This is a genomic window from Streptomyces sp. NPDC031210, from assembly GCF_055570395.1.
Genome location: NZ_JBVIHH010000005.1, coordinates 342,389 through 398,029, shown reverse-complemented (window position 1 = coordinate 398,029; position 55,641 = coordinate 342,389). Strand labels below are relative to the sequence as shown.

Genomic DNA, 55,641 nt, shown 5'->3' with positions numbered 1-55,641 from the left:
CCCCCCCTCCCCCCCCCCCCCCCCCCCCCCCCCCCCCCCCCCCCCCCCCCCCCCCCCCCCCCCCCCCCCCCCCCCCCCCCCCCCCCCCCCCCCCCTCCGCCGTGCTGTGCCGCTTACTCGGCCGTCTTCTTGGTGGTGCTGAAGCCGCCGACGGCGGCCAGGATGTAGAAGAGCGCGTCGATCGGGCCGAGGTAGGTCTTCCAGAGCGTGTTGACGGCGTCGAAGTGGTCGAGGAACACGGCCGTGGCGGTGGTGTGCCCGGCCTCGGCGAGCAGGAGTCCCATGCCGAGCATCTGGCCGAGGTAGAAGCTGAGCAGGCCGAGGACCGCGGCGATCACGGGGAGGGCCGGGCCGCGTCCGCCGAGCTTGCCGATCGTGGCGCCGATCGCCGCGCCGATGATCAGGGCCGCGTAGCCGATCGAGGCGCCGTCGGTGGCCTTGAGGATCGCGCCGTAGACACCGGCGACGACGAGGGCGACGACGACGCCCGCGGCGATCCCGAGCCCGGGCTTGCCGGTGCGGGCCGGCGGTGCCGGGAAGTCCGTGGCGGCGGTGCCGTCCTGCGGCTGCGCGGGTGAAGGCGGCATGGACTGGCTCATAGTGGTCCCCCGAGGAAGAAGCGTGGATGAGGGGCCAAAAGTAGCAGCGTGCCCTGGCATGCTCACAACGTCTTTGCGGACCGTGACCTGTTCGAAGCCTTCGGCGGGGTTTCACAGCCGGTGGGCGGCGCCCGTGGGGGTGGCGCCGCGCGTGTCGAGGAGCAACTGGGCCTTGACCGACAGGCCCTGGAGGTCGTACGTGCGGTGCGGCTGGAGCAGGAGCGTCAGATCGGCGGCCGCGGCGGCCTCGTAGAGGGAGTCGGCGCGGGGGACCGGGCGGTCCAGGACGGTCCACTGGGGGACGTAGGGGTCGTGGTAGGTGAGGTGGGCGCCGAGCTCCATGAGGCGGGAGGCGATCTCCCGGGCGGGGGAGCCTTCCTGGTCGCCGATGTCGGGTTTGTAGGTGACGCCGAGGAGCAGGACGCGGGCGCCCCGGGCGGACTTGCCGTGTTCGTTCAGCAGGGTGGCGCAGCGCTGGATGACATAGCGCGGCATGCGGCCGTTGACCTCTTGGGCGAGTTCCACCATGCGCAGTGGGTAGCCGGGCGAACGGCCTTTGTAGGCAAGGTAGTTGGGGTCCACGGGGGCGGCGTGGCCGCCGACGCCGGGGCCGGGGCGGAAGGACTGGAAGCCGAACGGTTTGGTTTCGGCGCAGCGGATGACGTCCCACAGGTCGACGCCGACGTCGTGGCAGAAGACCGCCATCTCGTTCATCAGGGCGATGTTGACGTGGCGGTAGTTGGTCTCCAGCACCTTGGCGGTCTCCGCCTCGCGCGGGCCGCGGGCCCGTACGACCTTGTCGGTGAGCCGGCTGTAGAACGCGGCGGCCGCCTCGGTGCACGCGGGGGTGAGGCCGCCGATGACCTTGGGGGTGTTGCCGTAGCGGTGGGTGCGGTTGCCGGGGTCGTGCCGGCTGGGGGAGCACGCGAGGTGGAAGTCGCGGCCGGCGGTCAGGCCCGAGCCCGCTTCGAGGAGGGGGCGCAGGAATTCCTCGGTGGTGCCCGGGTAGGCGGTCGATTCGAGGATGACCGTGGTGTGCGGGCGCAGTCGCGCGGCCAGCGTGCGCGCCGCGTCGGCGAGCGCGGTCAGGTCGAGCGCCCGGTCGTCGCCGAGGGGTGTGGGGGCGCAGATGACGGCCGTACGGACCTTGCCGAGCGCGGTGGCGTCGGCGGTGGTGCGGAAGCCGGCGGCGAGCAGGCGGCGGATCTCGGCGGCGGACAGCGGCCCGCCGCCCGAGGGGGTGGCCGCCCGGGGGTCGGGGTCGTATCCGATGGTGCGAAGGCCGGCGGCGGTGGCGGCCTGGGCGAGGGGGAGGCCGAGGTGGCCGAGTCCGATGACGGCGAGGTCTGCGGGCATGGCGGCAGCCGTCCTTCCCGAGCGATTCCGGATGGCGCATAAGTAGACTAAGCCGACATTTGACCCAGAATGGGGATTGGTCGATCAAGGTGGCGGGGTGTTGCCCGCACTGGGCGAAGGGTGGATACGGGCACGTAGCGCGGACACAATCGACGGACGGGGGGTGTGGCCCCGATCACAGCGGGAGGCAGTGGTGAAGACAGCGACACTGGGACCGGCGGAGCGTGCCGAGGCGCTCGCCCGAATGGCCGAGCGGGAGCTGGACGTTCTGGTGGTCGGCGGCGGAGTCGTCGGCGCCGGCACGGCACTGGACGCGGCGACCCGCGGGCTGGACACCGGCCTGGTCGAGGCCCGCGACTGGGCCTCGGGCACGTCCAGCAGGTCGAGCAAGCTCATCCACGGCGGACTGCGGTATCTGGAAATGCTGGACTTCGCGCTGGTCAGAGAGGCGCTCAAGGAACGCGGGCTGCTGCTGGAGCGGCTGGCCCCGCACCTGGTCCGGCCGGTGCCGTTCCTCTACCCGCTCCAGCACAAGGGCTGGGAGCGCTGGTACGCCGGCTCCGGTGTCGCGCTGTACGACGGCATGTCGGTCTCCTCCGGCCACGGCCGCGGCCTTCCCCTCCACCGCCACCTGTCGCACAAGCACGCCCTGCGGGTGGCGCCCTGCCTGAAGAAGGACGCCCTGGTCGGCGCGCTGCAGTACTACGACGCGCAGATGGACGACGCGCGCTATGTGGCGACGATGGTGCGCACCGCCGCCGCGTACGGCGCGCAGGTCGCCAACCGGGCACGGGTCGTGGGCTTTCTGCGCGAGGGCGAGCGGGTGGTCGGCGCGCGGGTGCAGGACGGTGAGGCGGGCGGCGAGTACGAGGTCCGGGCCCGGCAGATCGTCAACGCCACCGGTGTGTGGACCGACGACACGCAGGCGCTGATCGGCGAACGCGGGCAGTTCCACGTGCGCGCCTCCAAGGGCATCCACCTGGTCGTCCCCAAGGACCGGATCCACTCCACGACCGGGCTGATCCTGCGGACGGAGAAGAGCGTCCTGTTCGTCATCCCCTGGGGGCGGCACTGGATCATCGGGACGACGGACACCGACTGGGATCTCGACAAGGCGCACCCGGCCGCGTCCAGCGCCGACATCGACTACCTGCTCGAACACGTCAACTCGGTGCTCGCCGTGCCGCTGACCAGGGACGACGTGGAGGGCGTCTACGCGGGCCTGCGGCCGCTGCTGGCCGGCGAGTCGGACGCCACCAGCAAGCTGTCGCGCGAGCACACCGTCGCGCATCCGGTGCCGGGGCTGGTCGTCGTCGCGGGCGGCAAGTACACGACGTACCGGGTGATGGCCAAGGACGCCGTGGACGAGGCCGTGCACGGGCTGGACCGCAGGGTCGCGGAGTGCGTCACCGAGGACGTGCCGCTGGTCGGGGCCGAGGGCTACAAGGCGCTGTGGAACGCGCGGGCCCGGATCGCGGCGCGTACCGGACTGCATGTGGCGCGCATCGAGCACCTGTTGAACCGCTACGGCGCGCTGACCGAGGAACTGCTGGAGCTGGTGGTGGCCGATCCTTCACTGGGCGAACCGCTGACGGGCGCGGACGACTACCTGCGGGCCGAGGCGGTCTACGCCTGCACGCACGAGGGCGCCCGCCACCTCGACGACGTGCTGACCCGCCGCACCCGCATCTCGATCGAGACCTTCGACCGGGGCACCCGCTGCGCCCGCGAGGTGGCCGAACTGATGGCGCCCGCGCTGGGCTGGGACGGCGACCAGATCGAGAAGGAGGTCGCGCACTACGAGAAGCGGGTCGAGGCGGAGCGCGAATCGCAGCGGCAGCCGGACGATCTGACGGCGGACGCGGCCCGGTTGGGCGCGCCGGACATCGTGCCGCTGTGACGGCGCGCCCGGGCCGGACCGTCCGGCCGGGGCATGTCAGGGCATCTCACGCGCAGAACTCCGCGGCCAGCACGTCGGTGCCGTCCTCGGGGTCGGCCAGGGCGTCGGTGTTGACCCGGTAGCTGACCAGATGCCGCCCGTCGTCGGTGCCCGCGGCCTGCGCGAAGGAGCCGTTGATGTCGCCGTTGTGGCCCCACACCGTCACCCCGCACGGCAGCTCCGTGGCGAACAGCCCCAGCCCGTAGGAGCCGCCGGTGCCCTTCTCACTGCGCAGTTCGGCCATCTGGCGGGGCGGCAGCAACCTGCCGCCGAGCAGGGCGGAGAAGAAGCGGTTGAGGTCCCCGAGGGTGGTGATCATCTCGCCCGCCGCGCCCGCCCGGCTGGGGTCGAAGGACGTGGTGTCCACCCGCCGGTCGCCGATCCGGGAGTAGGCGCGGCCGTGCGGTGCGGGCAGCGCCGGGTCCGTGCCGGGGAAGGAGGTGCCGGTGAGTTGGACGGGGCGGATGATGCGGCGCCGGATCTCCTCGGCGTACGGGCGGCCGGTGACCGCCTCAATGATCATCCCGAGGACTGTGTAATTGGTGTTGGAGTACGCGAAGACGGCGCCCGCCCCGCCCTCCCCGGCGCCGGGAGCGGTCGCCGGCGGGTGGCGCAGGGCGATGTGCAGCAGCTCGGCCGGGGTGTGGCGGTCGTAGCGGTGGGCGCCGAAGCCCTTGCCGTACAGCTCCTGGGCGAGCCGGCCGTCCTCGGTGTAGTTGAACAAACCACTCGTATGGTCCAGTAGCTGGCGGACCGTCACATTTCGAAGATCGTCGAGGTCGCCCTTTCCGGTGGTCGGCGCGCCGGCCGCCAGTCGGGCCGCCGCCGTGTCCCGCAAGGACAGCTTTCCCTCCGCGACGAGTTGCAGGACGACCGTCGCGACCAGCGTCTTGGTGAGACTGCCGGCCCGGAAGCGGTCGTCGCGGCCCATCGGACGCCCGCTGCGCAGGTCGGCGACGCCGGCCGTGGAGAACCGCGAGCCGGAGAAACGGCCGTCCCGGGTGATCAGCGAGGCGGCGCCCGGCGCCCCGTCCGCGACCAGTTGGCGCAGGGCCCCCACCGTGGTGGCCGGCGGCTGGGAGACGCTCCCCACCGGCGGGACCGGGATGACGTGGTCCCCGTCCGTACAGGCCGTCAGGGCGACGGCGGCCAGGGTGACCTGGGCGGCGAGCGCGCGCACCCCGGACGTGGCGCGCCGGCGGCGCCCGGCCCGCCACGGTGCCGGGCCGGTGCCGCGGGCCGAGGCGGCGCGGGGTGAGCGCATCGTCATCGGGACTCCCGTTCGTCGGGGCCATCATGACGGGTGCGCGCGCCGCCGTCCCGTATGGACCCGGGCCTTCCCCATGGCCGCGGATGAGGGAGAATGAAGGCTCTGCCAGGGTGGGTTGTCCGAGTTGGGCCAGTTTGGTGCTCGATGGGAAATCGAAGGTGCCAACTCGGCTGGATTGCAGAGGGGATGCAGTGGGCGACGAGGTCGAGATGGACGGCAAGGAGGGCAGGCTGCTCGCCGGCCGGTACCGGCTCGCCGATGTTCTCGGCCGTGGCGGCATGGGCACGGTCTGGCGGGCACGCGACGAGGTGCTGGGCCGCACGGTCGCGGTCAAGGAGCTGCGCTTCCCCGGCGGCGTGGAGGAGGACGAGAAGCGCCGTCTGATCACCCGCACGCTGCGCGAGGCCAAGGCCATCGCCCGGATCCGCAACAACGGAGCCGTGACGGTCTACGACGTCGTCGACGAGGACGACCGGCCGTGGATCGTCATGGAACTCGTCGAGGGCCGCTCCCTGGCCGAACTCATCCGCGACGACGGCGCACTCGACCCGCGCCGGGCCGCGGAGGTGGGCCTGGCCGTCCTGGACGTCCTGCGCGCCGCCCACCGCGAGGGCATCCTGCACCGCGACGTGAAGCCCTCCAACGTCCTGATGTCGGACGACGGCCGGGTCGTCCTGACCGACTTCGGCATCGCCCAGGTCGAGGGCGACCCCTCCGTGACCTCGACCGGCATGCTCGTCGGCGCCCCCTCCTACATCTCCCCCGAACGCGCCCGCGGCCAAAAGCCCGGCCCGCCCGCCGACATGTGGTCCCTGGGCGGACTGCTGTACGCGTGCGTCGAGGGCGTGCCCCCGTACGACAAGGGCTCGGCGATCGCCACGCTGACGGCGGTGATGACCGAGCCCGTGGAGCCGCCGAAGAACGCCGGCGCCCTCGAAGAGGTCATCTACGGACTGCTGGTGAAGGACCCGGCGGCCCGGCTCGACGACGCCGGCGCCCGGGCCCTGCTGCTGGACGTCATCCACGCGCCGCAGGACACCGGCCCGCAGCCGCCCGAGCCCGCCATGGACGCCACGCGCGCGATGGTGCTGCCCTCGGCGCCCAAGGAGCGGACACCGGCCAGGCCGGCGAAGCCGAAGGCCGCCGTCAAGGCGCGGGGGCCGCGCACGCCCAAGGCGAAGCCGGGGGCGGCGTCCGGCGGCGCCGAGGCGCCGGTGCCGGCCGCCGCCGCCGCGCCCGCGAGGCCGGCCGAGGCCGCCGGCCGTAAGACGGCGCCCGCCCGCAGCGGTTCGGGCGGCGTCGCCGAGGGCCGCCCGGCCGCGAGCGCGGACCGTTCGCCGAGCCGTCCGGCATTCGACACGGAGGCCGCGAAGGAGCGGATGCGCGGCGCCCTGCGGGCGGTGCGCAACGCCGCCGCCTCCGCCGCGGCGCGCCCCGACTCCAGACCCGGTGACGGTGGCCGGCCCTCCGTCCCGCGAGCCTCGGTGACCGATGTCGTCCCGCGCCGCACCCTCATCATCGCCGCCGTGATCGTCGTCCTGGCGGTCCTGGGCACGGTGCTGGCCTTCGCCCTCAACGGTGACGAGGCGGCGGGCGCCAAGTCGGCGGGCAAGGGCGGCAAGGCGTCGGCGGGCCACGCCAAGCCCTCCAGCGACAAGAACGACGACGGCGACCGGCCGGACGCCGCCGAGGATTCCGCGCAGGAGCAGCCGGCCCCCGCGCCGCCGAAGACGCCGAGCGCCACTCCCGACAGCGCCAAGTCCCTGCCCGGCGGATTCGCCCCGAAGTCGAACGACAGGTTCCACTTCACCATGGCGATGCCCGGGGGCTTCAAGCAGACGGCCACCGCCGGGCAGGGCTCCGGCGCCATATACAGCGCCTCGGGCGGCTTCCCGCGCATCCAGATCGACTACAACGCCAAGCCCGGCACCGACGCCGCCGCGGCCTGGCGCAGCCTGGAGCCGAGCGTGCGCGCCTCAAGCGACGACTACCACCTCATCCGCATCAGGCCCGTACGGTGGCGGAACTATCCGACCGTCGCCGACTGGTCGTTCACGCGGAAGCAGGACGGCACGAAGGTGCGGGTGCTCAACCGCGGCTTCAAGGCCGATGACCAGCACGGTTACGCCATCATGATCACCTGCGAGGCGGACGCCTGGTCGGAGAAGGAGTGCCGGGAACTGCGCGACACGGCGTTCAAGACCTTCGCGGTGAAGGACTGACGACGGCCGCCCGGGCGCGGACCGCCGCGCCCGGGAACCGGTGACCGGGCCGAGAGCGTCCCAACCTCCGGGCCCGGCACGTATCGTGAGAGACCGAAGACCGTACGCGTTCGCGCTCCGCGCGAAGACAACCGGAAGTGACCGCCGGGCGCGCGCCACCGGCCGGCTCCGGGCGGACGGCGGACAGCGCGCTGTGGGGAGGCGTCGTGGACGAGTACGCGGGAAGAGTGCTCGCCGAGCGCTACCGCCTGCCGCTGCGGCCGCCGGGCGATGACGACTTCACCGAGACGTGGGCCTTTGACACCTACAGCGCGCAGGAGGTCCTGGTCCGCCAGGTGCCGCTGCCCGAGGTGGTGGAGGCGGAGTTCGTCGGCGGGCACAGCGCGGGCCCCGGCGATGCGGACGCGGAGACCGACGGGCCCGGTGCGCGGGGGCGCGGGACCGGCCGCGATGTGGGGCCGCTCGCGGCCGGCGGGGCCGATCGCGACCCGCGCGACCCCGTCGTGCGCCGTGCGCTGGAGGCCGCGACCGCGGCGGCGCGGCTGCCCGATCACCCGCGCCTGGAGCAGGTCTTCGACGTCTTCGCGCAGGACGGCAGCCTCTGGATCGCCGGCGAACTCATCGCCGCCCGCCCGCTGTCCGCGCTCCTCGCCGAGCGTCCCCTCTCCCCGCACCGCGCCGCGGAAATAGCCGCCGACGTGCTCACCGCACTGCGCGCCCTGCACTCCCACGGCTGGACCCACCGCAACATCACCGCCCGCACGGTCCTGGTCTGCGACGACGGCCGCGCGATCCTGAGCGGCCTGGCGGTGGGCGCGGCGCAGGAGGCGCTGTGCGGGTACGAGCCGGTGCCGGGAGCCGCGCAGGACGCGGGGGAGACGGCGGTCGTGGTGCCGGCGGCGCGTACGGGAGAGCGTGCGGAGCCCGGGGACGGAGCCTCGATCCCCGCCAACGGGTCTCTTGCGAAGGGGGGTTCACCCGCCCCGGACGGGTCCGGCACGGGCGGGGCGGCGGCATCGGGTGCTCGCGCCTCCTACGGCGCGGGGGCTCGGGCGGCGGCCGTCGGGGCCGGACTGCCGGAGGCCGGAGCGGAGGGCGAGCCGCGGCCCGGTCGGGAGGCCGCCGCGGACAGCGGAATCGTTCCGGCGGCCCGCCGGGCGCCGTCGGCCGACGCGCCCGCCCCCTACGGCCGCCCCACCGCCCCGCTCGCCGCCGAGCGGGCGCGGCAGGCGCGGTTGCAGGTGGTCGGTCCGGTCACCGAACGCTGGGCACCCGAGCGGGCCGGGCCGGTGCACGCGCACTGGCGGTTGGCGCCGCCGGTGAGCCCGGCGACCGACCTGTGGGCGGTCGGCGCGCTGCTGTTCCGCAGCGTCCAGGGGCATCCGCCGTTCCCCGAGGAGAGCGCGCCCGAACTCGCGCGACTGGTCTGCTCGCAGCCGCCGGCCGCCGCCGAGGAGTGCGGTGCGCTGCGGCCCGTCGTCGAGTCGTTGCTGCGTCAGGACCCGGCCGACCGGCCGGATATGGCGGAGTTGCGCGGCTGGCTGCGCTCGCTGGTGCGTACGGCGCCGGAACCGGAGCTGGGCAGCCGGTTGGTGACGCTGCCCGCTCCAGGGGAGGCCGCCGATCCGCGGCGGCTGCCGATCCTGCGGCGCCGCGGCGAACTGGTCCGCCGGGCCCGGCACAAGAAGGGCCGGGCCCGCGGGCACCACCCGCCGGCTCCGCCGGCCGCCCCAGAGGCGCGCCCGCCACGCCTGCCGAAGCAGCCCGGCCCGCTCGGGCCGGCCCTGCCCGTCGCCCTGACCAAACCCGCCAGGCCGAACAGGTCCGCCAGGCCGACCAGGTCCCGCAAGCCCGCTGCGCCGGGGCCCGACGCGTCCGCGCGCCGGCCCGGGCCGCCGTCGGAGGTCCCGTACGAGCAGGCGACGCTGGGGCAGGTCGGTCTGGCACCCGCGCCGGAGCGGGCCGGCCGGGCACGGCGGTCCGGCCCGGCGCGGCAGCCGCACCGACTGGGCCTGCTGCTGCTCGGTCTGATCATGCTCCTGGTGGTGGGCGCGGTCCTCTACGCCATGGTGTTCCTGCCGAAGTCCGGGGCGAAGGCCGGTCAGGACGGCGCGGACCGGGTGGGCACGTCGGGTTCGGCGGGCCGGTCAACCGGCGGCGGCCCCGCGCCGGACGACGGCCGCAACGGCGGTCCGGACGAGCGCGAGGGCGGCGACGAGCAGGCGGCGCAGGGCGGGGGCACGGGCGGCGAGGGGGGCACGGCAGCGCCGGGTACCACCGCGCCCGCGGACCTCGCCAAGGGCTTCGAGCTGCGCCGCGACCCCGGGGGCTTCCAGGTCGCGGTCCGCGAGGGCTGGCAGCGGCGCGGCGCCGACGACCGCGGACAGGTGCGGTACACCGGCGGGGACTACGAGCTGGTGATCGTGCCGGGCCGTGACACCACCGCCCGGTTCGGCGCGGACCCGATGGCCTACCAGCAGGACGAAGAGGCGGAGCTGGGCCCGTACCGCGACTCCAGTTGGTCGACGTCCTCGGGCCTGCGGCGGATAGACGTCGGCAAGACGGCGATGGCCGAGGGCACCTTCACCTGGCGGGACGGCAGCGGCCGCGAGGTCTACGTGCGCAACCTGGCGATGATCCACGACGGCCGCTATCACCTCGTCCTCGTCATCGGCCCGGACGACGGCCGCCGCGAGGTCGACCGGATCTACGAGCAGGCGACGGGCGCCTACCGCCCGGGCTGACCACCCGCCCCGGCGCCGGACCGGTTCACGCGCTCAGCTCCCGCTCCAGCGGTGTGCGAAAGCGCGGCGTGACGCGGACCGTGCCGACCCAGTCCGCCAGCCGGGCCGCCTCGGCGGCCACCGCGTCGGCGGCCGCGCGGCCGCCATGGTCCGTCAGCGGACGCCAGACGATCTCGCCGCCCGCGCGCTGGGCCCAGCCGCCGATGATCCGGCCGTTCCACCACACCGTGGGCCCGATGTTGCCGCTGCGGTCGAAGAGCCGGGGGACGTGGCCGGGGTCGAGGTACCAGTCGCGGGCCTTCCAGCCCATCGCGGTGGGGTCCAGGGCGGGCAGCAGGGCCGCCCACGGCTCGGGCGGGGCGACCGGTTCGAGGTCGTCGGGCAGGGCCAGGCCGGTGGTCCCGTCCTCCAGGGCGACCTCGACCGCGCCGGTTTCGGCCAGCGCCCGCCGGGTGTCGGTGAGCGACCAGCCCGTCCACCACTTGAGGTCGTCGGTGGTGGCCGGGCCGTACGAGGCCAGCCAGCGGCGGGCGAGCGCGGCCCGGGCCTCGGCCGCCGGGGGAGCGGGCAGGTCGGCGAGCGCGGTGCCGCGCGCCCAGCGGAAGGAGCTGCTGGTCCAGCCGCCGCGGGGCCGGCCGCGCCGGAGGCGGCCCTCGGCGGCGAGGACCCGCAGGATCCGGCTGGAGACCGCGACCTTGGCCGCGTACGGCTTGCCGGCCGCGACGACAACCGATTCGCGCAGGTCGGGGACGTCGGCGGCGAGGTCGGCCGCGGTCGCCTCGCCGCGCGCGGCCAGTGCGGCGAGGGTCTTGGCCTCCACTTCGGCGAGCCGCCGCTCGTCCCAGCCCGGCACACTGCCCGTCACCCACTTGGTCATCTCGCGCCGCTCCCTCTCGGCGATGGCCCGCGCGGTCGAGGAGGCCACGACCGGCGCGAGGCCGGTGCCGACCGCGAAGAGGGTGCGGCGCATGCACAGCAGCCGTACCAGGGAGACGTCGTCGTACAGCGCCCGCTCGACGTCGGCGGGGCCCGGCACCGCGAGCCGGGCGCCGGCCGCCAGGTGGACGGTCGCGGCGTCGGTGGCGTGCAGTGCCACGACCGCTTCGGCGACCTCCTCGGTGGTGGCGGCCCGGTGCGCGGGCGCGAGCAGATGGCGCCGTCCGAGGCGGGCGCGGCGGCCGGCGGTCTCGATACGGGGACGGGAGGGGCTCATGTTCCGAAGGTAAGGGCCAACTAGGACAGCGCGCGTCCTCCACCCTCGCGCGCGCACGGGCGCGGCGGGGCGAGCGGGCGGCGAACCCGGCGGGACCGCCGCCCGGCCGGTGCCTTGTCGGTCCAGGGGTCCGGGTCTAGCCTGACATCTGACGGGCCATCAGATTCGGGTTGAGGGGAAACCAGATGGAGCTACCGCGCATCATCAGCGTCGACGACCATGTGATCGAGCCCGCGCACCTCTTCGAGACCTGGCTGCCGAAGAAATACCGCGACCGCGGGCCCCGGCCGCTGACCGCCGGGATCGGCGAACTGGAGTACACCGGCGGCAAGTACGTCATCACCATGGACCCGGACGGGCCGCCCACCGACTGGTGGATCTACGAGGACCTGAAGTTCCCGTACAAGCGCAACATCGCCGCCGTCGGCTTCGACCGCGACGACATGACGCTGGAGGGCATCACCCGGGCCGAGATGCGGCGCGGCTGCTGGGACCCGGCCGCGCGACTGGCGGACATGGACCTCAACCACGTCGAGGCGTCCCTGTGCTTCCCCACCTTCCCGCGCTTTTGCGGCCAGACCTTCGCCGAGGCGCGGGACAAGGACGTCGCGCTCGCCTGCGTCCGCGCCTACAACGACTGGATGGTCGAGGAATGGTGCGGCGACAGCGGCGGCCGGCTGATCCCGCTGTGCCTGATCCCCCTCTGGGACGTCACGCTCGCCGTCGCCGAGATCCGGCGCAACGCCGCCCGGGGCGTACGGGCGGTCACCTTCTCGGAGATCCCCACCCACCTGGGACTGCCGTCGATCCACTCCGGCTACTGGGACCCGTTCTTCGCCGTCTGCCAGGAGACCGGCACGGTCGTGAACATGCACATCGGCTCCTCCTCGCAGATGCCCGCCGCCTCCCCCGACGCCCCGCCCGCCGTCCAGGCGTCGCTCAGCTTCAACAACGCCATGGCCTCGATGATGGACTTCCTCTTCTCCGGCGTCCTGGTGCGCTTCCCCCGCCTGACCCTGGCCTACAGCGAGGGCCAGATGGGCTGGATCCCCTACGCCCTGGAGCGGGCCGACGACGTGTGGGCGGAGCACCGCGCCTGGGGCGGGGTGAAGGACCTCATCCCCGAGCCCCCGTCGACGTACTACTACCGGCAGATCTTCTGCTGCTTCTTCCGCGACAAGCACGGCGTCGCCTCGCTCGACGTCGTCGGCCGCGACAACGCGACCTTCGAGACGGACTACCCGCACGTCGACTCCACCTTCCCGCACACCAAGGAAGTCGCCCTCGACCACGTCAAGGGACTCGACGACGAGACCGTCCACAAACTCATGCGCGGCAACGCGATCCGCATGCTCGGACTGGACCTGGACCGGTAGTGGATCTCACGTACACGCCGGAGGAGGAGGACTTCCGGGCACGGCTGCGCCGCTGGCTGGGCGAGGTGCTGCCCCAGCTTCCCGCCAAGCCGGCCGCGACCGACTGGCCGGCCCGCCGCGCCTACGACGCGGCCTGGCAGCGGCGGCTGTACGACGCCGGATACGCCGGCCTGCACTGGCCCCGCGACGCCGGCGGGCAGGGCGCCACCCCCACCCAGCACCTGATCTTCCTGGAGGAGACCGAACGCGCCGGAGCCCCCTACGTGGGCGCCAACTTCGTCGGACTCCTGCACGCCGGGCCCACCCTCGCCGCCGAGGGCACCGCCGCCCAGCGCGCCCGCTGGCTGCCGCCGATCCTGCGCGGCGACGAGATCTGGTGCCAGGGCTTCAGCGAACCGGACGCCGGCTCCGACCTCGCCGCCCTGCGCACCACGGCCGTGCGCGACGGGGACTCCTACGTCGTCACCGGCGCCAAGATCTGGACCTCGCACGCGGAGGTCGCCGACTGGTGCGAGCTGCTCGTACGCACCGATCCCGCGGCGCCCAGGCACCGCGGGATCAGTTGGCTGGCGATGCCGATGGACGCGCCCGGTGTCACCGTCCGGCCGCTGCGCACCCTCGCCGGGTCGGCGGAGTTCGCGGAGGTGTTCCTCGACGAGGTGCGGGTGCCGGTGGGCAACCGCGTCGGGGCGGAGAACGACGGCTGGCGGGTGACGATGGTGACCCTCTCCTTCGAGCGGGGCACCGCTTTCGTCGGCGAGGTGGTGGCCTGCCGCCGGGTGCTCGGCGCGCTCGCCCGTACCGCCCGGGCCAACGGCCGGTGGGACGACGCCGTGCTGCGCCGCCGGCTCGGCCGACTGCACGCGGAGTTCGCGGCGCTGTGGCGGCTCACGCAGTGGAACGTGAGCGAGGCCATGAAGGCCGACCCCGGCCGGGCGGGGCCGGGCGCCCGGGGGAAGGGGGGCGGTGTCCCGTCCGCCGGCGGTTCGGTCTTCAAACTGCGCTACTCGCACGCCCGCCAGGAGCTGTACGACGCGGCGGCCGAGGTGCTGGGAGCGGACGCGCTGGACGCGGACCACGAGTGGGTCGCGGACCGCCTGTCCGCCCTGTCGTACACCATCGCGGCCGGCACCTCGCAGATCCAGCACAACATCGTCGCCGAGCGGATACTCGGCCTGCCGAAGGGGAGGTGAGGGCGGGGTGGACTTCCAACTCACCAAGGACCAGGAGGCGTTGCGGGCCGCTACCCGCGCGCTGCTGACCGGGCGGTTCGGCCGCGACCGGCTGCGCGCGGCCGTCGACGACCCGGCGCTGGACCGTGCGCTGTGGCGGGAGCTGGGCGCGGCGGGATTCTTCGCGCTGCGCCTGCCGGAGCGGGCCGGCGGGGTCGGGCTCGGCCTGCCGGAGGCGGTCCTGGTCATGGAGGAGACCGGACGCGCGCTGCTGCCGGGGCCGCTGGTGGACTGCCAGTTGCTGGCGGGCGCGGTGGACGGCGTCGCGGTCGGCGAGAGGATCGTCGGACTGGGTGACGCGGCGGCCGGCCCGGTGCTGTGGGAACACCCGGCGGACTGCGACGAGTTGATCGTTCTGACGGGCGCCGGGGGAGTGCGGGGGCGCGAAGGCGAGGCGTACGGAAGCGCGGCGGCCGGGGTGATATGCGCCCCCATGACCTCCCTCGACCCGCTCACCCCGCTCGCCCGCGTCACGGCGTTCCCGCGCACCGAACCCCTGGGCCTGGACGCGGCCCAACTGCGCCGCGAGGCCGCGTTGCTCACCGCCGCCCAGCAGCTCGGCGGAGCCGCCCGCACCGTGGAGATGGCGGTCGCGCACGCGCGGCGGCGCGAGCAGTTCGGGGCCCCCATCGGCTCCTTCCAGGCGGTCAAACACCTCTGCGCCCAGATGCTGGTTCGTACCGAAATGGCACGAAGTGCGGTCTACGCGGCGTCGGTTACGGAGAGTATTCTCGACGTCACGGGAGCGAAGCTGCTCGCCGACGAGGCTGCTGTGCGTAACGCCCGGGACTGCCTCCAGGTGCACGGCGGAATGGGCTTCACATGGGAGGCCGATGTGCATCTGTACCTCAAGCGGGCCTGGCTGCGGGCCGGCCGGTGGGTCGCCGTGGCCGAGGCGGAAGAGGTGTTGGCGGAGGCGCTGTGAGGGGGGTCGATGTCAGACTCTGGCAACCCGTGTGCGGAATGTCGGGCTCCGCACGCATAAGCGGTCACGGAGGGTCGATATCGGGTTGTGTCCTAGGCGTGACTCGTCACAGGCGGGAGTCGGGGTTCCGCTCGGGTACCCTCCCTTGGGTGCGAGTGGTTCTGTGGCGCGACGACCGCGGTGCCGTCGAAAGGACGGCTCCGGGGTACGGACTGCGCTCCCCTCGCCTCGTGCGGGGAGCTGATATCCCCCGTTGTTCGACTCCCCGCGAAGTGCGTCGCACAGTATGCAGCACGCATACTCCCTTGCGCTGGAATATGCCCGAAGCGCTTGTTGGGGTGACTGAACGTCAACCATGCTGTGCTTCACCGGGGTCACGCACCGTGACCTTGTGGAGGCGCGAGGCGATGTTTCCGCCGGTTCGGATGGTGTGAGCGGTGCAGGTGCTTCAGGTGCAGTTGGAGGTACGGCCGGACCCCGCGGAGGTGGGGCGGGCCCGGAGGTGGGCCCGGTCCCGGCTCGTGGGGACCGGTATAGGGGTCGATGAGCCGGTGGCGGAGACGTTGATCCTGCTGATCTCCGAACTCGTCACCAATGCCGTGGTGCACACCGGCTCGGCGGCCGAGCTGCGGTTGTGCTTCTCGGGGGCGGGCCCGGTGGTGGGGACCGTGCGCGTCGAGGTGGTGGACGCCAGCGCCCGGCCGCCCCGCCAGCGGCACGCCGACGGCGACGACACCAACGGCCGTGGTCTGGAGCTGGTCGACGGACTGGCGGACCGCTGGGGGTGGCAGCAGGAGGGCGCCGGCAAACGGATCTGGTGCGAGGTGGACCGCGGTCAGCCGCTGCTGATGGCGGCGGGGGCGGACCTCGGGACGACCCACCCCCCGATGCGCCGCTACGCCTCGGGCGTGGAGGTGTAGGGCCGGTCCTTCGGCTGGGCGTTCTCCGGGGTGGCGACGCAATTAGTCCGTACCAATAGCCGGTGCGGTGTTGACGTGGCGTGGGCTGTTGATCACCCTTGGGTGAAGCGATTCGCCGCGAGGGGACGCCGAGGTCGTGGGGGGCGGACGGATGTCCGGTCCGGGCCTTGGCGAGTGCGGGTCGTGGTCTGGGGCCTGGTGGCGGTCCGCGGTGCCGCGCTCGGGGCGTGCACGGGCGCACCGCCACCCGGCCGGCCGGCGTCGGAGCTACAGCACGGCCACCGGTGCGACCGGCGTGCCGGAGCCGCCCACGAACGGCTCGGCCATCGCCGAGAGGAAAAACGTATAGCGCCCCTCCGCCGCGCACGCCGCCGACAGTTCCTCCAGGTTCCAGTTCTGGCCCTGGAGCATGCCCATCTCGACCAGGTGCAGGGCGTGGACCGGCAGCCACAGGTTCTCGATCTCCGGCGGGAAGATCTCGAAGGTGAGGGTGTCGTTGGCGACCGCGGCGACATCGCGGGCGTGGAACCACGGGGGCGTGCGCAGGGACAGGCCGGGCGACGGGAACGCGTAGGCGTGCCGGTCGCCGGCGAGGTAGTGCCGCATCTGCCCGGTCCGCACCAGCACGATGTCGCCGGCCCGGACGGTGGTTCCGGCCAACTCCTCGGCCGCGTCGAGGTCTTCCGGCGTCACCGCGTGGCCGCCCGGTAGTTGGTCGGTGCCGTGCGCGCGGGCCACGTCCAGCAGGACGCCGCGGGAGGCGATCGGCGCGGCCTTCTCGATGCCGAGGTGGGCGGCGCCGCCGTGCGCGGTGACGCAGTCGGCCGGGCGGTTGTTGTAGAGCCGGCCGGAGTACGAGACATGGGTGAGGCCGTCCCAGTGGGTGGCGGCCTGGAGGCCCATGGTGACCGCGTCGTCCGAGGTGGCGACGGTGCCGGGGCCGAAGATCTCCTGGTTGATGGCGGTCATGGTGTGCAGGGGGTTGATCCGGCCGGGGATCATCCCGGTCTGCACGCCGTCCTGCTGGAGCGGTAGCGCGAGCGCGATCCGGCGGCCGCTGCGGACGCCGCCCGCCGCCTCCCGTACGACCTGGTCGGTGATCAGGTTCAGCGTGCCGATCTCGTCGTCCGCGCCCCAACGGCCCCAGTTGTTCACGCGCTTGGCGAGGTCGTGGAACTCCTGCGGCAGCGACATGGGCCCTCCTCGGGGCGGGTTCGGCTCAGGGTCTTGTGTTCGTACCGGCTCTGCTCAAAAATCTAACGGTCCGTCAGAAACTGCGGGAAGGGGCGCGGCATGGGGAACTTCTTGGCCGGCAAGGTGATCGCGGTCACCGGGGCCGGGCGCGGTATCGGCCGGGCCGTCGCCCTCGCCTGCGCGGAACAGGGCGCCAAGGTGATCGTCAACGACTACGGGGTGTCCCTCGACGGCGCCGCCCCCAGCAGCGAGGTCGCCGAAGCCGTCGTGAAGGAGATCGAGGCGGCGGGCGGCATCGCGACGGGCGTCGCCGACGATGTGGCGACGATGGCGGGCGGGCAGCGGATCGTGGACACCGCGCTGGCCCGGTGGGGGCGGATCGACGGCGTGGTGTGCGTGGCCGGGATCCTGCGCGAGCGGATGCTGTTCAACATGTCCGAGGAGGACTGGGACCCGGTCGTCGCGACCCACCTGAAGGGGACGTTCACGGTCTTCAAGGCGGCCGGCGCGGTGATGCGCGAGCAGAAGTCCGGCACCCTCATCGGCTTCACCAGCGGCAACCACCAAGGAAGCGTCGCGCAGGCCAACTACGCGGCCGCCAAGGGCGGCATCATCTCGCTGGTGCGCAGCGCGGCGCTGGGCCTGCACAAGTACGGGGTGACCGCCAACGCGGTCGCGCCGGTCGCCCGGACCCGGATGTCGGCGAACGTGCCCATGGAGCTGAAGGAGATCGGCGAGCCCGAGGACGTCGCGGCACTGGTCGTCTACCTGCTGAGCGACCGGGCCCGGGAGGAGGAGATCACCGGGCAGGTCTACACCGTCGCCGGCCCGAAGATCGCGGTATGGGCCCAGCCGAGGGAGCTCCGCTCCGTGTACGCCGACGGGGCGTGGACACCGCAGAAGATCGCCGAGCAACTGCCGGGGACGGTGGGCACGGACCCGATGCCGATGCTCGCGCAGTTGGAGGCGTTCGCGGCGGCGGCCGAGGCGAAGCGGAGGTCGGGGGCGTAGGGACTTCGGTTGACCGGGCGGAGACCGGGCGCGGGGTGTGGGACGGCGACGAGAGGCGGCGCGGCGTGGAATTCGGATTCGGGGCCGAGGACGACATCTTCCGGCAGGAGGCCCGCGGCTGGCTCCGCGGCCATCTGTCCGGTCCGTACGCCGAGCGCGCCGCGCGCGGCGGGCCCGGCGGCGAGCAGGAGGCAACCCTCACGCGCCGGGCGTGGGAGCGGGAGCTCGGTGCCGCCGGGTGGATCGGGATGGGGTGGGACCGTACGCACGGGACGTACGGGAACCGTGCGGCGACGCTGACGCAGCAGGTCGTCTGGGCCGAGGAGTATGCCAGGGCCGGGGCGCCGAGCCGGGTCGGGCACATCGGCGAGAACCTGCTCGCGCCCACGCTCCTCGCGTACGGCGATGACGCCCTGCGCCGCCGCTTCCTGCCGCCGATCGCGCGCGGCGAGGAACTGTGGTGCCAGGGATACAGCGAGCCGGACGCCGGATCGGATCTGGCCGCGCTGCGGACGGCCGCGGTGCGCGAGGGCGCGGGGTACCGCGTCACCGGGCAGAAGATCTGGACCTCGCTGGCCGCCGAGGCCGACTGGTGCTTCGTCCTGGCGCGTTCCGATCCGGGCGAACGGCGGCACCGTGGACTGTCCTTCCTGCTGGTGCCGATGGACCAGCCCGGACGCGTCGAGGTGCGGCCGATCCGGCAGATGTCGGGGACGGCGGAGTTCAACGAGGTGTTCTTCGACGGGGCGCGGGCCGACCACCGGGTCGGCGCGGAGGGCGACGGCTGGCGGGTGGCGATGGGGCTGCTGGCGCGCGAGCGCGGGGTGTCCACCCTCGTCCAGCAGATCGGGTTCGCCGCCGAGCTGGGCGAGGTCATCGACACGGCGGTGGCCGCCGGCGCCCTGCGCGACCCGGTCCTGCGGTCCCAACTGATCAGTCAGTGGGCGGAGTTGAAGGTCATGCGGTGGAACGCTCTGCGGACGCTCGGGGCGGCGGGCGACGCGGGGGCACCCAGTGTGGCGAAGCTGCTGTGGGGCGGCTGGCACCAGCGGCTGGGGGAGCTGGCGATGCGGGTGCGGGGCGCCGCCGCCGCGCTCGGCCCCCACGACTGGAGCGCGGCCGAGCCGTACACGCTCGACGCCGCCCAGCGGATGTTCCTGTTCAGCCGGGCCGACACCGTCTACGGCGGCTCGGACGAGATCCAGCGCGGCATCATCGCCGAGCGTGTGCTCGGCCTGCCCGGACGGGAGCGGTGATGAGAGGCGTCATCTTCGACGGCGAACAGCCCAGGGTCGTGGACGATCTGGAGGTGCGCGATCCGGGACCGGGCGAGGTGCTGGTCGCGATCCGGGCCGCCGGGCTGTGCCACAGCGATCTCTCGGTGGTGGACGGGACCATTCCGTTTCCCGTTCCGGTGGTGCTGGGGCACGAGGGCGCCGGGGTGGTCGAGGCCGTCGGGGCGGGTGTGCACCATGTGGCGCCCGGGGATCACGTTGCCCTGTCGACGCTGGCGAACTGCGGTACGTGCGCGGAGTGCGACCGGGGACGGCCGACGATGTGCCGCAAGGCCATCGGGATGCCGGGCAGACCGTTCCGGCGGGGCGGCACGGAACTGTTCAACTTCGCCTCGAACTCGGCCTTCGCGGAGCGCACGGTCGTCAAGGCGGTGCAGGCCGTCAAGATCGCCGACGACATTCCGCTGACCTCGGCCGCGCTGATCGGCTGCGGCGTGCTGACCGGCGTCGGTGCGGTCCTGAATCGGGCGAGGGTCGACCGGGGGGACTCCGTGGTGGTGATCGGGACCGGCGGGGTCGGGCTCAACGTGCTCCAGGGAGCGCGGCTCGCGGGCGCGTCGGCGATCGTCGCGGTGGACGCCAACCCCGCGAAGGAGGCGATGGCGCGGCTGTTCGGGGCGACGCATTTCGTCGACGCGTCGGCCGTGGCGGACAGCGTCCGGGCGGTGAAGGAGATCCTGCCGGCCGGCGCCGACCACGCCTTCGAGTGCGTGGGCAGTACCCGGCTCATCCGGCAGGCCGTCGACCTCCTGGACCGGCACGGCCAGGCCGTCCTCCTCGGCGTTCCCCCGGCCACCGCGGAGGCGTCGTTCCTGGTGTCGTCGATGTATCTCGACAAGTCGATCCTGGGCTGCCGCTACGGCTCCGCCCGGCCGCAGCGCGATATCGCGCTCTACGCCCGGATGTATCGCGAAGGGCGGCTTCTGCTGGACGAGTTGGTGACCGAGGTCTACCCCGTCGAGGACTTCGCGAAGGCGGCGGACGACGCCCACCACGGGCGGGTGGCGCGGGGGGTGCTGACGTTCGGATAGGGGGCGTCCTGAGGACCGGCTCGCCGGCGCTCAGGGAGGGCGGGTGTCAGGCGCCGGGCAGGGCTCCGCCCTTGACGGCGGTGAGGAACGACGACCAGGAAGCCGCCTCGAAGACGAGGGCGGGGCCGTGCGGGTCCTTGCTGTCGCGTACGGGGACGATGGCGGGGAAGCCGTCGGCTACCTCGACGCACTCGCCGCCGTCTGAGTTGCTGTAGCTGGACTTGCGCCAGGCGGCCCCGGTCAGGAAGTCGTCCGAGACCTCGATGCACTCGCCCCCGTCGGGGTTGCTGTATGAGCTCTTACGCCATGTGATGGCGTTCAGGTCGATGGCTCGCACGGTACTTCCTCCAACATCCGCATGACGAACTTCCGCGATTCGGCCGGGCTCAACGCCAGGTCACGAACCGCATCGTACGCGCGTTGCAGGCGCTCAACAGAACCTGCTTCCTCGATGAGTTCTCCGTGATGTGCGTTCTCGGTATAGGCCACGGTGTGGCCCGCCGGTAGTCGCAGAAACATCACGGTAGTGCTGTCCAGGCCATAAAATCCGGCACTGAACGGCAGCACGTGGAGCGTGATGTTCGGGCGATCGGCCGCCTCGATCAGATGCTCCAGTTGCGTCCGCCATTCCTTGGCATTCGCCATCGGGGTCCGCAACACGGCCTCGGACAGGACCGAACGGAAGTGTGGCGCCTCGGCGCCTTCGAGCAACTCCCGGCGCCCTATCCGAGCTGCAACCTGCTGCGTCAGCTCATCGCCGCTGCTGCCACCCGCCGAGAGCAGCTCGCGTGCGTACGCCTCTGTCTGGAGCAGGCCAGGAAGGGTGCTCACCGCGTAGTGCCACATGCTGACCGCTTCGGCTTCCAAGGTCATGTAGCGGCGATACCGCTCCTTGAACTGCGTCGGGTCTCCCGCCGCCAACTCCCAGAGCGTCAGCAGCATCGGCGTCGTCTCGTAGTGCTGGTCAAGGGCCTCGGCGACCTCCGGCCCTCCGATCGTCTGCCCGCTCTCCATCTTTCCGAAAAGGGACCAGTCCCAGCCCAGCGAGTCGCCGAGCTGACGGAGGCTGTCCCCTCTCCGCGACCGCAGTGATCGCAACTCCTCCGCGAACCGTTGCCGTGGCTCCTGACTTCGGCCGGTGACCGCTCGTCGTGCAGGCATCGCGCTGCCCTCCGTGTAAGGGACGGAACACACACGGTAGTCGTGGCCCGGCGTGCCTGGCGGGCGAACGGCAGATGATGCGGGCCCGGTGCGCGCGTCAGGCGCCGAGGCGGCCGAACGTACCCCGGTGGAAGAGCAGCGGCCCTGCCTGCGCGGCCGCCGGGTCCGCGCCGAGCGCCTCGACGCGCCCGACCACGATGAGGTGGTCCCCGCCGGTGTGGACGGCCTGGACGGTGCAGTCGATCCAGGCCGGCACGTCCCTCAGCCGGGGCGAGCCGGTCACCGGGGCCGCCGTGTACGGGACGCCGGCGAACTTGTCGGCGCCGCTGACCGCGAACCCGCGGCACAGCCCGCCCTGCCCGGCGCCGAGGATGTTGACGCAGAAGACGCCGGCGCGCGCGATCCGCGGCCAGGTCGTCGACGTACGCGCCACCATGAAGGTGACCAGCGGCGGGCACAGCGAGAGCGAGGCGAAGGACTGGCAGGCGAAACCGGCCGGGCCGTCCTCCCCGGGAGCCGTGATCACCGTGACGCCGCTCGCGAAGTGTCCGAGGACGGCGCGGAATTCGGCGGGGTCCACCGGGGCGCGCTCGTCCTCGCGTACGGCGCGCAGGGCCGGGCGGGGCGGCGGTCCGTGGTGCCCCGCCGCCGTGCCGGCGGCCGGTGCGGCGGCCGTCGTCGGCGCGCCGACCGAACGCAGATAGCGCACCGCCGTGGCGGCCATTCCCGCGTGTCCCATCATGTGTTTCATTGAAACTGACGCAGCGTCAGATAGGAAGGGTCGGGAAGGAGCGGGAAGGGGGAGGGGCGGGAGGGGTGACCGGGCGGGTCTGTCCACCCCCAGGGGTGGTTTGGCGTCACCCGAGGGTGAGGGACGGGGAATTCGCGGGAAATCTGCCGCCTCTTCCTGATTGGCTGCCGACTGCACGGGTAGCTTCCACCCCGGCCGCGCCCGTAGCCAAGCACGGGGAGATTCCGGTTCATGGCCGATGCGACGCCGTCGTCACCCTCGTCTGCCGCGTCACCCACCTTCGACGAGGTCTTCTGCGGGCTGTTGCCCCGGCTCTACCGGCGTGCGGTGATGCTCGCCGGATCGCGACAGTCCGCGGAGGACGTGGTGCATGAGGCGTACCTCAAGCTCGCCGCCCGCCCGCAGCGCTTCCTCGCGCACCCGGAACCGTACGCCTACGCCTTCACCGCGGTCCTCAACGTCGCCCGCGACGCCTACCGCAAGGACCGGCGCCAGGTGCTGGTCGACGCGGTGGAGGGGGTGGAGGACCTCGGCGCGGTGGCGGCGGGCGGCGGTTGCGCGGCGGGGCCCGGGTCCGGGGCCGGAGAGTGGGACGGCGGGGTGGGGCGTCGGCACGCCGAGCTCGAAGCGGTGCGGCTGCTGGGGAAGTTGTCGCACCGCCAGGCCGGCATCGTCATCCTCGTGGACCTCGACGGTTACACCATCGACCAGGCCGCGAAGATCATGAAGGTGCACCGCGGCACCGCCGCCCGGCATCGCGCGCGGGCATTGGACAGGCTGCGCGCCTACCTCGTTGAATCGGAGCACGGACGGGCGGGGAGGTGAGCGGCACGGTGGGCGCGGGGCCACGGTACGGAGGCGGCGCGAACGGTGGCGTGCACGACCCCGGTGGCGGCACGGGCGGCGGGGCGGGCGGCCCCGGCGGCCAGGACGGTGCGACCGGGAACGGCGGCTCCGGGGACGACGTCGAGGCGCTGTTGCGCGACCGACTGCGGCGCGCGGACGAGCGGATCGAGACGCCGCCCGGGCTGTGGGCGCGGATCAGGGAGTCCGGCGCCGAGGCGGCGCCGGCCGTGACCCCGCTGCGCCCCCGGCGGCCGTACGCCGTCGCCCTCACGGTCGCGGCGACCGTCGCCGCGGTCGCGCTGGGCGTCTGGTGGCTGATCGGGCCGGGCCTGGGCGGACCGCGACCGGCCGCCACCGGACCGGTGGTGCCGCTGACCGTCTACAACAGCGAGGCGGCCTGCCGCCAGACCCGCTCGCTGGAGTGCGCGCTGCGCCTGGCCAAGGACCCGCACGCCAAGTACGCCGCGCGGGACAACGCCGCCGGCCGGGTCTGGCACGGCGACGTGCTGGCCGCGCGCTGCGTGGTCACCGACGGGCGGCTGGTCCGCGACGAGCTGGGCGTCACCTCCACCCGCTGGTATCTGGTCCGCACTCCGGAGGGCGTGGAGGGCTGGCTGCCGGGCGTGCGGACGCGGAATACGAGGGAGGTGCGGGTGTGTCCGGAGGGGGTGGGGTGAGCCGGCATGGCGGAAGTGACGCAGGTCACAGTCCCTCGTGTCATATGAGGCCGGTGCGTCGTCCGTATTCCTGAGTGAGGAGGGCCGTCGGCGGGTGGCCCGTGCGACACGGAGGACGGCGATGCGGGTATCCCACAGGCTCCGGGGAGCCATCTGGGCCGGGGCCCTCGCGGCCGGGTTGCTGGGGTTGGCGGGGGCGGCCACGGGCGGCGGCCCGGACGCGCCGGACTCCGCCCCCACACACTCCGCGCCGGCGCCTTCCGGGCCGGCGCACGCCGCCGGAGCCGCGGCCACGGCCCTGTCCAGCGCCGTGGCGGCGGCTACCGCCCCCGGTACGCCGGCCCGCGCCGCTCCAGGAAGGACGCGATCCCTTCCCGCGCGTCCGCCGTCGTCATATTGATCTCCTGCGCGGCGGCTTCGGCGGCGAACGCGGTGGCCCGGTCGCTGTCGAGCGAGGCGTTGACGAGCTGTTTGGTCAGCGCCAGCGCACGGGTCGGGCCGGCCGCGAGCCGCTCGGCCCACTCCCGGGCCGTCTTGGCCAGCTCGCCGTCCGGGACCACCCGGTTGACCAGTCCGAGGCGTTCCGCCTCGGCGGCCGGCAGGGCGTCGCCGAAGAACATCAGCTCCTTGGCGCGCTGCGGGCCGACCAGGCGGGGCAGGAGGTAGGCGCCGCCGCCGTCCGGAACGAGGCCGCGCCGGACGAACACCTCGATGAAGCGGGCCGATTCGGCGGCCAGGACCAGATCGCAGGCGAGGGCGAGGTGGGCGCCGAGTCCGGCGGCGGTGCCGTTGACGGCGGCGATCACCGGTTTCTCGCAGTCCAGCACGGCGGCGATCAGCCGTTGTGCGCCATGGCGGATCATCCGGGCGACATCACCCGCGATCGGCTCGCCCGTCGCGGCCGGACCCCGCAGATCCGCCCCGGCGCAGAAGCCCTTGCCGGTCGCGGTGATCACCACGGCCCGTGTTCCGGGGTCGGCCGAGGCGTCCGCGAGCAGGCCGATGAGGCGTTCCCGCTGGTCCCATGTGACGGCGTTCATCGCGGCGGGCCGGTTGAGGGTGAGCCACGAGACGCCGTTGTCAGTGGCGTGGAGTATCAATGAATCGGCGGCGGGTCGGGGGGATTCGCCGGCGGCGGGGGAGGACGTCATGGGGGAGTGGCTCCAGGGGATCGTGTCGAGGTGCGGGCGGCTGCGCGGGGCGGCGTGGCCGGGCGGGGGACGGCTGAGCGGCGGAGGGCGGGGCCGGGCGTGGCCGCGCGGTGGGCGCAGGGGTTGGCTGAGCGGCGTACGGCCTCGCGGGGTGCCCGGGCGGCGCTTACGGCCGCGCCTCGCCGCCGTCGGCCGGTCCATGGCAGACGGCCAGCGCGTCGAGGGCGACGGCACCTTGCCCGCGCTCCAGGACCACCAGCGGGTTGATGTCCAACTCCGCCAGGTCACCGCCCAGTTCGAGCGCCATCCGCTGCACCCGCAGGACGACTTCCACAAGGGCGTCGACGTCCGCCGGCGGCGCTCCGCGTACGCCCTCCAGGAGGGCGCGGCCGCGCAGTTCGCCGAGCATCGCCCGGGCCTGGTCCTCACCGAAGGGCGGCACGCCCACCGCGACGTCCCGGAGGACCTCCACCAGGACCCCGCCGAGCCCCACCGTCACCGTCGGCCCGAAGAGCGGATCGTGGGTGACGCCCACGACCATCTCGACACCCCGCTCGATCATCTGGCAGACCAGCACCCCGTCCAGCGGCACGTTCTCGTACCGCGCGATGTCGGTGAGTTCGCGATAGGCGTCCCGGACCTGGCTGGCGGAGGTCAGGCCCACCTTGACCAGGCCCAGTTCCGTCTTGTGGCCGAGCTGCGGTCCGGAAGCCTTCATGACGACCGGGTAGCCGACCAGGCTCGCCGCGCGCACGGCCGCCGCCGCGCTGGTCACCAACTGTTCGCGCGGGACGCGGATGCCGTAGGCGCGCAGGAGTTGCTTCGCCGCGTGCTCGCTGAGCTGCTGCCCCGGGCGCATCAGCGCCTGCGCCTTGCGCGCGGAGGGGGACGGTACGCGCGGCGCGTCGTCGAAGGGGGAGCGGTAGCCGGCGGCGAACCGGTGGTGGTCGAGGTAGGCGCGCACGGCCGTGACGCAGTTGCCGAAGGTGCGGAAGGTGGCCACGCGCGAGGACCCCAGGAGGGTGCCGCGATAGGCGTCCTCGGTGCCGACCGGCGACCCCCACACCACACACACCAGCTTGTCGGTGCGCTCGGCCGCGTCCACCAGGTCCTGGGCGAGACGGTCGCTCATGGGCGGGAAGGGCCCGGTGATCGGGCAGACGAGGACACCGATGGAGGGATCGTCCAGGATCGCGTCGATGATCTTGCGGCCGCGCCAGTCGCCGACCGGGTGCCCGCCGTTGTCGATCGGGTTGGCGACGCTCAGATAGCCGGGTATCCACTGGTGCAGTTCGCGCTGCTTGGCGTCCGGCAGGGTGGGCAGCCGCAGGCCGGCGGCGGCAGCCAGGTCGGCGAAGTGGGCGCCGGTGCCGCCGGAGATCGAGTAGACGGCGACCCCTTCGGCGGTGGGCTTCCTGGCCCGGGCGAGCAGCGCCGCGGTGTCCTGCAACTCGTCCAGCCCGTCCACCCGGATCACCCCGAACTGCCGCATCGCGGCGTCCACCACACCGTCCGCGCCGGTGAGTTTGCCGGTGTGCGAGGCGGCCATCCGGGCACCGGCCTCGGTGCGCCCGACCTTCACGGCGACGACCGGCACCTTGTTACGCGCCGCGCGGTCGGCGGCCAGCAGGAAGCTGCGGCCGTCCTTGAGCCCTTCCACATACGCGGCGATGGCGCCGACCTCGGGGCGGGAGGCGAAGTAGGAGATGAAGTCGGCGGTCTCCAGATCGGCCTCGTTGCCGGTGGGGGCCCAGTGCGAGAGGCGGATACCGAGTTCCTGGAGGGTGAAGAGGGGACGGCCCTGGTGACCGGACTGGGTGATCAGGGCGATGGCCGGCCCGTCCAGGTCGTCGCGGAACCTCTCGAAGGCGTTGAGGTTGGTGTTCGGGCCGAGCAGCCGCAGTCCGGAGCGTGCCACGGCCTCGGCGAGCCGTGCCTGGGCGGCCGCGCCGTCCGCCCCGGTCTCGGCGAATCCGGAGGCGAAGACGACCGCGAACTTCGCCTTCGCCTCGGCGAGTTGCCCGATGACCGGCAGCGGGTCGCCGACCAGCAGGACGCCGAGATCGACCGGTTCCGGCAGGTCGGCGACGGTGGCGTGGCACGGCAGGCCGAAGACGTGTTCCCGCCCGGGGTTGACCGGGTGGAGCCGGGCGCCGACGCGTCCCGCCCAGGCGATCAACTGGCGGGTGATGCCGGCATTGGGCCGCCCCTCGGTGTCCGAGGCGCCGATCACGGCCACGGACTCGGGCCGGAAGAGGCGGTCCAGGTCGGGCACCGGTGCGTGCAGCGGGCGGCCGCTGACATCGAGGTCGGCCGTGCCGTCGGCGCGGCGCCCACCTCCGCCGAGTGGATCGGCCACACCGTGGACGGTGTGCGGTGTTTGCTCCCCGCAGGCCACGACGCGGGCCGGCCGGGAGTGAGTGGTGAGGGTGCCGTGAGTCGATCCAAGCATCGCAGACGCCCGCTCCTGTGTGACGGCTCTCCTTGCCTGACGCGTAGTCAGGTAGACAAGAACTGACGATACGTCAGAAATAACAGGAGCAGGAATGGGGCTGCACGGTAAAACCTCGGCGGAGGGGGTCCGGTGGAGGGGTCGGGATGGGTGCGAATCGCTCGCGGCCGGTCCGGGTCGGCCGCCCCCGCCCCCTTGCGCACCGCCGCTCCGTCCGCTGAACTGACGTACCGTCAGAAATTGAGCCAGTGGCCCGAGGGATCCGCCGTCGAGGCGGTCGGGCAGCCGGAGCGGGAGGGCGTGCGCGATGCAGACGATCTGGCTCGAAGGAGCCGAATGGCTGGCCGTGCTGCGTATCGGTCTCGGCCTGTGGTGGCTGGAGAGCTGGCGGCACAAGGACAAGAAGGGCTGGTTCGAGCGCGGCACCGGCATCGCCTGGGCCTCGGACGTGGCGGGCCGCCACCGCTGGGCCCTGGTGCGCACCGGCTTCGACAAGGTCGTGCGTCCCCGCCCCAAGGCGATGGCGTACGTCGTGGTCAACGCCGAACTCGCCCTGGGACTCGGCCTGGTCCTCGGCTTCCTCACCCCCGTGGCCCTGGTCGCCGGGCTGCTGCTCAACCTGCTCTACCTGGTCCTGATGATCCACGACTGGGCCGAGCAGGGTCAGAACACGATGATGGCGCTGATCTCCCTCGTCGCCCTGTTCACGATGAGTTGGCAGACCTGGTCGCTCGATGACGCGGTGGGGGTGTTCGGGTGAGCGCGGGAGTGGGAGCCGGAGCGGGAGGAGGGGCAGGGGCGGGAGGGGCCGCGGGGCGGTTCGATCTGCCGGAACGGGACGCCTTCACCCGGCCCTACTGGGAGGCGGCGGCCGACGGGCGGCTGCTGCTGCGCCGCTGCCACGCCGAAGGGTGCGGAGCCGCTCACCACTACCCGCGCGAATTCTGCCCCCGCTGCTGGAGCGAGGAGGTCACGTGGGAGCGGGCCTCCGGCCGCGCCACCCTCTACACCTGGTCCGTCGTCCACCGCAACGACCTCCCGCCCTTCGGCGACCGGGTCCCGTACGTGGCGGCCGTGGTCGACCTGGCCGAGGGGCCCCGGATGATGACCGAGATCACCGACTGCCCGGAGGCCGACCTGCGCATCGGCATGCCGCTGCGGGTCCACTTCCGCGTGCGCGGAGCGGAAGCGGCAGGGGCGGCGGGAGGGGGCGGCGAGGACGGCGGGGTCGCGATTCCCCTCTTCCGCCCCGCGTGAATCCCGGTGGCGGTGCGGGGAGATGGCGGGGGATGCTGAGGCCGTGCTGATACGAGAAGCGACCGCGGCCGACTGGCCCGCCATCTGGCCGTTCTTCCGCGCCATCGCCGAGGCCGGCGAGACGTACACCTACCCTCGCGACATCGATGAGCGGACCGCGCGCGAGATGTGGATGCTCCGGCCGCCCAGCCGTACGGTCGTCGCCGTGGACGACGCGGGCACGGTGCTGGGCTCGGCGAAGATGAACCCCAACCACATGGGCGGCGCGTCGCACATCGCCAGCGCCAGCTTCATGGTCGATCCGCGCCACGCCGGGCGGGGCGTCGGGCGGGCACTGGGCGAGTACGTCCTGGCCTGGGCCCGGTCCGAGGGTTACCGCGCGATGCAGTTCAACGCGGTCGTCGAGACCAACACCGCCGCCGTCGCTCTGTGGCAGTCCCTCGGCTTCAAGATCATGACGACCCTCCCCGAGGGTTTCCTGCATCCCACCAAGGGTTATGTGGGCCTGCACATCATGTATCAGCGGCTGTGACGCGGGAGGCGGCGGCACGGAGGCGGCGGCACGGAGGCTGTGACGCGGGAGGCTCTGGCACAGGAGCCGTGACGCGGAAACTGTGACGCGGAGGCCGTGACGCGGACGTCATGAGGCGACCCGCCGCACCCGGCGGCCTTCAGGGCCAGAGCAGTTCCTTCGTCCACCGGCCTTCCGCGAGCCGGTAGACGAGGCGGAGGTGGCGGCGGTGCGCGTCGCCCTGGAAGAACTCGACCTCTTCGGCGCGCAGGCGGTACAGCGTCCAGCTCGGGACGGGGGTTTCCGGCGCGCGGCGGGCCAGTTCCCAGGCGTCGGCCGAGGCGCGGGCCAGGTCCTCGACGGAGGGGAGCACCTCGCTCTGGTGGCCGACCAGGGCCGCCGCCAGGGCGCCCGTCGAGCGGCGGTGCAGGTCGGCCGCGCTCTCCTCGGGGCTCGCCTCGGTGACCGGCCCGCGGATACGGACCTGGCGGCCGACCGCCGGCCAGTAGAAGCCCAGCGCGGCCCGGGGCCGGGCGGCCAGCTCGCGGCCCTTGCGGCTGCCGCGGTGCGAGCCGAAGTGCCAGCCGTCCGCGTCGGCGTCGTGGAGCATCAGGGTGCGCACGGAAGGGTTGCCGGCCGCGTCCGCCGTCGCCAGTGTCATGGTGTGCGGCTCGGGGACGCCCGCCTCGGCCGCCTCACGCAGCCACTGCCGGAACAGGGGCAGGGGTTCGGCGGGGGAGCCGGAGGGATCGAAGGACGGCAGCTCGGTGTCCCAGACCCGCAGGCCGCGCAGGAGGGCGCGGAACTCGCGGGCGGCTTCGTCGTCGGCGTGGTGAGCGGGGAGGTCGGCCATGCCGGGCAGCGTACGGCGGGCGGCGTGGGGCGGGGCGTGAGGGCGGGTGTGCGGGTACGGAGGCCGGCGCGCCGCGCCTACGCGAGCGCACGAGCCGCACCCGCTCCCGCCGTCGGCGCCGCCGCCCCGTACTCCCCGTAAGCCTCGTGACCCGCGTAATCCTTCAGCTTGATGGCGTTGGCGCCGTGCTGCACGTCCTCGGCGATTTTCCTCGCCACCAGGTTCTTCCAGGGCATGTGCGGCAGCATGCGGAGCATCAGGTGCCGGAACCGGATCTGCCGGCGCGTGGCCGCGGTCATTTCCTTGGCGAACTTCTCCGCCAACGCGTGGTTGGCCGCGACGTAGCCCCGCATCTCGCTCTCGTAGCGGTCGAAGGCCACCGCCGCTTCGCCGTCGGCCGCCGCGAGCTCGCCGGCCAGCACGTACGCGCCGACCAGAGCCATCCCGGTGCCCTGACCCGAGGCCGGCGACGCGCAGTGTGCGGCGTCCCCGAGCAGGACCACCCGGCCGCGTGACCAGCGTTCCATCTCGATCAGGTGCAGTCCGTCGAAGTAGAAGTCGGGCGCCTGGCGTGCCGCGTCCAGCAGGCGCGGGATCTGCCAGCCGTCCCCCTCGAACGCGGCGTGCAGCAGGGCCAGTTGCCGCGCGCCGTCCCGGTGGTCGTACGCCAGGCGCGGAGAACGGAAGACCAGCAGGCCCTTGGCCCCCGGGTCCCCGGCCGAGCTGTAGACGCACGCCAACTTGCCGGGCAGGGCGTGGTACAACTCCTCGCGGTCCAGGCCGAGTTCGTTCGGCAGGGAGAAGGCCGAGAGGTACGCGCCGAGGTGGCGCAGGAACTGCTCCTCCGGTCCGAACACCAGTCGCCGGACGGTCGAATGCAGCCCGTCCGCGCCGACCACGAGATCGAAGCGGCGCGGGGCGGCCCGCTCGAAGGTGACGTCGACACCGTCCGCCCGTTCGGTGACCGAGGCGAGGGAGTCGCCGAAGACGTACTCGACGTCCGCGCGGGTGCGCTCGTAGAGGATGCGGGCCAGTTCGCCGCGCATGATCTCGTCGTCCCGGCCGGTCCGGGCGCCGAAGATCTCGGCGGGGAGGGTGGCGATGCGCTTGCCCGCGTCGTTCACGTAGGCGCCGGTCCGCATGTCCGTACCGGCCCGCCGGATGTCCTCCAGGATGCCCATCCGCTCGACCACGTCGATCGCCGCGCCCCGGATGTCGACCTTGTAGCCGCCGGTCCGCAACTCCGGTGCGCGCTCGACGACGGTGACGGCGAATCCGTGGCGGTGCAGCCAGTACGCGAGCGCGGGACCGGCCACGCTCGCGCCGGAAATCAGGACGCGGCAGGGGGTGGTGCGGGGAGTGCGGGAGGTGTGGGGAGGTGAACCGGCGCTGGGCGTCGCCTATCCCCGCCCCAGCACCACCGTCCCCGACGAGCAGAACCAGCCGCCCGTGCCGGAGGCGACCGCGAGTTCCGGGAGGCGGCCGTCGGACTTGCGGACCTGGCGGTCGGGGCCGGCCTCGCCGCGGAGTTGGCGTACGGCCTCGACCAGCAGGAACAGGCCGCGCATGCCGGGGTGGCAGGCGGACAGCCCGCCGCCGTCGGTGTTGACGGGCAGCTCCCCGTCCCGCAGCAGCCGCCCCTCCCCGATGAACGCGCCGCCCTCGCCCTTCGCGCAGAAGCCCAGGTCCTCCAGCGTCACCAGGGTCATGTACGTGAAGGCGTCGTAGAGCTCGGCGAGGTCGATGTCGCGGGGGCGGACGCCGGCGCGTTCGAAGGCGAGCCGGCCGGAGACCGCCGCCGGGGAGACGGTGAAGTCGTCCCATTCCGACATGGTCGTGTGCGAGACGGCGGTGCCGGAGCCGAGCACCCACACCGGAGGTTTGGCGAGGTCGGGGACGTGGTCCTCGGCGACGAGCAGGACGGCGCAGCCGCCGTCGGAGCGGACGCAGCAGTGCAGGGTGGTGAACGGGTCGGCGATCACCGGGCCGGAGAGCACCTCGTCCACGGTGATCGGGGTGCGGTACATGGCGTCCGGATTGGTCGCGGCGTTGGCGCGCGCCTGAACGGCTATCTGGGCCAACTGCTCCAGCGTGGTGCCGTATTGGTGCATGTGGCGGCGGGCGGCCATGGCGTACTTGGCGATCAGGGTGTGCCCGTAGGGGACCTCGAACTGGAGCGGTCCGCGGGCGCCGAAGGAGAGGTTGGCGGTGCGGCGTCCGGCCTTGAGGTCGGCGCGGGCGGTCGAGCCGTAGACGAGGAGGACGGCGTCGGTGTGGCCGGCGGCGATCGCGTCGGCGGCGTGCGCGGCCATCACCTCCCAGGTGGAGCCGCCCACCGAGGTGGAGTCGACCCAGGTGGGGCGCAGGCCCAGATACTCGGCGACCTCGACGGGCGCGAGGGTGCCCAGGCCCGTCGAGGCGAACCCGTCGATCACCGACCGGTCCAGGCCGGAGTCGGCGAGCGCCCGGCGGGCGGCCTGGGCGTGTAGTGCGTAGGGGGTGGCCTCGGCCACGCGTCCGCAGTCGGACAGGGCAACTCCGGCGACGGCGACCTTGCGCTTCCCGTAGGGGGTCCCTGAAGTCATTATCTGACGGTACATCAGATCAGGGTGGGGTGGCAGGCGGCCGGCGGGGCCCTGGGGGGCGACCCGGGGGAGGGAAGCGATCGCGGAACGGGCTTGGGGAAAGTCGGCCGCGCCTGGCCTGGGAAAGTGGGCCGCACCTCCCTACTATGACGGCCCGTCAGATTCCTGGCCGGGAGGAGCCCGCCGATGGATGCCGCGTTCACCGAGGAGCAGGACGAGATCCGCCGCACCCTGCGCGAACTGCTGCACAAACGCTGCGGCCCGGACGAGGTCAGGGCGGCGGTGGGCACCCCGGCGGGGTACGACCCGGCGCTGTGGCGGCGGCTCGCTGCGCAGCTCGGGCTGCCCGGTCTGGCGCTGCCGGCCGCGTACGGAGGGGTGGGCTGCGGGCCCACGGAACTCGCCCTGGCCTGCGAGGAGACCGGCCGCGCGCTGCTGCCCTCACCCCTGATCGCCACCGCCGTCCTCGCCGCGCCGCTGATCCTGGCGCTCGGCACCGAGCGGCAGCGCGCCGGGCTGCTGCCCGCCCTCGCCGCCGGAGGGCTGACCGCGACGCTGGTGGTGCCGGGCCGCCACCTGGCCACCGCGCTCGCGCTGACCGGGCCGAACGACGGCGACTGGGCGGGCGGCGGCCGGGCCGGCGGCATCCAGGCGCGACCGCACGAGGGCGGCTGGCGGCTCTACGGGGAGGCGGACCAGGTGCTGGACGGGCACACCGCGGACGTGCTCGTGGTGGCCGCGCGCACCGGCGGCTTCGCGCGCGGCCGGACGCTGCTCTTCCTGGTACGGGCGGAGCCGCCCGCCGACACGGCCGGTCCCGCTCCGGCCTCCGCCGCCGCCCCCGCTCCCCTCGTCCGCCCGGCCCCCACCCTCCGCCGCATCCGTCAGACCGTCATGGACGAGACCCGCCCCCGCGCACGGCTCCAATTCCGTGAGGTACCGGCGGAGTTGTTGGGGACGGAGGGGGAAGGCGAGGGCGCGGCCGCCGTGTCCGCCGCGCTCGCCCTGGTCGGGTCGGCGGCGGCCGCGGCCCTGGCCGCCGAGGCCGTCGGGGCGGCCGACGCGGCCCTGGCCCGCACCGTCGCCTATGTCAAGGCGCGTGAGCAGTTCGGCCGCCCCATCGGGTCCTTCCAGGCGGTCCAGCACCGGCTCGCCGACGGCTATGTGGCGGTGCAGGCGGCCCGCTCGGCGGCGTACTACGCGGCCTGGGCGGCGGGCGCCGACCGGCCCGGCGGGCGTCGCGGCGCCGAGCCCGGTGCGGGCGGACTGGCCCTCGCCCAGGCGCTCGAAGCCCTGCGCGCGGTGGCGGCCGAGGCGGTGCAGTTGCACGGCGGGATCGGCTTCACCTGGGAACACGAGGCGCATCTGTACTTCAAGCGCGCGGCCTGCGACGAACTCCTCCTGGGCCCGGTGCACCGGCTCCGGGCCCGGGCCGCCGAGGAGGCCGGACTGTTCGCGGCCGGGGTCGCGGCGCACCGGGCCCTCGCCCCGCGGGTCGCGGGAGAGGCGGTCGGAGCGTGAGGCGGCGGCCCTCCGGGGCGCAACTGGTGCAGCGGCTGTCCGTCACGCGTACGTTCGCGCGCGTCGCCCCGCACGTCATCCCCGCGCTGGACCGCGCGGTGCACCGGCTGACCCGCGGCCGGGTGCTGCTCAGCGCGCGGCTGCTGCCCGGCGTGATCCTGACCGCGACCGGAGCACGGAGCGGCCGGGTGCGGCGCACGCCGCTGGCGTGCCTGCCCGAGGACGGCGGGAGTTGGCTGCTGATCGGCAGCAATTTCGGTCGGCCGGGGCATCCGGCCTGGACCGGCAACCTGCTCAAGCATCCTGACGCGGAGGTGAGTTGGCGGGGCCGCGACATTCCCGTACGGGCTCGGCTGCTGACCGGAGAGGAACGGGCGCGGGCCTGGCGCGCGGCGCTCGCGTTCTGGCCGCCGTACGCCGCCTATCAGGCGCGGGTGGAGCGGGAGATCCGGGTGTTCCGGCTGGAGCGGCGCTGAGGCCGGCCGGGCGCCGGTGGGCGCACAGCGGGTGCCGTTCGAACCTCCGGGAGCCGGTCGGCACCCGCTGTGTGTGCGGCTTTACGGCTATGGCAGGACGGATACCGGCGGGATGCAGCGGATGGGGCGGCGGATGGGGCGGCGGCAGGCGGAAGCGGCGGCGGGCGGCATGGGCAGCACAGGCGGCACAGGCGGCACGGGCGGCGGAGAGGGCGCCGGCTACCTCGTCGGTTTCTTGCCGGTGATGCCGAAGTGCACCAGCAGCGCCAGGTTCGGCTTCAGCTCGTTCAGCTTGACGCCCCAACTCTGGAAGCCCTTTTGGTGGCCGGCGACCGCCGCCAGCATGGCGACGAGCGATCCGGCCATGGCCGCCGGGTTCACGTCCTTGTCGACCTTGTTCTTGGCCTGGAGCTCCTTGATGGAGTCCGTAAGGGAGTTGGTGACGGAGTTGAGGATCTTCATGCGGATCTTGTAGAACCGCTTGTCGCCCTCGGCCGCTCCCAGGTCGATGACGCGCAGGATCGCGTCGTTCTTGCGCCAGAAGGAGAGGAAGCCTTCGACGAGTTCCTCCGCCGCCTGCCAACCGGACTTGCCCACCCAGGAGCGCTCGGCGACAAGATCGGTCAGGCTTGCGCCTTCTTTGGCCATCTCTTCGGCGATTTCAAGGACCGCGCCCTCTACGTCCGGGAAGTACTGATAGAACGTAGCGGGTGAAGTGCCCGCTTTTCGGGCCACATCGATCACCTTGACATCCCGATACGGGGATGAACTGAGCATTTCGCTGAGGCAGTCGAGGAGCTTCTGCCGCGTCGCCTGCCCGCGGCGGCCGGCAACTCTGCCGTCGACGGTTCGTACTTGTCCTGTCATGCCGTCAGCTTACCGAGGGGTGATCGGAGCGCGATTTGGCTGCCTGCAAATGGGGTTTGAGGCAGTTGAAGGGCGCTGCGGGGCCTGGTCCGCGGGCGGTTTTCGGATGCCTGCCCGCGCTTGATCCGAACCGGTGAATGTTCTTATCAACAGGCTGTGGACAACTTTGGTGGACAAGAGGCCGCCGGGCGGGCGGCGCGAACCGGCGTTAATTTGGGCGTATGGCCGCATTCCCGGAAGGCGCCCCTTGCTGGGCCGACGTCACCCTGCCCGACATCGAAGAGGGCAAGCGCTTCTACGGAGAGGTCCTGGGCTGGACGTTCTCCGAAGGCCGGGCCGCGCTGGGCGGCTATTCCCAGGCGCTGTGCGAGGGCCGGAAGGCCGCGGGGCTGCGGAAGAAGCGCGACGCGTCGACGCCCACGGCATGGGGGATCTACTTCGCGAGCGGTGGCCTCGAACGCACCGCCGCCGCGATCCGCGACGCCGGCGGACGCGTCCTTTCCGGCCCCACGGCGCTCGGCGACGTCGGCGCGACGATGACCGCAGCCGATCCCACCGGAGCGGTCTTCGGTGTCTGGCAGCCCGGACTCCACCGAGGCTTCGAGACGGAGCGGGAGCCCGGCGGCTACGCCTGGACGGTCCTGCACACCCGCGACCCCGAGGCGGCCGACGTCTTCTACGCGAAGGTCTTCGGCTTCGAAGGCGTCCCCGGCAGCCCCCTGGCCCGCCCCGGATTCCTGCCGTGGCGGCTGGCCGGACGGCCCGGTGAGATCGGCACCCGCGTGGTCATGGGCGAGGACACTCCGGCGACGACGCCGGCGTACTTCACCGTCTGCTTCCTGGTCGACGACCTGGACGCCGCCGTGCGCGGCGCGACCGGTCTGGGCGGCAGCGTCATCATCCAGCCCGGCCGGATCCCGGGCGGGCCGTTCGCCGTCGTCGGCGACAATCAGGGCGCCACCTTCGGTGTCATGGCGACGAAATAGCGTCGCGCACCGCAGAATTGGGCCGGGCGCGCGACCGCCGGCGGCGCGGACGCGCCGTCGGACGGGGCGAGGAGCATCTCCGGACGTTCCCCAACCGACCGGTAACCGCCCGGCAAGCACCCCTCGCGGGACGTATCGGAGCACGTCAGGCGGGGGTTCGTTACGGCGGGTAACGGTCTTGGCGCGGTTGTGCGGGACGGACCCGTGACACGACGCACGGGCCCCGGGTTCGCAACCGTCGGCTCGGCCAGGAAGAATCAGCACGCGTACGGCCGTTTCGACAGTCCTCGCCGCAGGCGGGGAAACGCTGCACGGGGCAGTGGCTCTCGGCGGCCCGTGGCTATTGAGAGTCTCTTTTTTTACGCCCCACGGGGAGGTGGCAGGCAAGTGGTGGAGCAGCTTAGGCAGCTGACGCAGCACGATCCCCGGCGGATCGGCCCGTTCGAGGTGCTCGGCCGTCTCGGGGCCGGCGGCATGGGACTGGTGTATCTGGCGCGTTCGGCTTCCGGCCGGCGCGTGGCGATCAAGACCGTGCGCACCGAGCTCGCCGAGGACCAGCTTTTCCGGGTCCGCTTCACACGCGAGGTGGAGGCGGCCCGCGCGGTCAGCGGTTTCTACACCGCCGCGGTGGTGGACGCCGACCCGCGGGCGGCGGTGCCGTGGCTGGCGACGGCCTACGTCCCCGCGCCCTCCCTGGAGGAAATAGTCAATGAGTGCGGGCCGCTGCCGGCCCAGGCGGTGCGGTGGCTGGCGGCCGGAATCGCCGAGGCCCTGCAGTCCATCCACGGCGCGGGCCTGGTCCACCGCGACCTGAAGCCGTCCAACGTCCTGGTCGTCGAGGACGGCCCCCGCGTCATCGACTTCGGTATCGCCTCCGGCGTGTCCAACACCCGTCTGACGATGACCAATGTGGCCGTCGGCACGCCCGCGTACATGTCGCCCGAGCAGGCCCGCGACTCACGCAGCGTCACCGGCGCCAGCGACGTCTTCTCCCTCGGCTCCACCCTGGTCTTCGCCGCCACCGGGCACGCGCCCTTCCACGGCGCCAACCCCGTCGAGACCGTCTTCATGCTGCTGCGCGAGGGCCCCGACCTCGCGGGGCTGCCGGAGGAACTGCGGCCGCTGCTGGAGTCCTGTATGCAGATGGAGGCGGCGCACCGGCCCTCGCCCGCCGATCTGCAGTCCCAGCTCGCGCCGCATCTGTTCGGCTCCGGCAGCGACGACAGCGGTACGGCCTCGGCCTGGCTGCCGGCCGGCGCGGTGGCGCTGATCGAGAGCCGGCGCGGCGGCCGGGCCACCGTCCCCAAGAGCGCTCCGCGCGCCGGCTCCGGACGCGGCTCCGCCCGTCAGGCGCCCGCCGCGCCACCGGCCCCGGCCCCGCAGCCCGTACAGGCCCCGCCACGGCCCGGGAGCGCGCCCCAGGGCGGTGCGCCGCCCGCCTGGCACGGCCAGGTCGGTGCCGGACCCGGTGCGCACCGCGGTGGCGACCCCCGTGGCGCCGGCCCCGGCCCGATGCCGCCGGCCGTCCCCGTCGGCCAGGACGTCTCCACGGCCCGGGTGACGCCGGTCTCCGCCGCCCCCCAGGCGTCCCCGGCCGGCGCGCTGTCCTCGGCGCCCCCGGCCGCGCGGCCCTCCGCGGCGGCGGACGGCGCCGGCGGTCCCGTACAGCTCGGTGGCTCGCCCGCCCCGATAGGGCCCGGGCCGCGCGCCGCCGACGCCGGCCAGCCGCCGCCGCGCGGCCAGGCCGGTGCCGCCACGGACTGGGTGCGGCCGCCCGGCGGCGCCCCCGCGCCCGGTGTGCCGCAGCAGGGCGGGCCGGGCAACGGCAATCCGGGTGACGGCCCGGGTGCCGCGCGCCAGGATGCCGCGCCGGCCGAGGCGCCCGCCGCCGAGCCGGGCCGCTGGCGCCCCTGGCGCTTCCGGATGTCCAACGACGTGTGGGGCACCCCCGCCGTCGACGGCGACCTGCTGTACGTCACGTCCTTCGAGGTGCACGCCTTGGACGTGGCCAGCGGGCGCCGCAAGTTCAAGACCCGCGACGTGGCCTGGGCGATGGCCGTCGCCGACGGCCGGATCCACGCCTCGGACGGCCCGAGCCTGTACGCCCTGGACGCCGCCGACGGCACCGAGCGCTGGCGGCTCACCACCGACGGCTGGGTCTACGCCCTCAAGGTCGACCGGGGCACGGTCGTCACCAGTACGCGCGGCGGTGGTGTCCAGGCGTGGGAGGCCGCGAACGGCGAGCGGCTGTGGGAGATCGGCGGCGCCCAGACCGACTTCGAGACGGCCGAGGCGGCCCCCGTGGTGCACGACGGCACGGTGTTCGTCTGGGCCGACGCGCGGCTGAAGGCCCTGGAGGCGCGGACCGGCGCCGAGCGGTGGTCGTATCCGGTGGGTGACGCGGCGGCCTGCGGCGGCGCGCCGGTGCGGCTGCTGCCCGCGCCGGACGGTGTCGTCTACGTCGCGGCCGGCACCCGCGTCCTGGCGATCGACATCGCGCGCGGCGATGTGCGCTGGCACTTCGAGGCGCCCGCGGTGTTCCTGAGCCCGCCCGCCTTCGCTCCCGGCCCGGCCGTCACCGGTGGCGGGGTCTACCTCGCGGACTACCTCGGCACGGTCTACGCGCTGGACGCGGCGGACGGCCGCGACCGGTGGCGGATCGCCACCGAGGCGCGCCAGTCCACCGAGCCGGTGCTGGTCGCGCACGGCGCGGTCCACCTGGGCAGCGGCAAGGCGCTCTACACGCTGGACGCCGTGACCGGCACCCCGCGCTGGCGGTTCCAGGCCGGTGCGGAGGTGGCCGGCGCGCCGGTCTTCGCCGAGGGCCGGGTGCACTTCGGTTCGGCCGACCACTGCCTGTACACGCTGGACGCGATGGGCGGGCAGCTCCGCTGGAAGCTGGAGACCGGTGGCGAGATCACCGGTTCGCCGGTGGCGGTCGGCGGCGTGGTCTACGCGTGCAGCAAGGACCGCTGCGTGTACGCGCTGGACGCGGCCAAGGGGACAGGGCTGGCGCGGCGGCCCTGAGGCCGGGGGCTCTGGCGAGGGCTCTGTGAGCGGTGCGACCGAGCGCTCCGCGAGACTTCCGGTCCGCTACTCCCGGTCGTCACGCGGGCGCGGCGACCCTGGCTGCCGGGGCTCGCGCCGCGGCCCGCGCTCCTGCTCCGAGCCGTTGCCCCACCGCACCGGCGGTGTCGGCGGCTGCCCCGACTGCCGGTACGACGAGGACGGTCCCGGCCCTTGGGGTGCGGGGCCCTGGTCGTCGTCGTGTGCGGGAGGCCGGTCGTCGTCGTGGTGCGGTCCGACGCGCCGGTGTGCGCCCCGGCCGTCCACGCGGTGCCCGCGGCCGCTCATGATCAGCGCGCCGATCAGCAGGAGCACGCCGCCGCCCAGAGCGTACGCCGCGCCCTCGCCCAGACCGCCGTTGCCGACGCTGAGCTCGCCCGCCGCCTGCCCCTGGCGGATCATCCACAAGATCGTGAAGGCGAGTACCACCACGCCCGCGACGGCCACGACCACGCGGGCGCGCAGCACGACACCGAGCAGCGCCAGGGCGGCGGCGCAGATCATCGGCAGGAGCAGCGACGTGAAGAGCGCGCCGTGTTGACCGGTGATACCGGTGAACAGGTCGCCGATCCGCACGTCGCGCCCGTGACGGCCGCCGTACCAGGCACGGAAGGGGCTCCAGACGGCGGCCGCCGCTCCGATGAGGGCGGTCAGGGATCCGATGACGTTGCGCACCACTGGCGTCGCCTCGCTTCGCGTCGTCCCGAGGTCCTCCATGACCGACGCTACGCCTGAGAGCCCCCGCCCGCGAGGCAACACCGGACAACCAGCGCCTTACCCGGCAGTACACCGCGGCCTTTCCAGGCGCTCACCCGCCCTTGCTAGGGTGCCGTGCACGCGTCAACCCACGGGGGCGCGCCACATACGTTTCCACGGGGGATGGGCAAGTCGATGAAGCAGCGCATACGCATGGGCACGGCCACCCGGGCGGCCGTCGCGGCCGGACTCGCGCTCGCCACGGTCGCCGCAGTCGGCGGCTGCGCACGCGGCCACAGCCGGGGCGGACTCATCGGGGGCATCGGCGGCGGATCCGACCACACGGTCGCCGCGCCCTCGTACACGCCCTATTCGCCCACGCCGTACGAGACCCCGACGTACGAGCCGACGTACTCGCCGTCGCCGACGCTGGAGACCTTCGACCCGGACGGCCGGTCCGACGTCAACGGCAGCAACTGCGACTACTCCAATTCGCTGCGCCAGTTCACGTACACGGTCTCGGTCACCAACCCCTCCTCCACCGACACCTTCTCCTACGACATGGCCATCAACTGGATGAAGGCCCGCCCGGCGGACGGCAAGGCGTACGGCCTGCACGAGCGCAGCATCGTCGTCGGCCCCGGCGCCACCGAGACCTACACCGCCCGCTACACCATCAACCAGTCCTCCGTCGGGCAGTTCTGGTACACCTGCCAGATCACGCGGGCGCAGAAGACCCGGATGTGAGCGCCGGGCCGCGCGGGTGCGCCCCCGGCGCGCGGGTCAGCGCACCGTGACGTGCGGGCCGGCCCCGTCGTCGCGCCGGCGGGCGGCGAACAGCTCGGCCTGGCGGTCCGGCGGCAGATTGCCCAGCGCGATCAAGTGCGGGGCGTGGGCCAGCGCCTGGGACCTGGCCGCCTCCTTGGCTGCCCACAGCGCCCGTACGGTGCCCTGCACCGCCTCGGTCGGCTGCGCGGCGAGCACGGCGGCGCGGCGCAGCGCCACCTCGACGGCCGCGCCGGGCTCGGTCAGCTCCGACACCAGGCCGATCTCGTAGGCGCGCGGCGCGCCGAGCCGCTCCGCCGTCCCCATCAGTGACAGCCGGGCGATCTCCCCGTAGGGCATCCGCTGAGCCATGTGGATGGCCTCGTAGGCGCTGACCATCCCGTAGGTGGTGTGCGGGTCGAAGAACGTGGCGGTCTTCGCGGCGATGAGGAACTCCGCCTCGCCCAGGAGGTAGAAGGCGCCGCCGCAGGCCATGCCCTCGACGGCGGCGACGACCGGTTTCCACAGGTCGTTGGCCTTGGGGCCGATGCGGATCAGCGGGTCGTCGAGGGAGTAGGGGGAGGGCGGCTGCGGGATGTCGGCGGCGCGGTCGAGGCCGGTGCAGAAGGCCCGGCCGCCGGCTCCGGTGATCACGGCGGCCCGTACGGTGTCGTCGAAGCGGAACGCCCGCCAGGTGGCGGCGAGTTCGTCGGCGGTCGCCGGGTCGAGGGCGTTGTGGCGCTCGGGACGGTCCAGGGTGACCAGCGCGACGCCGTCCGTGAGCCGCGTGCGGATCGTCATGGCCGCTCCAGGAGCCAGCGGGGCACGGTGACGCCCCCGGGCAGGGTGTGGAAGACGGCCTTCACCGGTGCGCCGATGCGCAGTTGCGCCGGGTCGAGGGAGTCCAGATCGGCGCCGGGGGCGGCGACGAGATTGCCGGCGAGGCGGATGCGCGGGGCGTCGGCGAGTTCGACGAGGACGACGTTGTACGGCGCCCGCGCGGCGTACGCGGGCAGCAGCGGCGGGTGCGGCACGACGTAGGACCAGACGCGGCCGTGGCCGCTCATCCGCCGCCAGTGGGCGGTGAAGGACCGGCAGTGCGGGCAGCAGGGGCGGGGCGGGAAGCGCGGTGTGTCGCAGCCGGAACAGGTCTGGACGCGCAGTTCGCCCCGCGCGGCGTACTCCCAAAAGGGTGTGCCGTCGTCGTCGGGGACGGGAAGCAGCAGGTCGGCGGCGGTCTCCGGTCCGTTGTCAGTGGCGGGTGGCACGCTTGCCGTCATGGACTCACGAACGGTTTCGCCGGTGGGTTTCCGAGGGCTCATCTCGTGTCAACTCCTCAGCAGCAGGGCCGAGGTGGGGACGCCCTCGCCCGCGGTGACCAGGCAGGTGGTGGCGCCCGGGACCTGTGCGGTGCTGGTACCGCGCAGTTGCCGGACGCCTTCGGTGATGAGGTTGAAACCGTGGACGTACGCCTCCGAGAGGCCGCCGCCGGCGGTGTTGAGGGGCAGCCGACCGCCGGTCTCCAGCGCGCCGCCCTCGGTGAAGGCCGCGCCCTCGCCGCGTCCGCAGAAGCCGTAGCCCTCCAGCGAGAGGGGGATCAGGGGGGTGAACGCGTCATAGATCTGCGCCACGTCGACGTCCTCCGGGCCGAGGTCGGCGCCCTTCCACAGGTGGCGGGCGGCGGTCCAGGCCGGGCCGGTGAGCGGTTCGTCGTTCCAGTAGTTGACCATGCCGTGGTGCTGGGCGGGCAGGCCCTGGGCGGCGGCGTGGATGTAGGCGGGCCGGTGGCGGCAGTCGCGGGCGCGCTCGGCGGAGACCACGACGCACGCCAACGCCCCGTCGGTCTCCAGGCAGTTGTCGAACAGGCACAGCGGTTCGCTGATCCAGCGCGCGGTCATGTACATCTCGCGGGTCAGCGGGCGCTCGTACATCATCGCGGCCGGGTTCTGGTTGGCCCGGTTGCGGCAGGCGAGGGCGACGTTGAAGAAGTGGTCGCGGGTGGCGCCGTATTCGTGCATGTAGCGGCGGGCCAGCATGCCGATCTCGTCGGCGGGGCGCAGCAGTCCGAAGGGCCGGGTCCACTGCGCGGGGGTGGGCAGTTGGGCCCGGGTGTTCTTCCAGGGGCGCGGTCCCGAGCCGCGTTTGCGCGAGCGCCAGGCGACGCCGACGCGCGCCTGCCCGGTGGCGATGGCGGCGGCCAGGTGGGCCACCGTCGCGCAGGAACCGCCGCCGCCGTAGCCGACCTTGGAGAAGTGGGTGGCGTCGCCGGCGCCGATGGCCTTGGCGAGCTCCACCTCGTCGGTCTCCTCCATGGTGTAGGAGGCGAAGGCGTCCACCTCCGAGGGGTCGATGCCGGCGTCATCCAGCGCGGCGAGGACGGCGCGGCAGGCGAGGGCCTTCTCGGACTCGGGGAGGTGTTTGGCGAACGGCGTCTGCCCGATGCCGGCTATCGCCGTGGCGTCCTTGAGGGTCGCGGCCATCGCCACCTCCGTGGTCGGTCGTCAGTGCTGACAGCGGAGGAGGCTACCGCTAATCTGACGGACAGTCAGCTCTTGTGCGGGAGGTAGTGCGATGCGCGGTGACGGGGATGTGCGGGCGGACGAGGCGTACGGCTCCCTCGCCGGGCTGGTGCGCGCGGCCGCGGCGCGGTACGGCACCCGCGAAGCGGTCGTCGAGGGCCGGACCCGGCTGTCGTACGCGGCCCTCGGTGAGCGGGTCGAGCGGGCCGCCGCCGCCTGCCTGGCCGCCGGCGTCGCCCCCGGTGACCGCGTCGCCGTCTGGGCGCCCAACACCCTCGACTGGATCGTCTGCGCGCTGGGCGCCGTCTCGGCCGGCGCCGTCCTCGTCCCCGTCAACACCCGCTTCAAGGGCAGCGAGGCCGCCTACGTCCTGCGCCGCACCCGCGCCCAACTGCTCTTCGTCACCGGCACCTTCCTCGGCACCTCCTACGTCGCCTCCCTGCGCCGCGCCGCCCAGGAGGGCACCGGAGCGGGCCCGCTGCCCGGACTGCCGAAGCTGGAGAAGGTCGTCGTGCTCGCCGAGGACGCCCCCGCCGACTTCGTCACCTGGCAGGACTTCCTCGCCGCCGGGGAGGAGGTGCCCGCGGCGGCGGTCCGCGCCCGCGCCGACGCCCTGCGCCCCGAGGCGCCCTCGGACATCATCTTCACCTCCGGCACCACGGGTCACCCCAAGGGCGCCGTCGTCACCCACGCCCAGACCCTGCGCGTCTACGACGCCTGGAGCGCGCTGGCCGGCCTGAAGGAGGGCGACCGCTACCTCATCGTCAACCCGTTCTTCCATACCTTCGGCTACAAAGCCGGCATCATCGCCTGCCTGCTGCGCGGCGCCACGATGATCCCGCAGCCGGTCTTCAGCGCGGAGACCGCCCTCGCCAACATCGCCGCCGAACGGATCTCCGTCCTGCCCGGCCCACCCACCCTCCACCAGCAGATCCTCGACCATCCCGCCCGCGAGCGGCACGACCTGTCCGCGCTGCGCCTGGTCGTCACGGGTGCGGCCGTCGTCCCCCTGGAACTGGTCGAGCGGCTGCGCGCCGAGCTGAAGATCGGCACCGTGCTGACCGCCTACGGCCTGTCGGAGAGCTCCGGCGTGGTCACGATGTGCCGCCGCGGCGACCCGCCCGAGATCATCGCGTCGACGTCGGGCCGCGCCCTGCCCGGCACGGAGGTGCGCGTCGCGGACGCGGCGGGCCGCACCCTGCCGGCCGGCGAGGCGGGCGAGGTGCTGGTGCGCGGCTACCACGTCATGTCGGGCTACTTCGAGGACCCGGCGGCCACCGCCCGCGCGCTCACCCCGGACGGCTGGCTGCGCACCGGCGACATCGGCGTCCTCGACGCGGACGGCAACCTCCGGATCACCGACCGCCTCAAGGACATGTTCATCGTCGGCGGGTTCAACGCCTATCCCGCCGAGATAGAGCGACTCCTCGGCCGTCACCCGGACATCGCCGACGTCGCCGTGATCGGCATACCCGACCCGCGCCTGGGCGAGGTCGGCCGGGCGTTCGCCGTCCGGCGCCCCGGCTCCGCCCTCACCGCCGACGACCTGATCGCCTGGTCCCGCCGCGAAATGGCCAACTACAAGGTCCCGCGCGAGGTCACCTTCGTCACCGCACTCCCGCGCAACGCGAGCGGCAAGGTCCTCAAGACCCGCCTGCGGCAGACCCGGCCGGGGACGGCACCGGCCTGAGCGACGCGCCGCCTCACGGCGGCCGGGCCATGGGCGGCCGGGCCGCTCCGGCGCGCCCCTCGCGGGCTTACCGGGCCGGCGGCGTCCAGTCCGGCCGGCGTCCGCTGAGGGCCACCACCCGGTCCAGGAGCGGCGCGTCCTCGGCGACCGGCACCGCCGGACCGAACAACGGCCCGCCACCCCCGCCGCTCCCGTCGGCGGCCGGCGCCAGCAGCGCGTACGACACGTTCAGGCTCGCCTCGTCGGGCGCGTAGTCCTGGCCCGTGGCGCGCGCCAGGTCCCAGCCGTGCACCACCAACTCGTTGAGGGCGATCCGGCCGGCGAGGGCCGCGGGAAGGGCGACGCCACCCGCCTGGGTGTCGCCCTCCCACGCCTCGGGCTCCCGCCACGCCCGCACCAGATCGGTGAGGTTCGCCGCCAGCGCCGCGCGCCAGCCCGGCTCCACATCGGGCACCGCCGCACCGGGATCGGTGCTCGTCGACGGGCCGAAGTCCTTGCGCGCCGCGTCCCGAAAGGCGCCGCTCAGGCCGACGAGGTGCCCCAGCAGATGGCGCACCGCGTACTTCTCGCACGGCGTCGCCGCGTCGAGCCGCTCCTCGGCGGTGCCCTCGGCCAGGCGCGCCACCAGCCGGGCCTGCGCATCGAAGTCGGGCATCTCGGTCCTGTTCCGCTCGGTCATCGCCGGATTCCTTCCGTCCCACCGGGGCCACCCCACGAGCCGCGCCACCCGCCGCCCGCGCCGACCCCCGCCCAGTGAAGACTCCCCGGCTCCCGCAAACTCATCGCCACCCGGAGACCGGGCCCCGATCAGCAATCAATCGAAGGTGATGTCCAGGCTGGAGCTGTACGCCGCCCCGTCGCGCCCCGCCCCGTCGCGCCCCGGCCCGTCACCACCGCTCCCGTACGTGCCCTCACCCGCGCTCTCACCCGCCCCCGCACCCGCGCTCTCACGCGCCGACGGCGGTGCCGACTCGGCCCAGATCCGCACGGCCCGCCGGTCGAACCCGTCCTGCGCGGCCTGTTCCACCGTGAAGGCGACGCTCTGGCCGGCGGCCAACTCGCGAAAGCCCTCCGCCTGGATGGCCGAGTAGTGCGCCCACACCGCGTCCGGCAGAGCCGGGGACACAAGGACGCCCCAGCCCTCTTCGCCGTTCCATTCCCGCACCCGCCCCGCGAGCACCTCGTCCGGCATCGCTTCCGGCATACTTCCCGCTCCCCGCGTCCCGCCGATCGGTACGGCGCGGAGAACCGCGCCCCACGCGACAGGCTAGGGGCAGCCGAGGGCCGGAAAACAGCGGTTTACCTTCCCCCGCCGCCCGCGTACCGCTCCCGCAGTGCCGTCTTCAGGACCTTGCCCAGCGGGCCGCCGCGCGGCAGTTCGCCGGTGATCTCCAGTTGTTCCGGCAGTTTCTGGGTCATCAGTCCGGCCGCCCGCAGATGCGCGGTCAGCTCCGGCAGGGTCGGGCGCGGGGCGGTCGGATCGGCGAGCGTGATCACCGCGCACACCCGCTCGCCGCGGGCGCGGTCGGGCAGGCCGATCACCGCCGCTTCGCCGACCGCCGGATGGGCGTCCAAGAGGTCCTCGATCTCCCGGGCCGAGATGTTCTCGCCCTTGCGGATGATGATGTCCTTCAGGCGCCCGGTCAGGACGAGATGCCCGTCGGGGCGCACCAGTCCCAGGTCACCGGTGCGGAAGTAGCCGTCGGCGTCGAAGGCCCCCTGGATCAGCGCCGGGTCGGTGTACCGGCGGAAGAGCATGCTGCCCTTGACCGTCACCTCGCCGGATTCCCCGGTTTCGGCCTCCGTCCCGTCCGGCCGGGCGATCCGTACCCGCGCGCCCGTCACCGGCCGGCCCACGGTCCGCGCCAACTGGTCGTCGCTGTCGTACGGCGTCCCCATGGCGATCATCGGGCACTCCGTCATGCCGTAGCCGTGGACGAGGGCGCAGCCCAGTTCGCGTCCGGCCGCCGCGTACAGCTCCGGCGGCATCGGGGCGCCGCCGCCGGACAGCAGCCGCAGCGAGGGGATCAGCCGGCCCGCCTGTGGCCGCGCCCGCCGGTAGCGGCGCGACTCCTCCAGGAACGCCTGGTAGAAGGCGGTGCTCCCACCGGCCATCGTCACGCCCAGGCGGCGGTAGACGGCGGCCGCCCGGTCCGGCGCGAAGGTGTCCAGCAGGACCGCGGGGAAGCCGCTGACCAGCATGGCGATGACGTAATCCGGGCCGGCGACGTGCGCGTAGGGGAAGGCGATCGAGCCGATGTCGGCGGCGGTCATGCCCAGCGCGGTGGCCAGTCCGACGCCGCCGGCGATGAGCCCGGCGTCGGTGTGCTCGACGCCCTTGGGGGCGGCGGTGGTGCCGGAGGTGTAGTAGATCCACGTGGTGCCGTCGGCCGCGCGGTCCGCGCCGCCCGGCGCCTGCCCGGCCTCCCGGACGGGATCGCCCGCGGGCAGCCCGTCCGCCAGGGAGAGCACCCGTACCCGGTCCCCGGCCAGTTTCCGTGCCATCGCGGTGTGGTCGAAGCCCCGCCACTCGCCCGGCACCAGTACGTATGCGGCCGCCGACTCCTCCAGGATGAAGCCCACCTCGCGCTCCCGGTGGAGCGGGATGACGGGTATCTGCACGGCCCCGAGCCGGGCCAGCGCCAGCGAGGCGATGACCGTCTCCGCCCGTGTCGGGAGCTGCCAGGCCACCCGCGTCCCGGGCCCGATCCCCAGCTCACGGAACCCGGCGGCGGCCTTCAGCACCTCATCGCTCACCTCGCCGAAGGTGAGCGTCCGGCCGTCCTCGTCGAAGAACATCGGCCGGTCGCGCGAGGCCCGGGCCCGGTAGGAGAGCAGTTCCCGGAGCGTCTGTATGCGAGCGGGCTCGAACACGGCGCGCCTCCTGACGGCGGGCGGAGAGCGGAGTGGGCCCCGGGCCGCCGCTTCGGGCCCGGGTGGCGCGACTGTAGCAGCGCAACTGACGCACCGTCAGGTGTCGTGCGTGGCCGGACATGCCGCAGGGACCGGCTCCGATGGCTCCCCTCCTGCCATCAAAACCGGTCCCTGCACTCCCCCGAAGTACCCGGTGGGCTGCTGACCTGGTGGTACGGGTCTCAGCTCTTCGGGTCGGCGATGGGACGGTGACTGTCCATGGGCTGGATCACACCGTCACGCGGCGCCGCGGGCAGCGGCTCCGTGGCCGGACGCACCGGGTCCGTGGTCGGGCGCACCGGGTCCTTCGCCGGACGTACCGGGTCCGGGGCGGTCGCCTCGATGCCCACGATGGGCCGGTGGCTGTCCAACGGCTTGAGGATGTCCTTGTCGTCGCTCGGCTGCTGAGCCAGGTTCTCAGTGCTCAACGCAATCAACTCCTGTGTCTGGGCGCTAATCGGTCCGCCCGGCCGGCAACTCCCCCGAGGATCGCCGGACGGGTGGACCAGGGGCCGAACACCATACGGTGGGGCCTCGCCGAGCCGCTTGCCCCCCGAGGCGGCGGATCGGTTAAGAAGAGAGTGGCCCTCGCCGATGAACGATCGATAAACGTCCGCGACTATGACGCTGACCTGCGGTTATGCGGGGGTCGCAACGGTCAGGAGCTGTTGCACCTTGACGCTCTCCGCCGAGCCGAGCCGCTCGTAGATGGCGAGGGCGTCCTGCCAGCACACCCGCGCCCGCCCGGTGTGGCCGACGCCGTTCAGCGCGCGCCCCAGAGCCGTCAGGGCGTTCGCGCGCCACAGTTCACCGCCGGTGGCCCGGAGGGTGGCGAGCGCCTGTTCGGCGTGGTTGGCGGCCTGCGCGGGCCGGCCGGCGGCCAGATCGACCTCGGCCAGCCGGAAGTACGTCATGCCTTCCCAGAACCGCTGGCGGCTGTCGCGGAAGATGGCGAGCGCCTCGGTGAGCTGCTGGGCGGCGTCATCGAGACGCTGGGCGAGAGTGAAGGCGACGCCCAGCGCGTACATGCCGTTGGCCAGGCGGCGGGTCGCGCCGATCTGCCGGTATATGGCGACGCCCTGCTCGGCGAGCTGGATCGCGCTGTCCACCCGACCGGTGTCGAGGTGGACGCGGGAGAGGTTGCACAGCGCGCTCGCCTCGGACTGCTTGTTGTCGTCGTCGCGGAACGCCACGAGCGCCTGGCTCAGATACTCCTCGGCGTCCGCGTGGCGGCCCTGCTCGCCCGCGATGATGCCGCGGTCGTTGGGCGCGTAGGAGGACGAGAACGGGTCGTTGGTGGCCAGGCCCAGGAGCATGGCGTACTTGGCGTTCTCGTCGGCCTCGTCCAGGCGGCCGGCCAGGGTGCGCGCGTAGGTGAGGGCGGTGTGGATGCGCGCCTCGGCGTGCTTGTCCCCGACCGCGCGGGCGGCGGTCAGCAGCGCGGTGTTGACCTGTTCGTACTGGAGGGCGTACGCACCGGACTCGGCGAGGTCCTTGGTGAGCAGGAGCAGGTCGGCGGCGCGGCGCAGGGTGTCGCGGCCGTGGGACTGCTTGGCGCAGGCCAGCAGGCAGCCGGCCTCGCTGAACAGCCACTCCAGCGCGGTGGTGCGGTCGGTGAAGTCGAGCCCGGGGTAGTTCGTCGGCTCCATGTGGTCCACCAGGCGGTCGCCGGGGCGTTCCAGGAGGTACATCCGGGCGGCGGTCGCGGAGTAGAAGTCCAGCAGCCGCGACAGGGCCGCGTCGCGCTCCGTCGGCGGGTGCTCGTCGCGTTCGGCGCAGGCGCGGGCGTAGAGCCTGACCAGGTCGTGGAAGCGGTAGCGGCCGGGGGCGGCGGATTCCAGGAGGCTGGCGTCGACGAGGGACTCGACGAGGTCCTCCGCGGACACGGGGTCCAGGTCCAGGATTGAGGCGGCGGCGGCCAGGGAGATGTCCGGCCCGTCGGCCAGGCCCAGCAGCCGGAAGGCGCGGGCCTGGTGCGGCTCCAGTTGGCCGTAGCCCAGCTCGAAGGTGGCCTTGACGGCGAGGTCGCCGGCGCGCAGTTCGTCCAGCCGGCGCCGCTCGTCGGCCAGCTTGCGGGCCAGGGTGGACACCGTCCACGTCCGGCGGGCGGCCAGCCGGGAGGCGGCGATGCGGATGGCCAGCGGCAGGAAGCCGCAGGCGCCGACGACGGCCATGGCGGCCTGCCGTTCGGAGGTGACGCGCTCCTCGCCGACGATGCGGGTGAACAGCGTCAGCGCCTCCTCCGGGCTCATCACGTCGAGGTCGATGAGATGGGCGCCGGCCAGGTCGATCATGCGCGCGCGGCTGGTGATGAGGGCGGCGCAGCCCTCGGCTCCCGGGAGCAGCGGGCGGATCTGGGCGGCGTCGCGCGCGTTGTCCAGTAAGGCCAGGACGCGGCGGCCGGCGAGGGTGGAGCGGTAGAGGGCGGAGCGCTCCTCCAGGCCGTCGGGGATGGAGGAGTCGGGGGTGCCCAGGGCGCGCAGGAACGCGCCGAGGACGGCGACCGGCTCGGAGGGGGTGTGGCCGGCGCCCTGGAGGTCGACGTAGAGCTGCCCGTCGGGGAAGTGGTCGCGGGCGGCGTGCGCGACGTGCACGGCGAGGGTGGTCTTGCCGACGCCGCCGATGCCGGTGAGCGCGGAGACGGCCATCACGCTGCCCTCGGCGGTGGCCAGTTGCTCGCCGAGTTCGGCGACGAAGGCGGTGCGGCCGGTGAAGTCGGCGACCGTGGCGGGCAACTGCTTGGGGCGTACGACGACGTGGTCGGTGGCGTCGGCGTCGTCGTTGACGACCGGCGGCGCGTCCAGGTCGGTGTCGGCGCGCAGGATGCGCTGCTGGAGCTCGGAGAGCGAGGCGCACGGGTCGACGCCCAGCTCGTCGGCGAGCAGCCGGCGGGTGTCGGCGTAGACGGCGAGCGCTTCCGCCTGCCGGCCGCTGCGGTAGAGGGCCAGCATGAGCAGTTCGCGCAGGCGCTCGCGCAGCGGGTGGGCGGCGGTGAGCGCGGTCAGCTCGGAGACGGCCTCGGCGTGGCAGCCGGCCTCCAGGGCGAGTTCGAGGCGGGTCTCCATGAGGGAGAACCGCCATTCCTCCAGGCGGGTGCGCTGGGTGTCGGCGTACGGGCCGGCGAGGCCGGCGAGGGGTTCGCCGTCCCACAGCGCGAGGGCCGCGTCGATCAGTTCGCGGGCGCGGGTGCGGTCCCCGGACGCCTTGGCCTTCTCCGCTTCGGCGGCGTACTGCTCGGCGTGTTCGTGGTCGAGGTCGAGGGGGCGGCCGTCGGTGGAGCGCAGGGCGTATCCGCCGGACTCGCTGACCAGGACGTCCGCGTCACGGCCGAGGGCCTTGCGCAGCCGGGAGGCGTAGGTGCGCAGGGCGGCGAGGGCGGCGTGCGGCGGTTCGTCGCCCCACAGGGCGTCGACGAGTTCGGCCGCGGTGGCGGTGCGTCCGCCGCGCAGCAGCAGGGCGGCGAGCAGCGCGCGTTGCTGCGGGGAGCCCGCTGCCAGCGGCGTCAGGCCGCGCCAGGCCCGTACGGGACCGAGCACGGTGAAGCGGAGCCGCTCCCGCCCCTGCCCCGGACCGTCGTCCATGGTGTCCCCCTGCCCTGTGCCGTCCGATCACGCTGTGCGCACCGTGACACCGTGCGCAACGGTCAGTCTGCCTTGTCACGGCCCCTTACGTCAGTAGGGGTCCGCAGCGTGCACAAAGCCTCCCCGGCTGATAGGAGCGGGGACGGGGCGGGCGGCAGGGGGGCGCGGAGGGCCGTCTTCCACGCCACTTCGCTCCCCTCGTGCTTCTTATGCGCCCCTCATGCGCCCCCGGTACCACCCATCCGAGCCCCCGGCCGCCCCAGCCCGTAAGCCGCCCGCCGAAGCCTCCGCCCCTCGTAGCTGACGACCCATCAGATAACCGCTACCGTGAGGAACATGGAGACCCCGGAGAGCACAGAATCCACACAGTCCGCGCAGTCCATAGGGTCCACGCACCCCAGGCGGCCCACAGAGCCCATAGGGACCCCGGAGGCCCTGGAGGCCCTGGAGGCGACCTTCCCCAAGATCATCTCGGTGGACGACCACACGGTGGAGCCGCCCCACGTATGGCGCGACCGGCTCCCGTCCAAGTACCGCGACACCGGACCGCGTGTCGTGCGGGCGCCCCTGAAGGAAATGACCTTCGTAGGCGGCCGGTTCGCCCCGAAAATGGGTGCCGCCGGGGACGACGGCCCGATCGCCGACTGGTGGGTCTACGAAGACCTGCACCGGCCGCTGACCCGCCTCGACACCGCCGTCGGCTACGCCCGCGACGACATCAAGCTCGAAGGCATCACCTACGAGCAGATGCGCCCCGGCTCCTTCAGCGTCCCGGAGCGTCTCGCCGACATGGACGTCAACCACGTCCAGTCCGCCCTGTGCTTCCCCACCTTCCCGCGCTTTTGCGGCCAGACCTTCACCGAGGCGAAGGACCGCGAACTGGGGCTGCTCGGCGTGCGCGCCTACAACGACTGGATGGTGGAGGAGTGGTGCGGCCCCGACGCCCGGGGCCGGCTCATCCCGCTCACCCTCGTCCCGCTGTGGGACGCGGAACTGGCCGCCGCCGAAGTGCGGCGCAACGCCTCCCGCGGCGTGCGCGCGGTCTGCTTCAGCGAGATCCCGCCCCACCTGGGGCTGCCCAGCATCCACACCGACTACTGGGACCCCTTCCTGCGCGCCTGCGACGAGACCGGCACCGTCATCGCGATGCACATCGGCTCCTCCAGCAAGATGCCGTCCACCTCCGCCGACGCGCCGCCCGCCGTCGGCTCCACCATCACCTTCGCCAACTGCTGCTTCTCCATGGTCGACTGGCTGATGAGCGGCAAGTTCGACCGCTTCCCCCGACTGCGGATCATGTACGCCGAGGGCCAGATCGGCTGGATCCCGTACATCCTGGAGCGCGCCGACGTGGTCTGGGAGGAGAACCGCGGCTGGGGAGGCGTCGCCGACAAGGTGCTCCGCCCGCCCTCCGAACTCTTCACCGAGCACGTCCACGGCTGCTTCTTCGACGACGCCTTCGGCCTCAAGAACCTCGACGCCATCGGCGCCGGCAACGTCCTCTACGAGACCGACTACCCGCACTCCGACTCCACCTGGCCCCGCTCCAAGGAGGTCGCCGAGTCCCAAATGGCCCACCTGCCATCACCCGTGGTGAACCAGATCGTCCGAGGCAACGCCATCGAACTGCTGGGGCTCACGGGGGAGGGGTTGTGGGGGCCGGGGGTGGCGGGGTGACGGGTGCGTCCGCTCCGCCCGTGCGGTGCCTCACTCCGGAGTGAACTCGTATTGAAGTTCGTACAGGTGTCCCGCCTTGACCATGACGGTGGCCTCGATGGGTCGTTCGTGACGGCTGTGGACGACGCGCAGGGTCCGCAGAACGGGCAGGTTGCTGGGGAGCCGAAGAGCTTCGTACTGCTCCTGAGTGGGTACGCGAGCGGAGACCCGGTCGACGCTGAGCCCGGGTGGGTACCCCAGTTCGGCCAGGAGGGTCGGCGTACCACCCCTGATCCTCCGGCGTTCCGCTATCGCGGTCCCGCGTGCGATGTCCAGCGGGTAATAGCACTTGACCAGTTCGACCGGATCATCATCGATCACGAGGATCTGGCGGCGGAGCAGGGCCGCGTCGCCGCTCGCGAGGTTCAGGGCGTTCGCGACATCGCTGGGCGGCACGCACTCGGAAACCTCCAGCAGTTGGCTACGCGCCCGCGCTCCGGTCTTCCCGGCCTCGGCGAGCCAGCGGTACGGCTCTCCGGGGCCGGCCGGTGAGGTGAAGCAAGCGGGCCGCACGGTCTGCTGCCGGTGTGCGCGGACGGTCACCGCCGCTCCGGCCCTGCCGATGACCAGACGCTCGTCCTTGAGGACTTGGAGTGCCTTCTGCACCGTGGCGTTGGAGGCGTCGAACCGGGTCTTCAGTTGTGCCGTGGAAGGCAGCTTGGCCTCTGGCGCCAGGTCGCCACTCATGATTTCGTCGCGCAGGTCGGCGGCGATCCGTTCATGCAGGGAACGCCGGTCGTAGGCGTCGTCTTCGGTTCTCGGCACGGTCATCCGATCCTGATCTCGTAGCGAAGCCGCTGAAGCCGGCCGGGCATCGCCATCCTGTCCACTTGGATCGGCTGTTCGCCGCCGTCGAGCGTCAGCCGTGTCAGTTGAAGCACCGGTTCGTCCGTGCCGGTCCGCAGGGCAGCGCATTCCTCCTCGCTGGGCAACCGGGCGATGACGTCCTCCTGGACCCGGGCCCCGACATACCCGAGCGAGGCGAGCAGTGAGACCGCGCCGCCGGGAATCCGGGCGGTCCCTGCGAGGCGGGTTCCTCGTGCGATGCGGGCGGGGTAGTAGGTGTCGGTCAACTCGCAGGGCACCTCGTCGAGGAACATCACGCGGCGGCGTACGACGACGTCCTCGCCCTCGGCGACTCCCAGGAGTTCCGCGATGTCGGACGGTGCCGCGACCTCTCCGGCATGGGCGATGCGTTGACTGCCCCGGCGACCGCGGGCGGCGGCCTCCGCACCCCACGCGTCGGCCTGCCCCCTCTCCCTGGGCATGAGGTACGGCATCGAGCTGCTGACCCATTCGCTGGTGCCCACGGCGTCCTCCTGCGCGGTCGGTGATCTCAATCCGTCGCATACACGGTAAGCGAACCCCCGGCGCCATCACGTCCCCATAGCTTGCTGCTTTATGCGAATAGCAGTAGGTTCGTCAGGTCATGGAGTCCAGGTTCAAGGCGGTTGTTCATCGTGTCCCTGCCACCACAACGTCGATTTCTCCTCATCCGCACTTTCCCCGGCGCCGCATCAAGCCTTGCGGTCGCTACCCTCACGTGGATCTCAGAGCTGCTGTGGCGACTGTTACGGACCGCACCGGGCCGTCACCGGTCGGCCGACGCGCTCCCGATCGTGCCGCGTGCGGCCGCGCCGGTCGGGTGCCTGACCCAGGTGCCGATGCTGCGGGGCGAGGACACCGTCATGGTGCGTCCCTACCTCGTGGCGCACGAGCGACGGCAGGCGGCACGACTTCGGCTCGCCCACCCGCGCGCCTTTCGGATCGCTGTGCACGGCGTGCGGATCGGCGCCGGGCAGGCCCCTGGGGTGAAGGCGGCCACGCGATGAGTGAACCGCAAGAGACGCGCCTGCTGTCGTGGTCGACGCCGGAGGGGAAGACCTGCTTCCTGGTGAGCGACGGCACGGGGCTCCTCTCCCGGGTCGCGGACGGTGTCGAGTCCGTTCAGCTCGACATGGCGGACGCTCTGCTCGGCCACGCGGCCGACATGCTCGGCGACCGCGAGGCGACTGCCGAGGAGGTTCACTTCCTCGCGCGTCGGCTGACCGAGGCGTTGCGGGACGTGCGCCGTATCGCAGCGGGCAGGGCGCGCGCTGTCGGGGGCCGCGCGGTCGGACCTCTTGCCTGATCGGGTATCAGCTACCACGATGACCGCACTCGCTAATTGACGGTTCGTCAGATTGGGGGTGGGGTAAGTGCGGATACTGCCCGAAGGGCGGTTGGCGTACGGCATGCAGTTGCCCGTCCAGTCGCAGAGCACGCTGTACGCGG

At 73.2% G+C, this 55,641-nt stretch carries 50 protein-coding genes (1 of these 50 running past the window's edge); 25 read left to right on the top strand and 25 right to left on the bottom strand.

The window, feature by feature from the left end; all coding sequences use genetic code 11:
* Positions 1–113: 113 nt before the first annotated feature.
* Together ACZ45Z_RS13100 and ACZ45Z_RS13095 are read right to left on the bottom strand one after the other, a co-directional pair.
* Entirely contained in the window at positions 114–587 is a 474-nt protein-coding gene (locus ACZ45Z_RS13100; protein WP_468360755.1) for a hypothetical protein, read from the bottom strand.
* Between the two features lie 123 nt (positions 588–710).
* Entirely contained in the window at positions 711–1,955 is a 1,245-nt protein-coding gene (locus ACZ45Z_RS13095; RefSeq protein ID WP_468360752.1) for a nucleotide sugar dehydrogenase, read from the bottom strand.
* 193 nt (positions 1,956–2,148) lie between these two features.
* On the opposite strand from ACZ45Z_RS13095, the gene ACZ45Z_RS13090 reads away from it, so the two are divergent.
* A complete protein-coding gene (locus tag ACZ45Z_RS13090; protein ID WP_468360749.1) occupies positions 2,149–3,855 on the top strand; it encodes a glycerol-3-phosphate dehydrogenase/oxidase in 1,707 nt (568 codons plus the stop codon).
* A 46-nt stretch (positions 3,856–3,901) separates the two neighbouring features.
* Here ACZ45Z_RS13090 and ACZ45Z_RS13085 read toward each other — a convergent pair whose 3' ends face one another.
* Entirely contained in the window at positions 3,902–5,164 is a 1,263-nt protein-coding gene (locus tag ACZ45Z_RS13085; RefSeq protein ID WP_468360746.1) for a serine hydrolase domain-containing protein, read from the bottom strand.
* 191 nt (positions 5,165–5,355) lie between these two features.
* Here ACZ45Z_RS13085 and ACZ45Z_RS13080 point away from each other — a divergent pair, with 191 nt between their 5' ends.
* Positions 5,356–7,386 (top strand): protein kinase domain-containing protein, encoded by a 2,031-nt coding sequence (locus ACZ45Z_RS13080; RefSeq protein ID WP_468360743.1) that lies wholly within the window; start codon positions 5,356–5,358, stop codon positions 7,384–7,386.
* A gap of 206 nt (positions 7,387–7,592) precedes the next feature.
* Positions 7,593–10,130 carry a protein kinase gene (locus tag ACZ45Z_RS13075; RefSeq protein ID WP_468360821.1) on the top strand — a complete coding sequence of 846 codons (2,538 nt, stop codon included), beginning with the start codon at positions 7,593–7,595 and terminating at the stop codon, positions 10,128–10,130.
* Positions 10,131–10,155: 25 nt separating this feature from the next.
* Here the strand turns inward: ACZ45Z_RS13075 and ACZ45Z_RS13070 are convergent, their stop codons facing one another.
* Complete coding sequence (locus tag ACZ45Z_RS13070; protein WP_468360739.1) at positions 10,156–11,343, bottom strand: winged helix DNA-binding domain-containing protein; 1,188 nt, start codon at positions 11,341–11,343, stop codon at positions 10,156–10,158.
* 185 nt (positions 11,344–11,528) lie between these two features.
* On the opposite strand from ACZ45Z_RS13070, the gene ACZ45Z_RS13065 reads away from it, so the two are divergent.
* The 4 genes from ACZ45Z_RS13065 (at position 11,529) to ACZ45Z_RS13050 (ending at position 15,796) form a co-directional block, all read left to right on the top strand.
* Positions 11,529–12,719: an amidohydrolase family protein gene (locus tag ACZ45Z_RS13065; protein WP_468360736.1), complete on the top strand. Its 1,191-nt coding sequence runs from the start codon at positions 11,529–11,531 to the stop codon at positions 12,717–12,719.
* The gene (locus ACZ45Z_RS13060; RefSeq protein WP_468360733.1) at positions 12,719–13,912 is read left to right on the top strand and encodes an acyl-CoA dehydrogenase family protein; all 1,194 of its coding nucleotides are present in this window, start codon (positions 12,719–12,721) and stop codon (positions 13,910–13,912) included. Before ACZ45Z_RS13065 ends, ACZ45Z_RS13060 begins: the two co-directional genes overlap by 1 nt.
* 7 nt (positions 13,913–13,919) lie before the next feature.
* Positions 13,920–14,876: an acyl-CoA dehydrogenase family protein gene (locus ACZ45Z_RS13055; RefSeq protein WP_468360731.1), complete on the top strand. Its 957-nt coding sequence runs from the start codon at positions 13,920–13,922 to the stop codon at positions 14,874–14,876.
* A gap of 437 nt (positions 14,877–15,313) precedes the next feature.
* Entirely contained in the window at positions 15,314–15,796 is a 483-nt protein-coding gene (locus ACZ45Z_RS13050) for an ATP-binding protein (RefSeq protein WP_468360728.1), read from the top strand.
* Between the two features lie 267 nt (positions 15,797–16,063).
* On the opposite strand, the gene ACZ45Z_RS13045 is transcribed toward ACZ45Z_RS13050, so the two are convergent.
* On the bottom strand, positions 16,064–16,990 hold the full coding sequence (locus tag ACZ45Z_RS13045; RefSeq protein WP_468360725.1) for a cyclase family protein: 927 nt from the start codon (positions 16,988–16,990) through the stop codon (positions 16,064–16,066).
* Positions 16,991–17,089: 99 nt separating this feature from the next.
* Between ACZ45Z_RS13045 and ACZ45Z_RS13040 the strand changes: the two genes are divergently transcribed.
* The 3 genes from ACZ45Z_RS13040 (at position 17,090) to ACZ45Z_RS13030 (ending at position 20,327) form a co-directional block, all read left to right on the top strand.
* Positions 17,090–18,001, top strand: coding sequence for an SDR family oxidoreductase (locus ACZ45Z_RS13040; RefSeq protein WP_468360722.1), 912 nt, complete (start codon positions 17,090–17,092; stop codon positions 17,999–18,001).
* Positions 18,002–18,066: 65 nt separating this feature from the next.
* Entirely contained in the window at positions 18,067–19,257 is a 1,191-nt protein-coding gene (locus ACZ45Z_RS13035; RefSeq protein ID WP_468360719.1) for an acyl-CoA dehydrogenase family protein, read from the top strand.
* On the top strand, positions 19,257–20,327 hold the full coding sequence (locus ACZ45Z_RS13030) for a Zn-dependent alcohol dehydrogenase (protein WP_468360716.1): 1,071 nt from the start codon (positions 19,257–19,259) through the stop codon (positions 20,325–20,327). The genes ACZ45Z_RS13035 and ACZ45Z_RS13030 overlap by 1 nt, the downstream gene beginning before the upstream one ends.
* A 46-nt stretch (positions 20,328–20,373) precedes the next feature.
* Here the strand turns inward: ACZ45Z_RS13030 and ACZ45Z_RS13025 are convergent, their stop codons facing one another.
* From ACZ45Z_RS13025 to ACZ45Z_RS13015, 3 genes are all read right to left on the bottom strand, one after another.
* A complete protein-coding gene (locus tag ACZ45Z_RS13025) occupies positions 20,374–20,664 on the bottom strand; it encodes a DUF397 domain-containing protein (RefSeq protein ID WP_468360713.1) in 291 nt (96 codons plus the stop codon).
* A complete protein-coding gene (locus ACZ45Z_RS13020; RefSeq protein WP_468360710.1) occupies positions 20,646–21,488 on the bottom strand; it encodes a helix-turn-helix domain-containing protein in 843 nt (280 codons plus the stop codon). Before ACZ45Z_RS13020 ends, ACZ45Z_RS13025 begins: the two co-directional genes overlap by 19 nt.
* Positions 21,489–21,585: 97 nt before the next feature.
* Complete coding sequence (locus ACZ45Z_RS13015) at positions 21,586–22,239, bottom strand: flavin reductase family protein (RefSeq protein WP_468360707.1); 654 nt, start codon at positions 22,237–22,239, stop codon at positions 21,586–21,588.
* A 231-nt stretch (positions 22,240–22,470) separates the two neighbouring features.
* Here ACZ45Z_RS13015 and ACZ45Z_RS13010 point away from each other — a divergent pair, with 231 nt between their 5' ends.
* Both ACZ45Z_RS13010 and ACZ45Z_RS13005 read left to right on the top strand, forming a co-directional pair.
* The gene (locus ACZ45Z_RS13010) at positions 22,471–23,064 is read left to right on the top strand and encodes an RNA polymerase sigma factor (protein ID WP_468360704.1); all 594 of its coding nucleotides are present in this window, start codon (positions 22,471–22,473) and stop codon (positions 23,062–23,064) included.
* Complete coding sequence (locus ACZ45Z_RS13005; RefSeq protein WP_468360701.1) at positions 23,061–23,762, top strand: hypothetical protein; 702 nt, start codon at positions 23,061–23,063, stop codon at positions 23,760–23,762. The genes ACZ45Z_RS13010 and ACZ45Z_RS13005 overlap by 4 nt, the downstream gene beginning before the upstream one ends.
* Positions 23,763–24,082: 320 nt before the next feature.
* On the opposite strand, the gene ACZ45Z_RS13000 is transcribed toward ACZ45Z_RS13005, so the two are convergent.
* Both ACZ45Z_RS13000 and ACZ45Z_RS12995 read right to left on the bottom strand, forming a co-directional pair.
* Positions 24,083–24,913 (bottom strand): enoyl-CoA hydratase/isomerase family protein, encoded by an 831-nt coding sequence (locus tag ACZ45Z_RS13000; protein WP_468360698.1) that lies wholly within the window; start codon positions 24,911–24,913, stop codon positions 24,083–24,085.
* Between the two features lie 166 nt (positions 24,914–25,079).
* Positions 25,080–27,365, bottom strand: a complete 2,286-nt coding sequence (locus ACZ45Z_RS12995) for an acetate--CoA ligase family protein (RefSeq protein WP_468360695.1) — start codon at positions 27,363–27,365, stop codon at positions 25,080–25,082.
* 307 nt (positions 27,366–27,672) lie between these two features.
* Here ACZ45Z_RS12995 and ACZ45Z_RS12990 point away from each other — a divergent pair, with 307 nt between their 5' ends.
* The 3 genes from ACZ45Z_RS12990 to ACZ45Z_RS12980 are packed head-to-tail and all read left to right on the top strand — an operon-like array spanning position 27,673 to position 29,154.
* Positions 27,673–28,125 (top strand): DoxX family protein, encoded by a 453-nt coding sequence (locus tag ACZ45Z_RS12990; RefSeq protein WP_468360692.1) that lies wholly within the window; start codon positions 27,673–27,675, stop codon positions 28,123–28,125.
* Positions 28,122–28,622: a Zn-ribbon domain-containing OB-fold protein gene (locus tag ACZ45Z_RS12985; protein WP_468360689.1), complete on the top strand. Its 501-nt coding sequence runs from the start codon at positions 28,122–28,124 to the stop codon at positions 28,620–28,622. Before ACZ45Z_RS12990 ends, ACZ45Z_RS12985 begins: the two co-directional genes overlap by 4 nt.
* 43 nt (positions 28,623–28,665) lie before the next feature.
* On the top strand, positions 28,666–29,154 hold the full coding sequence (locus ACZ45Z_RS12980) for a GNAT family N-acetyltransferase (RefSeq protein ID WP_468360686.1): 489 nt from the start codon (positions 28,666–28,668) through the stop codon (positions 29,152–29,154).
* Between the two features lie 139 nt (positions 29,155–29,293).
* Here the strand turns inward: ACZ45Z_RS12980 and ACZ45Z_RS12975 are convergent, their stop codons facing one another.
* The 3 genes from ACZ45Z_RS12975 to ACZ45Z_RS12965 all read right to left on the bottom strand — a co-directional run bounded on the left by ACZ45Z_RS12975 (position 29,294) and on the right by ACZ45Z_RS12965 (position 32,571).
* The gene (locus ACZ45Z_RS12975) at positions 29,294–29,986 is read right to left on the bottom strand and encodes a pyridoxine/pyridoxamine 5'-phosphate oxidase (RefSeq protein ID WP_468360683.1); all 693 of its coding nucleotides are present in this window, start codon (positions 29,984–29,986) and stop codon (positions 29,294–29,296) included.
* A 77-nt stretch (positions 29,987–30,063) separates the two neighbouring features.
* Positions 30,064–31,317 carry an FAD-dependent monooxygenase gene (locus tag ACZ45Z_RS12970; protein ID WP_468360819.1) on the bottom strand — a complete coding sequence of 418 codons (1,254 nt, stop codon included), beginning with the start codon at positions 31,315–31,317 and terminating at the stop codon, positions 30,064–30,066.
* A gap of 69 nt (positions 31,318–31,386) precedes the next feature.
* Entirely contained in the window at positions 31,387–32,571 is a 1,185-nt protein-coding gene (locus tag ACZ45Z_RS12965; RefSeq protein ID WP_468360680.1) for a thiolase C-terminal domain-containing protein, read from the bottom strand.
* Positions 32,572–32,757: 186 nt separating this feature from the next.
* Here ACZ45Z_RS12965 and ACZ45Z_RS12960 point away from each other — a divergent pair, with 186 nt between their 5' ends.
* Complete coding sequence (locus ACZ45Z_RS12960; protein ID WP_468360677.1) at positions 32,758–34,092, top strand: acyl-CoA dehydrogenase family protein; 1,335 nt, start codon at positions 32,758–32,760, stop codon at positions 34,090–34,092.
* The gene (locus tag ACZ45Z_RS12955; RefSeq protein ID WP_468360674.1) at positions 34,089–34,568 is read left to right on the top strand and encodes a nitroreductase/quinone reductase family protein; all 480 of its coding nucleotides are present in this window, start codon (positions 34,089–34,091) and stop codon (positions 34,566–34,568) included. The genes ACZ45Z_RS12960 and ACZ45Z_RS12955 overlap by 4 nt, the downstream gene beginning before the upstream one ends.
* Positions 34,569–34,787: 219 nt before the next feature.
* On the opposite strand, the gene ACZ45Z_RS12950 is transcribed toward ACZ45Z_RS12955, so the two are convergent.
* Positions 34,788–35,435 (bottom strand): TetR family transcriptional regulator, encoded by a 648-nt coding sequence (locus ACZ45Z_RS12950; RefSeq protein ID WP_468360671.1) that lies wholly within the window; start codon positions 35,433–35,435, stop codon positions 34,788–34,790.
* A 221-nt stretch (positions 35,436–35,656) separates the two neighbouring features.
* On the opposite strand from ACZ45Z_RS12950, the gene ACZ45Z_RS12945 reads away from it, so the two are divergent.
* Both ACZ45Z_RS12945 and afsK read left to right on the top strand, forming a co-directional pair.
* Positions 35,657–36,421 carry a VOC family protein gene (locus ACZ45Z_RS12945; RefSeq protein WP_468360668.1) on the top strand — a complete coding sequence of 255 codons (765 nt, stop codon included), beginning with the start codon at positions 35,657–35,659 and terminating at the stop codon, positions 36,419–36,421.
* Positions 36,422–36,808: 387 nt separating this feature from the next.
* Positions 36,809–39,448: a protein serine/threonine kinase AfsK gene (gene afsK, locus ACZ45Z_RS12940; RefSeq protein WP_468360665.1), complete on the top strand. Its 2,640-nt coding sequence runs from the start codon at positions 36,809–36,811 to the stop codon at positions 39,446–39,448.
* 66 nt (positions 39,449–39,514) lie between these two features.
* On the opposite strand, the gene ACZ45Z_RS12935 is transcribed toward afsK, so the two are convergent.
* Positions 39,515–40,204: a hypothetical protein gene (locus tag ACZ45Z_RS12935; RefSeq protein ID WP_468360660.1), complete on the bottom strand. Its 690-nt coding sequence runs from the start codon at positions 40,202–40,204 to the stop codon at positions 39,515–39,517.
* A gap of 174 nt (positions 40,205–40,378) precedes the next feature.
* Between ACZ45Z_RS12935 and ACZ45Z_RS12930 the strand changes: the two genes are divergently transcribed.
* On the top strand, positions 40,379–40,930 hold the full coding sequence (locus ACZ45Z_RS12930) for a hypothetical protein (RefSeq protein ID WP_468360657.1): 552 nt from the start codon (positions 40,379–40,381) through the stop codon (positions 40,928–40,930).
* A 36-nt stretch (positions 40,931–40,966) separates the two neighbouring features.
* On the opposite strand, the gene ACZ45Z_RS12925 is transcribed toward ACZ45Z_RS12930, so the two are convergent.
* From ACZ45Z_RS12925 to ACZ45Z_RS12915, 3 genes are read right to left on the bottom strand one after another with little or no spacing between them, the layout of a single operon-like run.
* On the bottom strand, positions 40,967–41,749 hold the full coding sequence (locus tag ACZ45Z_RS12925) for an enoyl-CoA hydratase/isomerase family protein (protein WP_468360654.1): 783 nt from the start codon (positions 41,747–41,749) through the stop codon (positions 40,967–40,969).
* Positions 41,746–42,228 (bottom strand): Zn-ribbon domain-containing OB-fold protein, encoded by a 483-nt coding sequence (locus ACZ45Z_RS12920; RefSeq protein WP_468360650.1) that lies wholly within the window; start codon positions 42,226–42,228, stop codon positions 41,746–41,748. The genes ACZ45Z_RS12925 and ACZ45Z_RS12920 overlap by 4 nt, the downstream gene beginning before the upstream one ends.
* 48 nt (positions 42,229–42,276) lie before the next feature.
* Complete coding sequence (locus tag ACZ45Z_RS12915; RefSeq protein WP_468360647.1) at positions 42,277–43,428, bottom strand: lipid-transfer protein; 1,152 nt, start codon at positions 43,426–43,428, stop codon at positions 42,277–42,279.
* 91 nt (positions 43,429–43,519) lie between these two features.
* On the opposite strand from ACZ45Z_RS12915, the gene ACZ45Z_RS12910 reads away from it, so the two are divergent.
* Positions 43,520–45,157 (top strand): FadD3 family acyl-CoA ligase, encoded by a 1,638-nt coding sequence (locus ACZ45Z_RS12910; RefSeq protein ID WP_468360644.1) that lies wholly within the window; start codon positions 43,520–43,522, stop codon positions 45,155–45,157.
* A gap of 67 nt (positions 45,158–45,224) precedes the next feature.
* Here ACZ45Z_RS12910 and ACZ45Z_RS12905 read toward each other — a convergent pair whose 3' ends face one another.
* The 5 genes from ACZ45Z_RS12905 to afsR all read right to left on the bottom strand — a co-directional run bounded on the left by ACZ45Z_RS12905 (position 45,225) and on the right by afsR (position 51,651).
* Positions 45,225–45,836, bottom strand: a complete 612-nt coding sequence (locus ACZ45Z_RS12905; protein WP_468360641.1) for a TIGR03086 family metal-binding protein — start codon at positions 45,834–45,836, stop codon at positions 45,225–45,227.
* A gap of 135 nt (positions 45,837–45,971) precedes the next feature.
* Positions 45,972–46,361 (bottom strand): cold-shock protein, encoded by a 390-nt coding sequence (locus ACZ45Z_RS12900; protein WP_468360638.1) that lies wholly within the window; start codon positions 46,359–46,361, stop codon positions 45,972–45,974.
* A 95-nt stretch (positions 46,362–46,456) separates the two neighbouring features.
* Entirely contained in the window at positions 46,457–48,031 is a 1,575-nt protein-coding gene (locus ACZ45Z_RS12895) for a class I adenylate-forming enzyme family protein (RefSeq protein WP_468360635.1), read from the bottom strand.
* Between the two features lie 221 nt (positions 48,032–48,252).
* Positions 48,253–48,498 (bottom strand): laminin G, encoded by a 246-nt coding sequence (locus ACZ45Z_RS12890; protein WP_468360632.1) that lies wholly within the window; start codon positions 48,496–48,498, stop codon positions 48,253–48,255.
* 210 nt (positions 48,499–48,708) lie between these two features.
* Positions 48,709–51,651: an SARP-family global regulator AfsR gene (gene afsR, locus ACZ45Z_RS12885; protein WP_468360629.1), complete on the bottom strand. Its 2,943-nt coding sequence runs from the start codon at positions 51,649–51,651 to the stop codon at positions 48,709–48,711.
* A gap of 435 nt (positions 51,652–52,086) precedes the next feature.
* Between afsR and ACZ45Z_RS12880 the strand changes: the two genes are divergently transcribed.
* On the top strand, positions 52,087–53,328 hold the full coding sequence (locus tag ACZ45Z_RS12880) for an amidohydrolase family protein (RefSeq protein ID WP_468360817.1): 1,242 nt from the start codon (positions 52,087–52,089) through the stop codon (positions 53,326–53,328).
* Between the two features lie 30 nt (positions 53,329–53,358).
* Here the strand turns inward: ACZ45Z_RS12880 and ACZ45Z_RS12875 are convergent, their stop codons facing one another.
* Together ACZ45Z_RS12875 and ACZ45Z_RS12870 are read right to left on the bottom strand one after the other, a co-directional pair.
* A complete protein-coding gene (locus tag ACZ45Z_RS12875) occupies positions 53,359–54,138 on the bottom strand; it encodes a GntR family transcriptional regulator (RefSeq protein ID WP_468360626.1) in 780 nt (259 codons plus the stop codon).
* Entirely contained in the window at positions 54,135–54,677 is a 543-nt protein-coding gene (locus tag ACZ45Z_RS12870) for a UTRA domain-containing protein (RefSeq protein WP_468360623.1), read from the bottom strand. Before ACZ45Z_RS12870 ends, ACZ45Z_RS12875 begins: the two co-directional genes overlap by 4 nt.
* Before the next feature lie 141 nt (positions 54,678–54,818).
* On the opposite strand from ACZ45Z_RS12870, the gene ACZ45Z_RS12865 reads away from it, so the two are divergent.
* The 3 genes from ACZ45Z_RS12865 to ACZ45Z_RS12855 all read left to right on the top strand — a co-directional run.
* A complete protein-coding gene (locus tag ACZ45Z_RS12865) occupies positions 54,819–55,199 on the top strand; it encodes a hypothetical protein (protein WP_468360620.1) in 381 nt (126 codons plus the stop codon).
* Positions 55,196–55,498 (top strand): hypothetical protein, encoded by a 303-nt coding sequence (locus tag ACZ45Z_RS12860; RefSeq protein ID WP_468360617.1) that lies wholly within the window; start codon positions 55,196–55,198, stop codon positions 55,496–55,498. The genes ACZ45Z_RS12865 and ACZ45Z_RS12860 overlap by 4 nt, the downstream gene beginning before the upstream one ends.
* Before the next feature lie 103 nt (positions 55,499–55,601).
* Positions 55,602–55,641: the start of a TIGR03619 family F420-dependent LLM class oxidoreductase gene (locus tag ACZ45Z_RS12855; RefSeq protein WP_468360815.1), read on the top strand. It continues 872 nt past the right edge of the window; 40 of the gene's 912 nt are visible here — the first part of the coding sequence; it begins with the start codon at positions 55,602–55,604; the stop codon falls past the right edge of the window.

Coding starts and splice junctions, on each gene's coding strand:
- ACZ45Z_RS13015 (WP_468360707.1), bottom strand. CDS start 22,239: ATGAAACACATGATGGGACACGCGGGAATGGCCGCCACGGCGGTGCGC.
- ACZ45Z_RS13010 (WP_468360704.1), top strand. CDS start 22,471: ATGGCCGATGCGACGCCGTCGTCACCCTCGTCTGCCGCGTCACCCACC.
- ACZ45Z_RS12875 (WP_468360626.1), bottom strand. CDS start 54,138: ATGACCGTGCCGAGAACCGAAGACGACGCCTACGACCGGCGTTCCCTG.
- ACZ45Z_RS12995 (WP_468360695.1), bottom strand. CDS start 27,365: ATGCTTGGATCGACTCACGGCACCCTCACCACTCACTCCCGGCCGGCC.
- ACZ45Z_RS12960 (WP_468360677.1), top strand. CDS start 32,758: ATGGATGCCGCGTTCACCGAGGAGCAGGACGAGATCCGCCGCACCCTG.
- ACZ45Z_RS13040 (WP_468360722.1), top strand. CDS start 17,090: ATGGGGAACTTCTTGGCCGGCAAGGTGATCGCGGTCACCGGGGCCGGG.
- ACZ45Z_RS13030 (WP_468360716.1), top strand. CDS start 19,257: ATGAGAGGCGTCATCTTCGACGGCGAACAGCCCAGGGTCGTGGACGAT.
- ACZ45Z_RS13020 (WP_468360710.1), bottom strand. CDS start 21,488: ATGCCTGCACGACGAGCGGTCACCGGCCGAAGTCAGGAGCCACGGCAA.
- ACZ45Z_RS12990 (WP_468360692.1), top strand. CDS start 27,673: ATGCAGACGATCTGGCTCGAAGGAGCCGAATGGCTGGCCGTGCTGCGT.
- ACZ45Z_RS13000 (WP_468360698.1), bottom strand. CDS start 24,913: ATGACGTCCTCCCCCGCCGCCGGCGAATCCCCCCGACCCGCCGCCGAT.
- ACZ45Z_RS12925 (WP_468360654.1), bottom strand. CDS start 41,749: ATGACGATCCGCACGCGGCTCACGGACGGCGTCGCGCTGGTCACCCTG.
- ACZ45Z_RS13070 (WP_468360739.1), bottom strand. CDS start 11,343: ATGAGCCCCTCCCGTCCCCGTATCGAGACCGCCGGCCGCCGCGCCCGC.
- afsR (WP_468360629.1), bottom strand. CDS start 51,651: ATGGACGACGGTCCGGGGCAGGGGCGGGAGCGGCTCCGCTTCACCGTG.
- ACZ45Z_RS12935 (WP_468360660.1), bottom strand. CDS start 40,204: ATGGAGGACCTCGGGACGACGCGAAGCGAGGCGACGCCAGTGGTGCGC.
- ACZ45Z_RS12920 (WP_468360650.1), bottom strand. CDS start 42,228: ATGACGGCAAGCGTGCCACCCGCCACTGACAACGGACCGGAGACCGCC.
- ACZ45Z_RS13045 (WP_468360725.1), bottom strand. CDS start 16,990: ATGTCGCTGCCGCAGGAGTTCCACGACCTCGCCAAGCGCGTGAACAAC.
- ACZ45Z_RS12860 (WP_468360617.1), top strand. CDS start 55,196: ATGAGTGAACCGCAAGAGACGCGCCTGCTGTCGTGGTCGACGCCGGAG.
- ACZ45Z_RS12950 (WP_468360671.1), bottom strand. CDS start 35,435: ATGACAGGACAAGTACGAACCGTCGACGGCAGAGTTGCCGGCCGCCGC.
- ACZ45Z_RS12945 (WP_468360668.1), top strand. CDS start 35,657: ATGGCCGCATTCCCGGAAGGCGCCCCTTGCTGGGCCGACGTCACCCTG.
- ACZ45Z_RS13095 (WP_468360752.1), bottom strand. CDS start 1,955: ATGCCCGCAGACCTCGCCGTCATCGGACTCGGCCACCTCGGCCTCCCC.
- ACZ45Z_RS12965 (WP_468360680.1), bottom strand. CDS start 32,571: ATGACTTCAGGGACCCCCTACGGGAAGCGCAAGGTCGCCGTCGCCGGA.
- ACZ45Z_RS12930 (WP_468360657.1), top strand. CDS start 40,379: ATGAAGCAGCGCATACGCATGGGCACGGCCACCCGGGCGGCCGTCGCG.
- ACZ45Z_RS13085 (WP_468360746.1), bottom strand. CDS start 5,164: ATGACGATGCGCTCACCCCGCGCCGCCTCGGCCCGCGGCACCGGCCCG.
- ACZ45Z_RS13065 (WP_468360736.1), top strand. CDS start 11,529: ATGGAGCTACCGCGCATCATCAGCGTCGACGACCATGTGATCGAGCCC.
- ACZ45Z_RS12975 (WP_468360683.1), bottom strand. CDS start 29,986: ATGGCCGACCTCCCCGCTCACCACGCCGACGACGAAGCCGCCCGCGAG.
- ACZ45Z_RS12900 (WP_468360638.1), bottom strand. CDS start 46,361: ATGCCGGAAGCGATGCCGGACGAGGTGCTCGCGGGGCGGGTGCGGGAA.
- ACZ45Z_RS13100 (WP_468360755.1), bottom strand. CDS start 587: ATGCCGCCTTCACCCGCGCAGCCGCAGGACGGCACCGCCGCCACGGAC.
- ACZ45Z_RS12915 (WP_468360647.1), bottom strand. CDS start 43,428: ATGGCCGCGACCCTCAAGGACGCCACGGCGATAGCCGGCATCGGGCAG.
- ACZ45Z_RS12905 (WP_468360641.1), bottom strand. CDS start 45,836: ATGACCGAGCGGAACAGGACCGAGATGCCCGACTTCGATGCGCAGGCC.
- ACZ45Z_RS12910 (WP_468360644.1), top strand. CDS start 43,520: ATGCGCGGTGACGGGGATGTGCGGGCGGACGAGGCGTACGGCTCCCTC.